Origin of the sequence: Bacillus sp. SIMBA_005 (assembly GCF_046535585.1) — a bacterium.
Taxonomy (GTDB): Bacteria; Bacillota; Bacilli; order Bacillales; family Bacillaceae; genus Bacillus; species Bacillus pumilus.
Window position 1 is genome coordinate 343,836 of sequence record NZ_JAWRWI010000001.1, and the last position, 57,671, is coordinate 401,506.

63 protein-coding genes (2 of these 63 cut by a window edge) are annotated in these 57,671 nt (G+C 41.5%); all 63 read left to right on the plus strand.

Translation table 11 applies throughout. The features are described 5' to 3' along the window. On the plus strand, positions 1–228 hold the end of the coding sequence (locus tag SB660_RS01865) for a DAK2 domain-containing protein (protein ID WP_410581087.1). The gene continues 1,446 nt to the left of window position 1, outside the view; the window shows 228 of its 1,674 coding nt (coding positions 1,447–1,674); its start codon lies beyond the left edge, outside the window; it ends in the stop codon at positions 226–228. Between the two features lie 149 nt (positions 229–377). Next, positions 378–1,040, plus strand: a complete 663-nt coding sequence (sdaAB, locus tag SB660_RS01870) for an L-serine ammonia-lyase, iron-sulfur-dependent subunit beta (RefSeq protein WP_410581088.1) — start codon at positions 378–380, stop codon at positions 1,038–1,040. 20 nt (positions 1,041–1,060) lie between these two features. Then, positions 1,061–1,963, plus strand: a complete 903-nt coding sequence (sdaAA, locus tag SB660_RS01875; RefSeq protein WP_012009925.1) for an L-serine ammonia-lyase, iron-sulfur-dependent, subunit alpha — start codon at positions 1,061–1,063, stop codon at positions 1,961–1,963. After that, positions 1,941–3,989, plus strand: coding sequence for an ATP-dependent DNA helicase RecG (gene recG, locus SB660_RS01880; protein WP_410581090.1), 2,049 nt, complete (start codon positions 1,941–1,943; stop codon positions 3,987–3,989). Before sdaAA ends, recG begins: the two co-directional genes overlap by 23 nt. Before the next feature lie 112 nt (positions 3,990–4,101). Next, positions 4,102–4,668: a transcription factor FapR gene (fapR, locus tag SB660_RS01885; RefSeq protein ID WP_003210820.1), complete on the plus strand. Its 567-nt coding sequence runs from the start codon at positions 4,102–4,104 to the stop codon at positions 4,666–4,668. 15 nt (positions 4,669–4,683) lie between these two features. After that, the gene (gene plsX, locus SB660_RS01890; RefSeq protein WP_058014010.1) at positions 4,684–5,682 is read left to right on the plus strand and encodes a phosphate acyltransferase PlsX; all 999 of its coding nucleotides are present in this window, start codon (positions 4,684–4,686) and stop codon (positions 5,680–5,682) included. A 15-nt stretch (positions 5,683–5,697) separates the two neighbouring features. Next, on the plus strand, positions 5,698–6,642 hold the full coding sequence (gene fabD, locus SB660_RS01895; protein ID WP_169056504.1) for an ACP S-malonyltransferase: 945 nt from the start codon (positions 5,698–5,700) through the stop codon (positions 6,640–6,642). Further along, positions 6,642–7,385, plus strand: coding sequence for a 3-oxoacyl-[acyl-carrier-protein] reductase (gene fabG, locus SB660_RS01900; RefSeq protein ID WP_058014008.1), 744 nt, complete (start codon positions 6,642–6,644; stop codon positions 7,383–7,385). The genes fabD and fabG overlap by 1 nt, the downstream gene beginning before the upstream one ends. 81 nt (positions 7,386–7,466) lie before the next feature. After that, positions 7,467–7,700, plus strand: a complete 234-nt coding sequence (acpP, locus tag SB660_RS01905) for an acyl carrier protein (protein WP_003212028.1) — start codon at positions 7,467–7,469, stop codon at positions 7,698–7,700. 184 nt (positions 7,701–7,884) lie between these two features. After that, complete coding sequence (rnc, locus tag SB660_RS01910; RefSeq protein ID WP_058014007.1) at positions 7,885–8,628, plus strand: ribonuclease III; 744 nt, start codon at positions 7,885–7,887, stop codon at positions 8,626–8,628. Positions 8,629–8,733: 105 nt separating this feature from the next. Next, positions 8,734–12,294: a chromosome segregation protein SMC gene (gene smc, locus SB660_RS01915; RefSeq protein ID WP_410581094.1), complete on the plus strand. Its 3,561-nt coding sequence runs from the start codon at positions 8,734–8,736 to the stop codon at positions 12,292–12,294. Positions 12,295–12,316: 22 nt separating this feature from the next. Then, positions 12,317–13,303 carry a signal recognition particle-docking protein FtsY gene (gene ftsY / locus SB660_RS01920; RefSeq protein ID WP_034662411.1) on the plus strand — a complete coding sequence of 329 codons (987 nt, stop codon included), beginning with the start codon at positions 12,317–12,319 and terminating at the stop codon, positions 13,301–13,303. A gap of 142 nt (positions 13,304–13,445) precedes the next feature. Continuing rightward, positions 13,446–13,778 (plus strand): putative DNA-binding protein, encoded by a 333-nt coding sequence (locus SB660_RS01925; protein WP_012009935.1) that lies wholly within the window; start codon positions 13,446–13,448, stop codon positions 13,776–13,778. 13 nt (positions 13,779–13,791) lie between these two features. Next, the gene (gene ffh / locus SB660_RS01930) at positions 13,792–15,132 is read left to right on the plus strand and encodes a signal recognition particle protein (RefSeq protein WP_410581097.1); all 1,341 of its coding nucleotides are present in this window, start codon (positions 13,792–13,794) and stop codon (positions 15,130–15,132) included. A 105-nt stretch (positions 15,133–15,237) separates the two neighbouring features. Next, the gene (gene rpsP / locus SB660_RS01935) at positions 15,238–15,510 is read left to right on the plus strand and encodes a 30S ribosomal protein S16 (protein WP_003212139.1); all 273 of its coding nucleotides are present in this window, start codon (positions 15,238–15,240) and stop codon (positions 15,508–15,510) included. Next, a complete protein-coding gene (locus SB660_RS01940) occupies positions 15,510–15,755 on the plus strand; it encodes a KH domain-containing protein (RefSeq protein WP_012009937.1) in 246 nt (81 codons plus the stop codon). The genes rpsP and SB660_RS01940 overlap by 1 nt, the downstream gene beginning before the upstream one ends. Before the next feature lie 102 nt (positions 15,756–15,857). Beyond that, positions 15,858–16,244 carry a YlqD family protein gene (locus tag SB660_RS01945; protein WP_050945054.1) on the plus strand — a complete coding sequence of 129 codons (387 nt, stop codon included), beginning with the start codon at positions 15,858–15,860 and terminating at the stop codon, positions 16,242–16,244. Positions 16,245–16,252: 8 nt separating this feature from the next. Beyond that, positions 16,253–16,777, plus strand: a complete 525-nt coding sequence (gene rimM, locus SB660_RS01950) for a ribosome maturation factor RimM (RefSeq protein WP_050945053.1) — start codon at positions 16,253–16,255, stop codon at positions 16,775–16,777. Next, positions 16,774–17,508 (plus strand): tRNA (guanosine(37)-N1)-methyltransferase TrmD, encoded by a 735-nt coding sequence (trmD, locus tag SB660_RS01955; RefSeq protein ID WP_058014004.1) that lies wholly within the window; start codon positions 16,774–16,776, stop codon positions 17,506–17,508. The genes rimM and trmD overlap by 4 nt, the downstream gene beginning before the upstream one ends. 137 nt (positions 17,509–17,645) lie before the next feature. Beyond that, positions 17,646–17,993, plus strand: coding sequence for a 50S ribosomal protein L19 (rplS, locus tag SB660_RS01960; protein WP_003212364.1), 348 nt, complete (start codon positions 17,646–17,648; stop codon positions 17,991–17,993). Positions 17,994–18,081: 88 nt separating this feature from the next. Next, entirely contained in the window at positions 18,082–18,930 is an 849-nt protein-coding gene (gene ylqF, locus SB660_RS01965) for a ribosome biogenesis GTPase YlqF (protein ID WP_044141932.1), read from the plus strand. A gap of 76 nt (positions 18,931–19,006) precedes the next feature. Further along, positions 19,007–19,771, plus strand: a complete 765-nt coding sequence (locus SB660_RS01970; protein WP_058014003.1) for a ribonuclease HII — start codon at positions 19,007–19,009, stop codon at positions 19,769–19,771. Between the two features lie 27 nt (positions 19,772–19,798). Then, entirely contained in the window at positions 19,799–21,535 is a 1,737-nt protein-coding gene (locus SB660_RS01975; protein WP_410581102.1) for a glycosyltransferase, read from the plus strand. Continuing rightward, the gene (locus tag SB660_RS01980) at positions 21,532–21,807 is read left to right on the plus strand and encodes a FlhB-like flagellar biosynthesis protein (RefSeq protein WP_003211418.1); all 276 of its coding nucleotides are present in this window, start codon (positions 21,532–21,534) and stop codon (positions 21,805–21,807) included. The genes SB660_RS01975 and SB660_RS01980 overlap by 4 nt, the downstream gene beginning before the upstream one ends. Positions 21,808–21,983: 176 nt before the next feature. Then, positions 21,984–23,144 (plus strand): ADP-forming succinate--CoA ligase subunit beta, encoded by a 1,161-nt coding sequence (gene sucC / locus SB660_RS01985; protein ID WP_144462060.1) that lies wholly within the window; start codon positions 21,984–21,986, stop codon positions 23,142–23,144. A gap of 22 nt (positions 23,145–23,166) precedes the next feature. Beyond that, positions 23,167–24,069, plus strand: coding sequence for a succinate--CoA ligase subunit alpha (sucD, locus tag SB660_RS01990; RefSeq protein ID WP_003212080.1), 903 nt, complete (start codon positions 23,167–23,169; stop codon positions 24,067–24,069). 63 nt (positions 24,070–24,132) lie between these two features. Then, positions 24,133–25,035, plus strand: a complete 903-nt coding sequence (gene dprA / locus SB660_RS01995) for a DNA-processing protein DprA (protein WP_058014001.1) — start codon at positions 24,133–24,135, stop codon at positions 25,033–25,035. Positions 25,036–25,228: 193 nt separating this feature from the next. After that, positions 25,229–27,304 (plus strand): type I DNA topoisomerase, encoded by a 2,076-nt coding sequence (topA, locus tag SB660_RS02000; protein ID WP_058014000.1) that lies wholly within the window; start codon positions 25,229–25,231, stop codon positions 27,302–27,304. Positions 27,305–27,374: 70 nt separating this feature from the next. Then, complete coding sequence (gene trmFO, locus SB660_RS02005) at positions 27,375–28,679, plus strand: FADH(2)-oxidizing methylenetetrahydrofolate--tRNA-(uracil(54)-C(5))-methyltransferase TrmFO (RefSeq protein WP_034662383.1); 1,305 nt, start codon at positions 27,375–27,377, stop codon at positions 28,677–28,679. A 62-nt stretch (positions 28,680–28,741) separates the two neighbouring features. Next, complete coding sequence (gene xerC, locus SB660_RS02010; protein WP_058013999.1) at positions 28,742–29,659, plus strand: tyrosine recombinase XerC; 918 nt, start codon at positions 28,742–28,744, stop codon at positions 29,657–29,659. Between the two features lie 14 nt (positions 29,660–29,673). Further along, a complete protein-coding gene (gene hslV, locus SB660_RS02015; protein WP_003211247.1) occupies positions 29,674–30,219 on the plus strand; it encodes an ATP-dependent protease subunit HslV in 546 nt (181 codons plus the stop codon). 16 nt (positions 30,220–30,235) lie between these two features. Then, positions 30,236–31,636 (plus strand): ATP-dependent protease ATPase subunit HslU, encoded by a 1,401-nt coding sequence (hslU, locus tag SB660_RS02020; RefSeq protein ID WP_003211907.1) that lies wholly within the window; start codon positions 30,236–30,238, stop codon positions 31,634–31,636. 34 nt (positions 31,637–31,670) lie between these two features. Beyond that, the gene (gene codY, locus SB660_RS02025; protein WP_003210838.1) at positions 31,671–32,450 is read left to right on the plus strand and encodes a GTP-sensing pleiotropic transcriptional regulator CodY; all 780 of its coding nucleotides are present in this window, start codon (positions 31,671–31,673) and stop codon (positions 32,448–32,450) included. A 286-nt stretch (positions 32,451–32,736) separates the two neighbouring features. Beyond that, positions 32,737–33,126 carry a flagellar basal body rod protein FlgB gene (gene flgB / locus SB660_RS02030; protein WP_012009952.1) on the plus strand — a complete coding sequence of 130 codons (390 nt, stop codon included), beginning with the start codon at positions 32,737–32,739 and terminating at the stop codon, positions 33,124–33,126. Next, on the plus strand, positions 33,126–33,578 hold the full coding sequence (flgC, locus tag SB660_RS02035) for a flagellar basal body rod protein FlgC (RefSeq protein WP_058013998.1): 453 nt from the start codon (positions 33,126–33,128) through the stop codon (positions 33,576–33,578). The genes flgB and flgC overlap by 1 nt, the downstream gene beginning before the upstream one ends. An 11-nt stretch (positions 33,579–33,589) precedes the next feature. Further along, positions 33,590–33,907, plus strand: coding sequence for a flagellar hook-basal body complex protein FliE (fliE, locus tag SB660_RS02040; RefSeq protein WP_058013997.1), 318 nt, complete (start codon positions 33,590–33,592; stop codon positions 33,905–33,907). 49 nt (positions 33,908–33,956) lie between these two features. Further along, complete coding sequence (gene fliF / locus SB660_RS02045; protein WP_180309014.1) at positions 33,957–35,549, plus strand: flagellar basal-body MS-ring/collar protein FliF; 1,593 nt, start codon at positions 33,957–33,959, stop codon at positions 35,547–35,549. Between the two features lie 11 nt (positions 35,550–35,560). Then, entirely contained in the window at positions 35,561–36,577 is a 1,017-nt protein-coding gene (gene fliG, locus SB660_RS02050) for a flagellar motor switch protein FliG (RefSeq protein WP_012009955.1), read from the plus strand. Further along, entirely contained in the window at positions 36,570–37,334 is a 765-nt protein-coding gene (gene fliH, locus SB660_RS02055; protein WP_410581109.1) for a flagellar assembly protein FliH, read from the plus strand. Before fliG ends, fliH begins: the two co-directional genes overlap by 8 nt. Then, positions 37,331–38,647: a flagellar protein export ATPase FliI gene (fliI, locus tag SB660_RS02060; protein WP_058013994.1), complete on the plus strand. Its 1,317-nt coding sequence runs from the start codon at positions 37,331–37,333 to the stop codon at positions 38,645–38,647. Before fliH ends, fliI begins: the two co-directional genes overlap by 4 nt. Before the next feature lie 8 nt (positions 38,648–38,655). Continuing rightward, complete coding sequence (gene fliJ, locus SB660_RS02065) at positions 38,656–39,099, plus strand: flagellar export protein FliJ (RefSeq protein WP_034620036.1); 444 nt, start codon at positions 38,656–38,658, stop codon at positions 39,097–39,099. Positions 39,100–39,111: 12 nt separating this feature from the next. Beyond that, complete coding sequence (locus SB660_RS02070; protein WP_410581112.1) at positions 39,112–39,810, plus strand: MotE family protein; 699 nt, start codon at positions 39,112–39,114, stop codon at positions 39,808–39,810. Then, on the plus strand, positions 39,811–41,133 hold the full coding sequence (locus SB660_RS02075) for a flagellar hook-length control protein FliK (RefSeq protein ID WP_410581114.1): 1,323 nt from the start codon (positions 39,811–39,813) through the stop codon (positions 41,131–41,133). It begins immediately after the preceding gene. After that, positions 41,133–41,582, plus strand: coding sequence for a flagellar hook assembly protein FlgD (flgD, locus tag SB660_RS02080; RefSeq protein ID WP_058013991.1), 450 nt, complete (start codon positions 41,133–41,135; stop codon positions 41,580–41,582). The genes SB660_RS02075 and flgD overlap by 1 nt, the downstream gene beginning before the upstream one ends. Before the next feature lie 21 nt (positions 41,583–41,603). Beyond that, positions 41,604–42,395 (plus strand): flagellar basal body rod protein FlgG, encoded by a 792-nt coding sequence (gene flgG, locus SB660_RS02085; protein ID WP_058013990.1) that lies wholly within the window; start codon positions 41,604–41,606, stop codon positions 42,393–42,395. A 37-nt stretch (positions 42,396–42,432) separates the two neighbouring features. Beyond that, a complete protein-coding gene (swrD, locus tag SB660_RS02090; RefSeq protein ID WP_034620035.1) occupies positions 42,433–42,648 on the plus strand; it encodes a swarming motility protein SwrD in 216 nt (71 codons plus the stop codon). Continuing rightward, positions 42,645–43,073 (plus strand): flagellar basal body-associated protein FliL, encoded by a 429-nt coding sequence (gene fliL / locus SB660_RS02095; RefSeq protein ID WP_003212424.1) that lies wholly within the window; start codon positions 42,645–42,647, stop codon positions 43,071–43,073. Before swrD ends, fliL begins: the two co-directional genes overlap by 4 nt. Positions 43,074–43,105: 32 nt before the next feature. Then, complete coding sequence (gene fliM, locus SB660_RS02100; protein WP_003212239.1) at positions 43,106–44,104, plus strand: flagellar motor switch protein FliM; 999 nt, start codon at positions 43,106–43,108, stop codon at positions 44,102–44,104. Continuing rightward, on the plus strand, positions 44,094–45,218 hold the full coding sequence (fliY, locus tag SB660_RS02105; protein ID WP_410581118.1) for a flagellar motor switch phosphatase FliY: 1,125 nt from the start codon (positions 44,094–44,096) through the stop codon (positions 45,216–45,218). The genes fliM and fliY overlap by 11 nt, the downstream gene beginning before the upstream one ends. Positions 45,219–45,245: 27 nt before the next feature. Next, positions 45,246–45,608 (plus strand): chemotaxis protein CheY, encoded by a 363-nt coding sequence (gene cheY, locus SB660_RS02110; RefSeq protein WP_007499584.1) that lies wholly within the window; start codon positions 45,246–45,248, stop codon positions 45,606–45,608. Between the two features lie 18 nt (positions 45,609–45,626). Continuing rightward, positions 45,627–46,286 carry a flagella biosynthesis regulatory protein FliZ gene (gene fliZ, locus SB660_RS02115; protein WP_410581121.1) on the plus strand — a complete coding sequence of 220 codons (660 nt, stop codon included), beginning with the start codon at positions 45,627–45,629 and terminating at the stop codon, positions 46,284–46,286. Continuing rightward, positions 46,279–46,944: a flagellar type III secretion system pore protein FliP gene (gene fliP / locus SB660_RS02120; protein WP_007499580.1), complete on the plus strand. Its 666-nt coding sequence runs from the start codon at positions 46,279–46,281 to the stop codon at positions 46,942–46,944. Before fliZ ends, fliP begins: the two co-directional genes overlap by 8 nt. 16 nt (positions 46,945–46,960) lie before the next feature. Then, on the plus strand, positions 46,961–47,230 hold the full coding sequence (fliQ, locus tag SB660_RS02125) for a flagellar biosynthesis protein FliQ (protein WP_003211206.1): 270 nt from the start codon (positions 46,961–46,963) through the stop codon (positions 47,228–47,230). Positions 47,231–47,236: 6 nt separating this feature from the next. Continuing rightward, the gene (gene fliR, locus SB660_RS02130; RefSeq protein ID WP_012009967.1) at positions 47,237–48,016 is read left to right on the plus strand and encodes a flagellar biosynthetic protein FliR; all 780 of its coding nucleotides are present in this window, start codon (positions 47,237–47,239) and stop codon (positions 48,014–48,016) included. Continuing rightward, a complete protein-coding gene (gene flhB, locus SB660_RS02135; RefSeq protein WP_058013986.1) occupies positions 48,013–49,101 on the plus strand; it encodes a flagellar biosynthesis protein FlhB in 1,089 nt (362 codons plus the stop codon). The genes fliR and flhB overlap by 4 nt, the downstream gene beginning before the upstream one ends. Before the next feature lie 29 nt (positions 49,102–49,130). After that, positions 49,131–51,164: a flagellar biosynthesis protein FlhA gene (gene flhA, locus SB660_RS02140; RefSeq protein WP_058013985.1), complete on the plus strand. Its 2,034-nt coding sequence runs from the start codon at positions 49,131–49,133 to the stop codon at positions 51,162–51,164. Beyond that, positions 51,164–52,279, plus strand: coding sequence for a flagellar biosynthesis GTPase FlhF (gene flhF / locus SB660_RS02145; protein WP_410581124.1), 1,116 nt, complete (start codon positions 51,164–51,166; stop codon positions 52,277–52,279). The genes flhA and flhF overlap by 1 nt, the downstream gene beginning before the upstream one ends. Then, positions 52,276–53,181, plus strand: coding sequence for a MinD/ParA family protein (locus tag SB660_RS02150; protein WP_012009971.1), 906 nt, complete (start codon positions 52,276–52,278; stop codon positions 53,179–53,181). Before flhF ends, SB660_RS02150 begins: the two co-directional genes overlap by 4 nt. Continuing rightward, entirely contained in the window at positions 53,178–54,251 is a 1,074-nt protein-coding gene (locus tag SB660_RS02155; protein ID WP_169056518.1) for a protein-glutamate methylesterase/protein-glutamine glutaminase, read from the plus strand. Before SB660_RS02150 ends, SB660_RS02155 begins: the two co-directional genes overlap by 4 nt. A 5-nt stretch (positions 54,252–54,256) precedes the next feature. Then, entirely contained in the window at positions 54,257–56,287 is a 2,031-nt protein-coding gene (locus tag SB660_RS02160) for a chemotaxis protein CheA (protein WP_180309009.1), read from the plus strand. Between the two features lie 24 nt (positions 56,288–56,311). Then, positions 56,312–56,773 (plus strand): chemotaxis protein CheW, encoded by a 462-nt coding sequence (locus tag SB660_RS02165; protein WP_003211606.1) that lies wholly within the window; start codon positions 56,312–56,314, stop codon positions 56,771–56,773. A gap of 12 nt (positions 56,774–56,785) precedes the next feature. After that, positions 56,786–57,412 (plus strand): chemotaxis protein CheC, encoded by a 627-nt coding sequence (locus SB660_RS02170; protein WP_169056520.1) that lies wholly within the window; start codon positions 56,786–56,788, stop codon positions 57,410–57,412. Next, on the plus strand, positions 57,412–57,671 hold the 5' portion of the coding sequence (locus SB660_RS02175; protein ID WP_003212153.1) for a chemotaxis protein CheD. The gene runs 241 nt beyond the window's last position; only the first 260 of its 501 coding nucleotides appear in the window; it begins with the start codon at positions 57,412–57,414; its stop codon lies beyond the right edge, outside the window. Before SB660_RS02170 ends, SB660_RS02175 begins: the two co-directional genes overlap by 1 nt.

The following is a 57,671-nucleotide window of genomic DNA, read 5'->3' on the forward strand; positions in this document are numbered from 1 at the left end:
GGAAAAATCACCTTAACTGCGAAAAATCAATTAGATGCAGCCAAAGAACTTTTAACCAAAATGGTGACAGAAGATGATGAGATTGTTACGATCATTAAAGGGGAAGATGCATCATCTGAAGAGATGGACGACTTAGAAGCCTTTATTGAAGAAACATTTGAAGATATAGAAGTTGAAGTCCACGATGGAAAACAGCCGCTTTATTCATATATTTTGGCTGTGGAATAACGAAAGAAGGGCAAATCAAGCCCTTCTTCTTCTTTTGCAATTTTTTACTAACGATTCAACGGTGAAATGAGTTGCGGGAAATGATTGAATCCATTAGTCTAAAGAAAGAACCAAACCAATATGTGAGTGGTTATGAGAGGGGAAGACCTATGAAATTTAGAAGTGTGTTTGATATTATTGGACCCGTCATGATTGGTCCATCAAGTTCGCACACAGCGGGTGCGGCTCGAATAGGAAGAGTGGCTCGCAGCTTATTTGGAAGAGAACCGAAACGAATTGTCGTTTCATTTTATGGCTCTTTTAAAGATACGTATAAAGGACATGGTACAGATGTCGCCATTATCGGCGGCGTTCTTGATTTTGATACATTTGATGAACGCATCAAAACAGCGATCAATATTGCAAAAAGCAAAGGGATCGACATTGAATTTAAAGAAGAAGATGCGGTACCAGCGCATCCGAATACAGCAAAAGTAGAGATATCAGATGCGAACGGAAGCCTTGAATTAATCGGGATTTCCATCGGCGGTGGTAAAATTGAAATCACTGAACTGAATGGCTTTGAGCTCAGACTTTCAGGAAATCATCCTGCCATTCTTGTGGTTCATAACGATCGCTACGGTACGATTGCGGCAGTCGCCAACGTGTTAGCGAAATTCGCCATCAACATCGGTCATATGGAAGTGGCGCGTAAAGATGTCGGGCAAGAGGCTCTGATGACCATCGAAGTGGATCAAAATATTGACCCAGCTGTCCTAACAGAGCTTGAAACGCTGCCAAACATTATTCAAGTCACACAAATTGCAGAGTAACAACAAGGAGGTTATGGATGATGTTTAAAAACGTCAAAGAACTCGTGCAGCTAACAGAAGAACGGAATACCTCCATTTCAGAAATCATGATTACGCAAGAAATGGAAGTGACAGGGAAGTCACGTGAAGATATTTTCTCCCAAATGTACCGCAACCTAGAAGTGATGGAGCAGGCCGTAGAAAACGGGCTGAAAGGTGTGAAATCATTATCCGGTTTAACAGGCGGAGATGCGGTCAAACTTCAAGCGTATATCGCATCAGGCAAAACATTGTCTGGTCATACGATATTAGATGCTGTCAGTAAGGCAGTGGCAACAAATGAAGTCAATGCCGCAATGGGTACGATCTGTGCAACGCCTACAGCAGGCTCAGCAGGTGTTGTGCCAGGTACGTTATTTGCAGTAAAACAAACATTAAAGCCAACAAAGGAACAAATGGTCAGATTCCTATTCACTTCTGGCGCATTTGGTTTTGTTGTGGCCAATAATGCGAGCATCTCTGGTGCAGCAGGCGGCTGTCAGGCTGAGGTAGGTTCAGCCTCAGGAATGGCGGCAGCAGCCATTGTCGAAATGGCAGGCGGTACCCCTCAGCAATCTGCTGAAGCAATGGCGATTACACTGAAAAATATGCTTGGACTTGTTTGTGACCCAGTAGCTGGACTTGTCGAGGTACCGTGCGTAAAACGAAACGCCATGGGTGCATCAAATGCGATGATCGCAGCAGATATGGCACTTGCTGGTATCACAAGCCGTATTCCATGTGATGAAGTCATTGATGCGATGTATAAAATTGGTCAAACCATGCCAACGGCACTTCGCGAAACAGCACAAGGCGGACTTGCTGCAACACCGACAGCAAGAGAGCTTGAAAAGAAGATTTTCGGAGGTGTGACCTCATCTCGTGATACAGAAACTGCAAGATAACGTCTCAGTCCTCAAGGGGATTGGAGAAGAAACTGAAAAAACACTCAATGAACTTGGAATCCACACAGTAGCCGATTTACTTGGCTACTTTCCTTATCGATATGATGACTATGAGCTTCGTAATTTAGAAGAAGTAAAGCATGACGAACGTGTCACAGTTGAAGGAAAAGTGCACAGTGAGCCCGTCCTCACCTATTATGGAAAAAAACGAAGCAGGCTGACATTCAGGCTGCTTGTCGGGCGTTTTCTCATCACAGCCATTTGCTTCAATCGCCCTTATTTAAAACGAAGCCTTGTGTTAGGTGATACGGTATCCGTCACTGGCAAATGGGATAAAAACCGTCAATCCATCATGGTGCAGGAATTTAAAAAAGGGACGCACGAGCAAGATGGCAGTATAGAGCCTGTTTATTCAGTAAAAGAAAATGTAACCGTGAAGATGATGAGGCGTTTTGTCAAACAAGCCTTGTCACTTTATGTAGATAAAGCTGAAGATCCACTGCCAAAGCAGCTTGTCTCTACCTATAAACTTATGTCCTATCAGGAAGCATTAAAAACCATTCACCTGCCAGAAACAAGAGAATCACTAAAGCAAGCAAGACGACGCTTTGTGTACGAAGAATTTCTTATTTTCCAGCTAAAGATGCAGGCCATTAGAAAGAAAGAACGAGAAAAAACATCGGGCATCCAGCATCTGTTTTCCAAAGAGGCTGTTTTTGAGTTTGTTCACAGCCTGCCATTTCCACTGACAAAGGCACAATCAAGAGTGCTTGATGAAATTATGTCTGATATGGCTTCCCCGTACCGGATGAACCGTCTGCTTCAAGGGGATGTAGGTTCAGGGAAAACTGCTGTTGCAGCTATTGCACTATATGCCGCTCATTTATCCGGCTATCAAGGTGCATTAATGGTCCCAACAGAGATTTTGGCAGAGCAGCATGCAGATTCCCTTTATCAGCTGTTTGAAAAATGGGGACTAAATATCGCCCTACTAACAAGCTCTGTAAAAGGAAAGCGCCGCAGAGAATTGCTGGAACGTCTAAAAGAGGGCGAGATCGATATATTAGTTGGAACGCATGCACTCATCCAAGACGAAGTCGAATTTCAGCAGCTCGGTCTTGTGATTACAGATGAGCAGCACCGGTTTGGCGTAGAACAACGGAAAAAATTAAGAAGTAAAGGGCAGGACCCAGATGTCTTGTTCATGACTGCCACACCTATTCCGCGTACACTTGCGATCACTGTTTTTGGAGAAATGGACGTTTCCGTCATTGATGAATTACCAGCCGGCAGGAAACAGATCGAAACGTATTGGGTCAAGCATGACATGCTTGAGAGAATTCTTGCATTTGTGGATAAAGAGCTGAAAAAAGGAAGACAGGCATATATTATTTGTCCACTCATAGAAGAATCAGACAAGCTGGATGTGCAAAATGCGATTGATGTCCATAGCATGCTGACAGAGGCATACCGCGGTAAGTGGGCGATCGGCTTAATGCACGGGAAACTGGCGAGTGATGAAAAAGATCAAGTGATGAGAGACTTTACAGCAAATGAAGTACAAATTCTCGTTTCAACCACAGTCGTTGAAGTTGGCGTCAACGTGCCGAATGCGACCATCATGGTCATTTACGATGCAGACCGCTTCGGACTGTCTCAGCTTCATCAGCTCAGAGGCCGGGTTGGACGCGGAGAGCATCAATCATTTTGTATTTTAATGGCGGATCCAAAATCAGAAACCGGGAAAGAGCGAATGAGGATTATGTCCGAAACAACCGACGGCTTTGAGCTGTCTGAAAAGGACTTAGAGCTAAGAGGACCTGGCGATTTCTTCGGTAAAAAACAAAGCGGAATGCCTGAATTTAAAGTAGCAGATATGGTTCATGACTACAGAGCACTGGAAACTGCTAGAAAAGATGCGGCAGAACTTGTGCAATCAGATGCATTTTGGACAGATCCCGAATACAAAGAACTTCGGCAAACACTTATAGACAGCGGGGTGCTGGGCGGAGATAAATTAAGCTGATCAAGCGCTGGAGGAATTTTCTTGTCTTTTTGAAACAAGGATTGATTTATCATCTATGAGATTATATACTACTATTAGTACCTAGTCATAAATGTACGGATGGTGTCTGCATATGAAACTAAATAAAAAAGAACGTCAAAAGCTTCTCCAGCAAACGATCAGCTCGACTCCGTTCATTACTGATGAAGAATTGGCAAGTAAATTCGGTGTAAGTATTCAAACGGTTCGTCTTGATCGTTTGGAACTGTCGATTCCTGAATTACGCGAAAGAATTAAGCATGTGGCCGAAAAGACATTAGAGGATGAAGTGAAATCACTTCCGCTGGATGAAGTAATTGGAGAAATGATTGATGTAGAGCTTGATGACCAAGCCATTTCCATTTTAGAAGTGAGAAAAGAGCATGTATTCAGCCGAAACCAAATTGCCAGGGGGCATCATCTTTTCGCCCAGGCAAATTCGCTTGCAGTAGCGGTCATTGACGATGAACTGGCTTTAACAGCAAAAGCGAATATTAAATTTACAAGGCAGGTTAAACAAGGCGAACGAGTCGTCTCAAAAGCCAAAGTAGCTTCGCATGATAAAGAAAAAGGCAGAACTGTAGTTGAAGTAAACAGCTATGTTGGTGAGGAAGTTGTCTTCTCAGGTGACTTCGTCATGTATCGCTCAAAACAAAAGTAAAAGGTGGCACGTAATATGAGAATTGCAGTCGATGCAATGGGGGGAGACCATGCCCCTAAAGCCATAATTGACGGTGTGCAAAAAAGCTTAACGGCATTTTCAGATATCGAGATTACACTTGTCGGCGATGAAAATAAAATCAAACCATACATAACAAATAACGAGCGCATTACGATTTTAGATGCAAAAGAAGTCATTGAACCGACAGATGAACCAGTACGTGCAGTCAGACGTAAAAAGGATTCATCTATGGTGAAAATGGCGCAAGAAGTATCCGAAGGACGAGCTGATGCTTGTATTTCAGCAGGAAACACTGGCGCACTCATGACAGCAGGACTGTTTATCGTAGGAAGAATTGATGGCATCGATAGACCGGCACTTGCGCCAACACTGCCAACACTTGATGGCAGCGGGTTTTTATTACTAGATGTCGGCGCAAACGTTGATGCCAAACCAGAACACCTTGTGCAATATGCCATGATGGGTTCAATCTACGCAGAGCGTGTTTTTCCAAAGAGTAATCCCCGTGTAGGATTGTTAAATGTAGGAACAGAAGATAAAAAAGGAAACGATCTCACGAAAAAAACTTTTGAATTATTAAAAGCATCAGACTTGAATTTCGTAGGAAATGTGGAGTCTCGTGATTTATTAGAAGGTGTAGCAGATGTCGTTGTCACAGATGGCTTCACAGGAAATATCGCTCTCAAAACGATTGAAGGCACAGCTCTTTCTGTATTTAAAATGCTGAAAGAAACCTTAACATCCAGCTTCACAGCAAAAATAGCGGCTGGCATGATGAAGCCGAAATTGATGCAGATGAAGTCTAAAATGGATTACTCCGAATATGGCGGTGCCGCTTTATTTGGTTTAAAGGCACCTGTCATTAAAGCGCACGGTTCCTCTGATGAAAACGCCATTTTTCATGCCATTCGTCAGGCACGTGATATCGTAGAAAAAGACGTTTCAGCCATCATTCATCAAGAAGTCCAAAAAGAAACCACGAACGAGTCTTAATGGAGGTAAAACATCATGACTAAAATTGCATTTTTATTCCCTGGTCAAGGCTCTCAAAAAATTGGCATGGGGAAAGATTTATTTGATCAAGAAGCAGTATCTAAATCTGTATTTGAAGAAGCAGACAAGACCCTCGGTTTTGACTTATCTTCAATGATTTTTGAAGGAGATGCGGAAGAACTGACGCTCACTTATAACGCGCAGCCAGCTCTTTTAACGACAAGTATCGCCATCTTAAAGAAATTTGAAGAGAGTGGAATCAAAGCAGATTACGCAGCAGGACATAGCCTTGGCGAATATACGGCCCTCGTTGCAGCAGGTGCACTTTCATTTCAAGATGCTGTGTATGCTGTAAGAAAGCGCGGCGAATTAATGAATGAAGCTGTTCCAGCAGGAGAAGGCGCTATGGCAGCGATCCTTGGCTTAGATCAAGCTGCGCTTTTAGAAGTGACAAAAGAAGTGACAGAGAGCGGTCACCTTGTAGAACTCGCTAACTTAAACTGTCCTGGTCAAATCGTGATCTCTGGTACAGCAAAAGGTGTCGAACTCGCTTCAGAGAAAGCGAAAGAAAAAGGAGCAAAACGTGCGATTGCCCTTGAAGTGAGTGGACCTTTCCATTCTGCCTTAATGAAACCAGCCGCTGAAAAATTCACAGATGTTCTGTCAAAGCTAGACATTAAAGATGCCAAAACACCAGTGATCTCAAATGTCACAGCAGATATCGTTACATCTCGTGATGCTATTGAAACAAAACTCATTGAACAATTGTATTCTCCTGTACGATTTGAAGAAAGCGTAGAACGTCTGATTGATTTAGGCGTGACAACTTTTATTGAAATTGGCCCGGGCAAAGTGCTTTCAGGTCTTGTGAAAAAGGTTAACCGCCGCCTGACAACCATTTCAGTTTCAGATCAGGAAACAATTGAAGCAGCCATTGAAACATTGAAGGAGGATTCTTGATGCTTACAAATAAAACAGCCGTTGTAACAGGTGCATCACGCGGGATTGGCCGTTCTATCGCGATCGATTTGGCAAAGAATGGTGCAAATGTTGTCGTCAACTATTCTGGAAACGAAGCAAAAGCAAATGAAGTCGTAGACGAAATCAAAGCACTTGGCCAGCAGGCATTTGCCGTTAAAGCTGATGTTTCAAATGCTGAAGAAGTACAAGCGCTCATGAAGCAAGCGATTGACACATTTGGTTCAATTGACATCCTTGTCAATAATGCAGGGATCACAAAGGACAACCTGCTTATGAGAATGAAAGAAAATGAATGGGATGACGTCATTAACATAAACTTAAAAGGTGTCTTTAACTGTACAAAAGCCGTGACACGTCAAATGATGAAACAGCGCAGCGGAAGAATCATCAACTTGGCTTCAGTAGTTGGCGTATGTGGAAACCCTGGACAAGCAAACTATGTTGCAGCAAAAGCTGGTGTCATCGGGTTAACGAAAACAACAGCAAAAGAGCTGGCAACTCGTCATATTACAGTCAATGCAGTAGCACCAGGCTTTATTTCTACTGATATGACAGACAAGCTTGATGAGAATGTACAGACTGAAATGCTCAAGCAGATCCCGCTTGCACGCTTTGGTGCACCTGAAGATATTAGCAACGTTGTTGTCTTTTTAGCTTCAGAAGGAGCAGGTTATATTACAGGCCAAACCATCCAAGTAGATGGCGGAATGGTCATGTCTTAAGAAATATCAAAATTTCATTAGGTTTTCTCTAGTTTTTTAAAAACGAATCAACTATAATACTTTGAGGGGAGGTGAAAGGCAATGGCAGACGTATTAGAGCGTGTATCAAAAATTATTGTAGACCGCCTTGGCGTTGATGAGGCTGACGTGAAAATGGAAGCTTCATTTAAAGAAGATTTAGGCGCTGATTCCCTTGATGTAGTTGAGCTAGTTATGGAACTTGAAGATGAGTTCGATATGGAAATTTCTGACGAAGATGCTGAAAAAATTGCAACAGTCGGTGACGCTGTGAACTACATAAATAGCCAGCAATAAGCGTAACAAAGTCCCGTCTATTTTCATGACGGGACTTTCAAAATTTATGTTAGTTTCAACATATTCAGCTGATCAATTGTCAGCCTTTTTCAGATGCTAAGGAGCAATGTTTCCTTGCATGTAGAAAGAGAGACTCCATATAATCAGTATCCTTAAAGGCGATTAAGCCTACCTGGAGGTTGCTATGCCAAAACAATATAAAGACAAACAGAAACAGAGCAAAAAACTAGAGCAATTTAGAGAATTCCAGCAGCGCATTTCTGTACATTTTCAAAATGAAAAACTTCTATATCAAGCATTTACGCATTCCTCTTATGTGAATGAACACCGGAAAAAGCCATACGAGGATAATGAAAGACTTGAATTTCTAGGAGATGCTGTTTTAGAATTGACCATCTCTCAATTCTTATTTGCGAAATATCCTGCGATGAGCGAAGGCGATTTAACGAAACTAAGAGCAGCAATCGTATGTGAACCGTCACTTGTGTCTCTGGCACATGAGCTGTCCTTCGGAGACCTTGTTCTTTTAGGAAAAGGCGAAGAAATGACAGGCGGCAGAAAACGCCCAGCGCTCTTAGCGGACGTATTCGAGGCGTTTATCGGAGCACTCTATTTGGATCAAGGGCTTGAGCCGGTAGAACGATTCTTAGAAGCCTATGTTTATCCGAAAATTAATGATGGAGCGTTCTCGCATGTCATGGACTTTAAAAGCCAGCTGCAAGAATTCGTTCAGCGCGATGGAAAAGGTGTACTGGAATACCGCATCTTGCATGAAAAAGGACCAGCACACAACCGGGAATTTGAAGCAAATGTCTCCCTTCGCGGAGATGTGCTTGGAATTGGAAATGGCCGCAGTAAAAAAGAAGCAGAACAGCACGCTGCACAGGAAGCACTTGCTAAATTGCAGAAACATCATATGAACCAATAAAATCCCCCTCGTCATTCAGGGGGATTTCACTCTGTTTTCCATCATCTTTTTTCACTTCATATGGTAAGATGATAGTACTTTAAATATATAAGGAGGATCACTCTCATGTTCCTCAAACGTTTAGACGTGATAGGATTCAAATCGTTTGCACAGCGAGTGACCGTGGACTTTGTCAAAGGAGTCACTGCTGTTGTTGGACCAAACGGAAGCGGCAAAAGTAATATAACCGATGCCATCCGCTGGGTACTTGGAGAACAATCAGCGAAAAGCCTCCGCGGAGGAAAAATGGAAGACATCATTTTTGCGGGAAGCGACTCAAGAAAAAGAGTCAATTTAGCAGAAGTGACTTTAACATTAGATAACGAAGATCACTTTTTACCGATCGATTTTCACGAAGTCAGTGTGACAAGAAGAGTCTATCGTTCAGGAGAAAGTGAATTTCTCATAAACAATCAATCTGTCCGCTTAAAGGATATTATTGATCTTTTCATGGATTCAGGTCTTGGGAAGGAAGCTTTTTCAATCATCAGCCAAGGGAAGGTAGAAGAAATTTTATCTAGTAAGGCAGAAGAGAGAAGAAGCATCTTTGAAGAAGCGGCTGGTGTTTTGAAATATAAAACAAGAAAGAAAAAAGCCGAGAATAAACTGTTTGAAACGCAGGACAACTTAAACCGAGTAGAAGATATTCTGCATGAACTAGAAGATCAAGTAGAACCTTTAAGAATGCAGGCGTCTATTGCAAAGGACTATTTGCAAAAAAAAGAAGAGCTTGAAAATGTCGAAATCGCCTTAACTGTCCATGACATCGAAGCACTTCATGAAAAATGGACAACACTTGGTGAAGCTGTCGAGCGCTTCAAACAAGATGAAATGAAGCAATCCACAGATATTCAAGCAAAAGAAGCTAAAATTGAAGAGTCAAGAGACCGCATTCAAGCACTTGACGAATCAATTAATGATCTGCAAGAAGTTCTTCTTTTCACAAGTGAGGAATTAGAAAAGCTTGAAGGAAAAAAAGAAGTATTAAAAGAACGGAAGAAAAATGCAGCCGCAAACCAGGGACAGCTAGAAGAAACACTCATTCGCTTAACTGAAAAGCAGGCGCAGCTAACCGAAAAGATTCAGCAGCAGAAAATCACGCGGGACAGCCTTCAAAAAGAAGTGCAGCAGCTAAAAGATGAAGTGAAAACAAAGCAGCATCAACTGTCGCTTCATAGTGAAGATGTGGAAGGTCAAATTGAACAGCTAAAAAGTGATTATTTTGATCTGCTCAATGAACAGGCTTCCATCCGCAATGAACGCAAATTATTAGAAGAACAGCAGCGCCAAGCGGTCATGCAGCTGGATCGGCTCACGCAAAACAACCAAAAACACATTGAAGAGCGTGTGTCTGTCAAAGAGAAGAAAACAGAGGCTGAGCAGCAGCTTTCAGCCCTAGAAGAAGACATTTTGGCTCAAGTCAAGCGGTTTAGGGAAGCAGAGCAAAAGCTTGAGCAAATGAAACGTCTATACGAGAAAAAAGAAACGGCTCTTTACCAAGCCTATCAATATGTGCAGCAGGCAAAATCAAAAAAAGAAATGCTAGAATCCATGCAGGAAGACTTCTCAGGCTTTTTCCAAGGAGTAAAAGAGGTCTTAAAGGCAAAAGAACGGTTAGGCGGTATTCACGGTGCCATTGCAGAGCTGATTCAAACAGATCAGCAGCATGAGACAGCGATTGAAATCGCGTTAGGTGCAGCAACGCAGCACGTCGTTACAGAAAATGAATCCGCAGCGCGACAAGCAATTGCATACTTAAAGCAGCACTCCTTTGGAAGAGCAACCTTCCTGCCAATGAATGTGATCAAAGAAAGAACCATTCAGCATAGAGACGTCCAAACAGCTGAGCAGCATGCTGCATTTATCGGTGTAGCGAGTCAACTTGTTTCCTTTGATGAAAAGTATCAAAAGGTCATACAGAACTTGCTTGGAACGGTTCTGATCGTTAGAGACTTAAAAGGTGCCAATGAACTGGCAAAAATGCTTGGTCATCGTTATCGCATCGTGACCCTTGATGGAGATGTTGTGAACCCCGGCGGTTCAATGACCGGTGGTGGTGTGAAGAAAAAGAACAACTCCCTTCTTTCAAGAAACCGTGAGATTGAAACATTAACAAAGCAGCTCGTTGAAATGGAAGAAAAAACAACGATCCTTGAAAAGGAAACAAAAGAAACGAAGCAATTGATTGCAGCAAACGAAAGCCAATTAAACGAACTGCGTCAGCGGGGAGAAACGCTTCGAGAACAGCAGCAAGAGCTCAAAGGGAAGCTGTACGAACTGCAAGTAGCAGAAAAAAATATTAATGCTCACCTTGAACTCTATGACCAAGAAAAAGAAGAATTGCAGCTGCGTTCTACTGAACTGACAGTTAAGGACAAAGAGCAGGCAGCTCTTGAAGTTTCTATAGGGGAGAAATTGACCACTCTTGATCAAGAGATCAATACATTAACAAAGCGTAAGCAGACCCAAAGCTCAACGAAAGAAACCATTTCTGCCGAATTAACTGAGCTGAAAATCTCACTTGCCAAAAAAGAGCAGTCCTTAGCGAACGAACAAGAAAAGCTTTCGAGCTTAATAGCCGAATTAGAAGAGGCTGAACAAACGCTGACGGAAACCAAAGAAGATCTGTCACTTTTAACAAGTGAAATGACGTCTAGCTCAAGCGGAGCAGAACAGTTGGAAGAAGCGGCGAAAGAGAAGCTGGAAAACAAAAACAAGACAACCGCACTCATTTCAGAGCGGCGTAAACAGCGTCTTGCTCTTTCTGAAACGTTAGAATATGCTGAACGTGAACTGAAAGAACAAAAACGCCTTTACAAACAGCTCACCACAAGTTTAAAAGATGAAGAAATTAAGCTTGGCCGTATGGAGGTTGAGCTCGACAACCTCATCGCTTATTTGAACGAAGAGTATGCTCTTTCATTTGAAGGGGCAAAAGAGATGTATCATCTGACGTTATCGCCAGATGAAGCAAGAAAACGAGTGAAGCTGATCAAATTAGCCATTGAAGAGCTAGGAACAGTCAACTTAGGCAGCATTGATGAGTATGAACGAGTAAATGAACGCTACCTTTTCTTAACAGAACAGCGAAATGATCTGACAGAAGCGAAAAATACATTATTCCAAGTGATTGAAGAAATGGATCAAGAGATGACAAAGCGCTTCTCTGAAACATTCTCGCAAATTCGCGGGCATTTTGAATCAGTTTTCCAAGCGTTATTTGGCGGCGGAAGAGCAGACCTGAAGTTAACAGATCCAAACGATTTACTAAACTCTGGCGTTGAAATTGTCGCGCAGCCGCCAGGGAAAAAGCTGCAAAACTTAAGCCTGCTTTCAGGCGGAGAGAGAGCATTGACAGCGATCGCCTTACTATTCTCTATTTTAAAAGTCAGACCTGTTCCATTCTGCGTGTTAGATGAGGTAGAAGCGGCGCTTGATGAAGCCAATGTTTTCCGCTTTGCGCAATATTTAAAAAAATACAGCGAGGAAACGCAGTTCATTGTCATTACGCACCGCAAAGGAACAATGGAAGAAGCAGATGTGCTTTACGGTGTTACGATGCAGGAGTCAGGAGTTTCTAAACTTGTATCCGTCAAACTAGAAGAAACGAAAGAGCTTGTCCAGTAATTAAAGGAGGTTTTTGAACCAAATGAGCTTTTTTAAGAAGTTAAAAGAAAAATTTACGCAGCAAACCGATTCAGTATCAGAAAAGTTTAAAGATGGACTTGAAAAAACGAGAAACTCCTTTCAAGGAAGAGTAAACGAACTAATTTCTCGCTACCGTAAAGTCGATGAAGACTTTTTTGAAGAATTAGAAGAGGTTTTAATCGGCGCGGATGTCGGTTTTACAACAGTGATGGAACTGATCGATGAGCTGAAAAAAGAAGTGAAATTAAGAAACATTCAAGACCCAAGTGAAGTACAATCGGTCATTTCTGAAAAACTGGTTGAAATCTACAATAGCGGCGAGGAACAAATCTCTGCGCTGAATATTGAAGACGGGCGATTAAATATTATTTTATTTGTAGGTGTCAATGGCGTTGGGAAAACAACGACGATCGGCAAACTTGCAAATAAGCTGAAAAACGAAGGGAAATCTGTTATTTTGGCAGCAGGTGATACATTCCGTGCCGGTGCGATTGAGCAGCTTGAAGTATGGGGAGAGCGGTCAGGTGTCCCTGTTGTTAAACAGACGGCTGGCTCTGATCCAGCAGCAGTGATCTATGATGCCGTTCAATCAGCAAAAGCGAAAAATGCGGATGTCCTTATCTGTGATACAGCAGGAAGACTGCAAAACAAAGTCAACTTGATGAAAGAGCTAGAAAAGGTCAAGAGAGTTATTGAACGTGAGGTTCCAGACGCACCGCATGAAGTGCTGCTCGCTCTTGATGCAACAACGGGTCAAAATGCGATGGCACAAGCGAAGGAATTTTCTAAAGCGACGAATGTGACAGGAATTGCTTTAACAAAGCTTGACGGGACTGCAAAAGGCGGGATTGTCCTTGCAATTCGAAATGAGCTGAACATTCCCGTGAAGCTCGTCGGTTTAGGTGAAAAGGTAGATGATCTGCAAGAATTCGATGCAGAATCGTATGTGTATGGACTATTCTCAGACGTGATTGATCAAGAAGACTAACAAAAATGCCGGCAAAAACTGCTGGCATTTTTATTTATACGCCGCTTCATGAAGTGACAAGATAAAAACTTGACACACAGTAGAGAACCGTGTAAACTTAGTTGATGTAAAGGGAATGAACTTAACAAAGGGGAGAGAGCCCATGACGCTTGAAAAAACAACGAGAATGAACTACTTGTTTGACTTCTATCAATCGTTGTTAACCGCAAAGCAAAAGAGCTACATGTCGCTTTACTACCTAGACGATTTTTCCCTCGGTGAAATTGCGGATGAATATGAAGTATCAAGACAGGCTGTTTATGATAATATTAAACGGACTGAAGCGATGCTTGAACAATATGAAGAAAAGCTGCTCTTGTTTAAGAAATTTAAAGAGCGTAAAGAACTTCTCAAAAAAATGAGAGAGCTCGTAGCAGATTCCGCACAGACGGAAGAAGCAGAAGCTTTAATTGAATCGCTTGAGAAATTAGATTAGGAGGCGGCACAGTATGGCATTTGAAGGATTAGCCGACCGACTGCAGCAGACGATTTCAAAAATCCGCGGCAAAGGAAAAGTGTCAGAACAAGATGTAAAAGAAATGATGCGCGAGGTACGCCTTGCCCTTCTTGAAGCTGACGTCAATTTTAAAGTAGTCAAAGACTTTGTGAAAAAAGTAAGTGAGCGGGCAGTTGGACAAGAGGTCATGAAAAGCCTTACCCCTGGACAACAGGTCATTAAAGTTGTAAAAGAAGAACTCACTGAATTAATGGGCGGAGAAGAGAGTAAAATCGCTTTAGCGAAAAAACCTCCGACGGTCATTATGATGGTTGGTCTTCAAGGGGCTGGTAAAACCACCACAACTGGGAAGCTTGCCAATTTACTTCGCAAAAAACATAATCGCAAGCCGATGATGGTGGCTGCAGATATTTACAGACCAGCAGCGATCCAGCAGCTTCAAACGCTAGGGAAACAGCTTGATATGCCTGTGTTTTCATTAGGTGATCAAGTCAGTCCTGTCGAGATTGCCAAACAGGCAATCGAAAAAGCGAAAGAAGAACACTATGATTATGTCATTTTAGATACAGCAGGACGCCTTCATATTGATGAAGAATTGATGGATGAACTTCAGAAAGTAAAAGAAGTAGCGAGTCCAGAAGAAATTTTTCTTGTTGTTGACTCAATGACAGGTCAAGATGCTGTTAATGTAGCGAAAAGCTTTAATGAACAGCTTGGTTTAACAGGTGTCGTTCTAACGAAACTAGACGGGGATACACGAGGCGGAGCAGCACTTTCCATTCGAGCTGTGACCAATACGCCGATTAAATTCGCCGCGCTAGGTGAAAAGCTTGACGCGATTGAACCATTCCACCCAGAACGGATGGCATCAAGAATTCTTGGCATGGGAGATGTGCTTACACTGATTGAAAAAGCACAGGCAAACGTGGACCAAGATAAAGCGAAAGAGCTTGAGCAAAAAATGCGGACCATGAGCTTTACACTCGATGATTTCCTCGAGCAGCTTGGCCAAGTTCGTAACATGGGTCCACTTGATGAATTGATCCAAATGATGCCGGGTGCCGGTAAAATGAAAGGGCTCAAAAACGTCCAAGTAGACGAAAAGCAGCTCAATCACATCGAAGCGATCATTAAATCAATGACGACCGAGGAAAAAGAACAGCCAGAGGTCATCAATGCAAGCCGAAGAAAACGGATTGCAAAAGGAAGCGGAACATCTGTCCAGGAAGTCAATCGCCTTTTAAAGCAATTTGACGAAATGAAAAAGATGATGAAGCAAATGACCAACATGTCCAAAGGGAAGAAAAAAGGCTTTAAATTACCATTTATGTAATTGGTTATACATGATAAAACCGTTGTTAAGAAAAAACACTTTACAAACCCTTTTATCATTGTTAATATACTATCTTGTTGAAATATTTTCGGAGGTGCTAGTAAAATGGCAGTAAAAATTCGTTTAAAACGTATGGGATCAAAAAGATCTCCTTTCTATCGTATTGTTGTAGCAGATTCTCGTTCACCACGTGACGGTCGTTTCATCGAAACAGTTGGAACATACAATCCAGTTTTATCACCAGCTGAGGTGAAAATCAACGAAGAATTAGCTCTTAAATGGCTTCAAAATGGTGCGAAACCATCTGATACAGTTCGCAACCTTTTCTCAAGCCAAGGAATTCTTGAAAAATTTCATAATGCGAAAAACAGCAAATAATGAATGAGCTGTCCTTGGAAGAATTGATTGTGTCCATCGTCGAGCCACTTGTTGATTTCCCTGAAGATATTCACGTATCTTCATTAGAAAAAGATGAGCAAGTGATTTACACACTGTCTGTCAATGCTGAAGATACCGGAAAGGTGATCGGAAAGCAGGGACGTACAGCGAAAGCGATACGAACAGTCATGTTTGCAGCAAGTGCAGAGTCTTCTAAGAAAGTTCAACTTGAGATTGCTGACTAAAAGGGAGAGGGCTTAGGACCTCCCCTTTTTTTACACGTTTAAATCTATTTTTCGTTATACTGTAGAGGACAAATGCCTTCGGATAGGGGGACAAAAAGGAAGATGCAGATCATTCAACATGTCACCGTCATGCAAGTATTAACTGAAAGCAGTAAGGACAAACTGTTAACGACTTTTTTGGAGAAAAAAGAAAGACTAGAACGTGAATGCAATCAACTATATTTTCAACTGAAAAAACATGAAAAAGAACCACATCAGCAAGAAGCCATCCCTCAATTTCAAAAAGCCATCGATAAACGGCAGGAGAAAATCCAGCAAATTGACTTTCAAGTAGAGCAGCTGCATATTTTGCCGCTTGGAAGTGAAATGAAAGAGACAGAAGTGGATGCGCTGGTTGAAGTGAAAATAGGTGATAAATGGGATGACAAGATGCAAGATAATGTCATCGTCGTGAAAGACGGCACCATTGTGGAAATACGTCAGGGGTGATTGAGAACATGGAACAGGAATGGTTGAATGTTGGAAAGATTGTCAATACACACGGAGTGCGCGGAGAAGTTCGTGTCGTGTCAAAGACAGATTTCCCAGAAGAGCGTTATAAAAAAGGAAGCGTCCTCTATATTTTTAAGCAAGGTCAAGGAGAGCCGCTAAAAGTCACTGTCGCATCACACCGGCAGCATAAACAGTTTGATTTGCTTACATTTGAAGAAATTAGCTCATTAAATGAAGCAGAGCTATTGAAAGAATCAATCTTAAAAGTAGAAAAAGAACATCTCGGCTCTTTAGATGAAGGAGAATTTTATTTCCACCAAATCATTGGCTGTGAAGTATACGATGAAGAGGATCAGCTTGTCGGCCAAATCAAAGAGATTTTAACACCAGGGGCAAATGATGTCTGGGTGGTCGGAAGAAAAGGCAAAAAAGATGCCTTGATTCCTTATATCCCATCTGTCGTCAAAAAGATCGATATCTCATCCAAAACCATACACATTGAAGTGATGGAAGGACTTATTGACGAATGAAAATCGACTTCTTAACACTTTTTCCTGAAATGTTCGAAGGTGTGCTCCACTCATCGATCTTAAAAAAGGCACAGGAGAAAGAAGCTGTCTCATTCAATGTTGTCAATTTTAGAGAGTATTCGGATCATAAGCATAAAACAGTAGATGATTACCCATATGGCGGCGGTGCTGGTATGGTACTGAAAGCACAGCCCGTATTCGATGCGGTAGAAGATTTAACGAAGAAAGCAAGCAAGAAACCTCGAATTATTCTTGTCTGTCCTCAAGGGGAAAGATATACGCAAAAGAAGGCAGAGGAACTAGCAAAAGAAGAACACCTTATGTTCATTTGCGGCCATTATGAAGGCTACGATGAGCGCATCAGGGAGCATCTTGTCACAGATGAAATCTCAATCGGAGATTTCGTTCTCACAGGCGGAGAGCTGCCAGCGATGATGATTGCAGACAGTGTGGTCAGGCTTTTGCCTCATGTGCTTGGAAAAGAAGCGTCTCACATTGAAGATTCATTTAGTACAGGTTTGCTAGAGCATCCTCACTATACAAGGCCAGCCGATTATAAAGGACTAAAAGTGCCGGATGTGCTCCTCTCTGGAAATCATGCCAAAATAGAAGAGTGGCGGCGTAAAGAATCTTTGAAGCGAACCTATACAAGAAGGCCAGATTTGATCGATTCTTGCAAAACGTTAACAGAAGAAGAAAAAAGATGGCTTTGGCAGCTTCATAATGACTAGATTGTATTGCACACTGCATAGAGGTATGGTATGATACTACTTGTGACTTGGACGGCTTGCCGATTCAAGTTTGAAAACGATGTTCCGCTGCAATGAAGAAAGAGGACATGAGCATCTGTTGGAAGGAGTTGAAAACGATGCAACATTTGATTGAAGAAATCACAAAAGAACAATTACGCACTGATCTTCCTGCGTTCCGTCCTGGTGACACTTTACGTGTACACGTTAAAGTTGTCGAGGGTACTCGTGAGCGTATCCAGATCTTTGAAGGTGTTGTAATTAAGCGTCGTGGTGGTGGAATCAGCGAAACTTTCACAGTTCGTAAGATTTCTTACGGTGTAGGCGTTGAGCGTACATTCCCTGTACACACACCAAAAATCGCTAACATCGAAGTTGTACGTCACGGTAAGGTACGTCGTGCGAAACTTTACTACCTACGTGAACTTCGCGGTAAAGCGGCTCGTATCAAAGAAATCAGACGATAATGATATCAAAGGAAAGAGCTTGTTACCTGTAACAGGCTCTTTTTTTGTACAATGTATAGAGATAATAGATAGAAGAGAAGGTGCACATATGACGATTCAATGGTTTCCAGGCCATATGGCAAAAGCAAGACGTGAAGTCACAGAAAAATTAAAGCTCATCGACATCGTATTTGAATTAACTGATGCTAGAATTCCGATGTCCTCTAGAAACCCAATGATCGAAGAAATCCTTCAGAATAAACCCAAAATCATGCTATTAAACAAAGCAGATAAAGCGGATCCTCGTGTGACAAAGGAGTGGCAGGCGCACTTTGAGCAGCAAGGCGTTCGGTCACTTGCTATTAACTCTGTCGATGGACAAGGGTTAAATCAGATCATCACAACTTCAAAGGAAATCTTAAAAGAAAAATTCGACCGCATGAAAGCAAAAGGTGTCAAACCACGTGCAATCCGGGCGCTCATTATCGGAATTCCCAACGTCGGGAAATCCACCTTAATCAATCGTTTAGCGAAAAAGAACATTGCCAAAACAGGAGACCGTCCTGGTATTACCACCTCACAGCAATGGGTGAAGGTAGGGAAAGAATTGGAACTTCTCGATACACCTGGAATCCTCTGGCCGAAGTTTGAAGATGAGAAAGTAGGACTCAGGCTAGCGGTAACTGGAGCGATCAAAGATTCTATCATCAACTTACAGGATGTCGCTGTATATGGACTTCGCTTTCTAGAAGAAAACTATCCAGAGCGATTAAAAAAACGCTATGACCTAACGGAGATCCCTGAAGATACGGCTGAGCTGTTTGATGCAATAGGTACAAAGCGCGGCTGTCTCATGAGCGGTGGATTTATTAATTACGACAAAACCACCGAAATCATTATTCGGGATATTCGAACAGAAAAATTTGGTCCCCTCACTTTTGAGAAGCCTGAAAGCTAAAAGACACGCAGCTCATGCGGGTCTTTATTTTTTGCGGAAAACTGCCGATATAAAGAAGGAGGCTGACGAAAAGCTGATGTACACAGTGAAACAAATAAAAGAACTGATAGAAAAGCATTCGCAAGACGAGTCATACATTCATGAACTTGTAAAAGATGATACGAGAAAAAGTGTCCAAAAATTGATAGAGAAGTGGCGCAAAGAGAGAGAAAAGCAGCAGCAACTTCAAGCAGCATGGAATGAGATGCTGCAATTTGAAAACAGTGCGAAAGCGCAGGGATACACATGTATTGCTGGAATAGATGAAGCAGGAAGAGGTCCACTTGCAGGCCCCGTTGTCGCAGCAGCTGTCATATTAAAGGAAGATACAGTCCTGCTCGGTTTAAACGACTCAAAGCAATTATCTGAGAAAAAAAGATTGGCATATTATGACCTAATCCAAAAAGAAGCACTTGATATCGGAATCGGCATTGTGGATGCAGCTACGATTGATGAAATCAATATTTACGAGGCATCAAGACTGGCGATGGTGAGAGCGGTGGAGAAGTTAACTCATACACCCGATTATCTACTCATAGATGCCATGACGCTCCCGCTTCCTATTCAACAGGAGAATATCATCAAAGGAGATGCAAAAAGTGCGTCTATCGCAGCAGGTGCATGTATTGCAAAGGTGACAAGAGATCAGATGATGGAAGAATACGGGCGTAAGTACCCTGAGTATCAATTTGAAAAACATAAAGGGTACGGAACAAAAGAGCATTTGGCTGCCATTCAAACACATGGAGCTACCCCAATCCATCGATTATCATTTGCGCCAGTGAAATCCGTTATATCATAAATTTTTGACCTAAGGAGGCTGCCTGTGATGACAAGAGTTGAGGACATACATACAGCACTGAATAGCCGGCTGAATACGGCAGAATCTGTGCCATTAAACACCGAAGGAAAGGAAAATGTGCATCGACTGATTCTTGGTAAAGTACTGAAAATGCTCGGAGATGATACAGCCCTTGTTCAAATAGGCTCAACAAAAATAAAAGCGCAGCTAGCGGCTCAGCTCAAAGCAGACGCATTTTATTGGTTCCAATTTGAACAAGAGGGTGGAGGCAGCCTCAATAAACTAAGGCCAGTCCAGCAATTTGATCAAGACCCTAAAACATTAAAGGATGCAGCTGCCAAACTATTAGAAGGTCTCTCTCTGAAAAACGGACTAGAAAACATTCTAACAGCTACTGCTTTTTTAAAAGAAAAATCCGTCATCAATGAAGCAGAGTTAAAAACGGCAGTGAAGTGGATCGAACAGCTTCAAGGAGCTGATGTGAAAAAAGGTCTCCAGTCACTCCTATTTGCTTTAAAAAAAGACTTGCCGATCCAGGAAGGAGTCCTTCAATCAATTTTAGCCGTGAAATCATCCTCTGCTCTCCATCAGGATATGACAGCACTGCTAGAACGCTTAACACAGCTCCCGAAGCACTCAGACGCCACACAGGCCCTTACACAAGCCGTTCGATCAGTCATAGGAGCTGAGACGACTGTCCATGCAGAAAAGCTCTTATCGGTCCTTCTAGCAGCGAGAGAAGGGACGGCGAAACAAGGGGGAAATCTACCTGTAACACCTCAGTCCAATCTGACTCAACCAAAAGAAAATAGTCAGAATCCAATAGCTCAAGAGCGTCAGACGACCCAAGTTCTTCAATCTAACGTGCAGCAATCAACAAGTCCAAAAGAGCTGCAAATCCCGCCTCAGCAAATCGAGCGGATACTAACAAGTTTGATAAAACAAGGTGCAGATGGGCAGCAAGAGCCTAGCTTAAAACAGCTTACGTCATTGCTGCAAGGACTTCAGCAGGCTGGATCTCAGCCTGACGCAAAAGCATCTGTGCTTCAAAAAGAATTTCCGTTCCTGTCAAAAACAGAAGCAAAAGTATTGGCTCAGGTCGTGCAGCATACAGAACCCGCATTAAGCAATAAAACCGACGTGCTCGATTTACTCATGACGATGAAAAAGGCAATAGGTGTACGTGACGAAATCGGTATGCTGAAACTACTCGAAAAAGGCAACCAGGATGTAAAAAGTCAGGAGCTTCACCAATTAAAGCTCGTCTTAAATGATGTGAGACAGTCTGATTTACCAGAGCCCGTAAAAAAAGAAGTCGATCAATTGTTTCATAGATTGAACGGGCAGTTATTTGTGCAGCAGGAGAACCAAACTATCAGCCAAATGATGGTCTCTTACCCGCTCTTTTCAAAACATAGTGTTCAAGATTTAACCTTTATTCTAAAAGGACATAAGAAAAAAGATGGCTCTATTGATATTTCTCAGTGTCGCCTTATGTTTTACTTAAACATGGAAAACCTCGAAGAAACATTAATCGACTGTACGATTCAGCAAAAGGTCATGTCAATTACAGTTGAAACCGGTCATGAACTTCAAGGAACCATTAATCCGATGATTCCAGCTGTTCGGGAGAATTTAAATGCATTAGGATACAGCCTCACGGGAATTACAGCAAAGAAGAGACAAGAGCCAGTAGATCCGTCTCACTTTCTAGATGAACACTTTCATAAAATCAGCGAGAAGGGGCTGGACTTACGAGTATGAAGGATTCAAAACCGCTTAGAAGGGCGGTCGCTCTACATTATGATGAAGAAAAACAAAAGGCGCCAAAAGTGGTCGCGACAGGGAGCGGCTATGTGGCAGACCATATTATTGAAGAAGCAAAAAAGTCGGGAGTTCCTATCCAAGAAGACCGTAATTTAGTCGAACTCATGCGCCATTTAACACTGGATGAGGAGATCCCTGAAGCGTTATACGATACTGTAGCAGAAATATTTTCGTTTATCTATAGGTTAGATCAAAAAATGAAAAAATAAGGTAAAATAAGTGATTTGGATGAAAAATTTATATTTTTAATAAAATAAAAGTTTGAATGTTTAGAAGGATTTTACGATTTTACATAGAACCCTAGACATTCTCTTTTTTATTCTTTAAAATGAAAGCGCAGTCTATTTTATATTTTTTGTTTCTACATATGTTGGGAGGATGGGAAATGAATATCCATGAGTACCAAGGAAAAGAAATCCTAAGAAAATATGGGGTTTCAGTTCCAAATGGTAAAGTAGCATTTACACCTGATGAAGCAGTGAAAGCATCAGAAGAGCTAGAAAGCTCTGTATATGTCGTAAAAGCACAGATTCATGCAGGCGGCCGTGGCAAAGCAGGCGGGGTAAAAATTGCAAAAACAAGAGATGAAGTGAAGGGGTTTGCAGAGGAATTGCTCGGCAAAACACTTGTCACACATCAAACTGGGCCAGAGGGGCGCGAAATAAAACGCTTACTTATTGAAGAAGGCTGCGATATTCAAAAGGAGTACTACGTTGGACTTGTTTTGGACAGAGCGACATCAAGAATTGTATTGATGGCTTCTGAAGAAGGCGGTACTGAAATTGAAGAAGTAGCAGAAAAAACGCCAGAAAAAATCGTCAAAGTGGTCATCGACCCAGCGATTGGATTGCAAGGCTATCAGGCGAGAGAAGTAGCGTTTAAAATTAATATTCCAACAAAATTAGTTGGCCAAGCTGTTAAGTTTATGACAAGTCTTTACAATGCATTCATTGAAAAAGATTGTTCAATTGCTGAGATTAATCCACTTGTTGTAACAGGCGATGGAAAAGTCATGGCGCTTGATGCGAAATTAAACTTTGATAGCAATGCCTTATATAGACAAAAAGATATATTAGAATACCGTGACCTTGATGAAGAGGATCCAAAAGAAATTGAAGCATCTAAATATGATCTGAGCTACATTTCTCTAGATGGAAATATTGGCTGTATGGTCAATGGTGCAGGTCTTGCGATGTCTACAATGGATATCATCAAGCATTACGGCGGGGACCCTGCAAACTTCCTGGATGTTGGCGGCGGTGCAACAGCTGAAAAAGTAACGGAAGCATTTAAAATCATCTTATCTGATCAAAATGTAAAAGGGATTTTCGTTAACATTTTTGGCGGCATCATGAAATGTGATGTCATTGCAGAAGGTGTCGTTGAAGCAACGAAACAAGTTGGCTTAACATTACCACTCGTTGTACGTCTTGAAGGAACAAACGTTGAATTAGGGAAGAAAATCCTGAGCGATTCAGGCTTAAATATCACTTCTGCTGAGTCTATGGCTGACGGGGCAGAAAAGATTGTATCTTTAGTCAAGTAGAGCAGAAAGGCAGGGAACCTAAATGAGTGTATTTATTAATAAAAATACGAGAGTAATTGTTCAGGGGATTACCGGTTCAACCGCATTGTTCCATACAAAACAAATGATTGAGTACGGAACAAATATTGTTGGCGGTGTCACACCTGGAAAAGGTGGAACTGAAGTAGAAGGAGTTCCTGTATTTAATACAGTATCTGAAGCTGTTCAAACAACTGGAGCAAATGCTTCTGTTATCTATGTACCAGCACCATTTGCAGCAGATGCCATTTTAGAGGCTGTTGATGCAGAAGTCGATCTAGTCATTTGTATTACTGAACATATTCCAGTACTTGACATGGTCAAAGTAAAACGGTATATGGAAGGGAAAAAGACAAGACTTGTTGGCCCTAACTGTCCAGGTGTCATTACACCTGAAGAATGTAAGATTGGGATCATGCCAGGCTACATTCATAAAAAAGGTCATGTGGGTGTTGTTTCTCGTTCTGGAACGCTTACATATGAAGCGGTACATCAGCTTTCAGAAGCTGGCGTTGGCCAATCGACAGCTGTAGGAATCGGCGGAGACCCTGTCAATGGGACAAACTTTATTGATGTATTAAAAGCATTCAATGAAGACCCTGATACACATGCTGTCATTATGATCGGTGAAATCGGCGGTACGGCTGAAGAAGAAGCAGCTGAATGGGTAAAAGCAAATATGACAAAGCCAGTTGTTGGCTTTATTGGCGGTAAAACGGCGCCTCCAGGAAAACGCATGGGACATGCTGGTGCCATTATTTCTGGTGGTAAAGGAACAGCTGATGAAAAAGTAAAAACAATGCGTGAATGTGGAATTGAAGTGGCAGAGACACCATCTGTCATGGGAGAAACATTGATTAAAGTACTAAAAGAGAAGAATCTTTTTGAAGCTTGTAAAACGCATTAATGACACAAGAAGACTTGTTCTTTGACAAGTCTTCTTCTTTCTATCTTAAACAGGAGGAATGGTATGTACAACGTGTCCGAAAGAATGATTTTTCACCGCTTAAAAGGCCTCATCTCACCCTCTTTGTTAACAAAATGGTGGAAAGTCGATCCTGAGCTATATATAAATGAAGAAACACATCATTTCAAACAGGATCGATCATTACAAACAATCGACTTTACCCGCTTAAAACAAGCCGAAGAAAAAGAATTCCCCATTTTTCAACACATCGTTCAAGCCTATTTAAAGCAAAACATTCACATGATTCCCATCACATCACCCTTATATCCCAGCACACTAAAACATATTTATGATCCTCCCCCTGTGTTATTCCTAAAAGGAAACATATCATATTTAAATGAAGAAAAAAGTTTAGGTGTAGTAGGCACACGAGTTCCATCGTCTTATGGAGAAGCATGTGTGAAGAAAATTGTTGGTGAGCTTGTAAAGGAAGATTGGACGATTGTCAGTGGCTTAGCAAAAGGCATTGATGGAATCGCACACAAAGAGTGCATTAGGAATAAAGGGAAAACGATTGGTATTATAGCAGGCGGATTTCAGCACTTATACCCAAAGGAACATGTGCAAATGGCTGAATACATGGGCGAGCATCATTTGCTTTTGTCTGAGCATCCGCCTTATGTCAAACCAGAAAAGTGGCATTTCCCTTTGAGGAATCGATTAATTAGTGCGCTAACAAGTGGAACCATCGTGATTCAGTGCAAAGAAAAGAGCGGTTCACTCATTACCGCGTATCAAGCACTTGAGCAAGGCAAAGAGGTATTTGCGGTTGCAGGATCAATCTTTGATCCTAATTCCACAGGTCCAGCCAAACTTATACAGCAGGGAGCAAAGCTTGTTCATTCAACGAAGGATATTTTAGAGGAATTCTCCTTCCGCGGTGTTCAATATACTGAACTCTCATAAAAATATCGTTTGACAAAAGACATAGGAATATTTAATAATAGTGAGGATTTAAGTTTACACTTTGTTTTTCGTGTTTATAATGATGTTCATCATAAAGAATTTTTCATGATTGCCTGTTAGATAGGTGCAATTAACATAAATATGAATTGTGAAATGTATAAAGAGAGAACACCTCTTAAGGGGGATTTTGAGTATGGCTGATTATTTAGTCATCGTTGAGTCGCCAGCCAAGGCGAAAACGATTGAGCGTTATTTAGGTAAAAAGTATAAAGTAAAGGCTTCAATGGGACACATAAGAGATTTACCGAAAAGTCAGCTTGGTGTTGACACTGAGCATGACTTCGAACCGAGGTATATTACGATTCGCGGGAAAGGCCCCGTATTAAAAGAATTAAAAACCGCTGCGAAAAAAGCAAAGAAAGTCTATCTCGCAGCTGACCCCGATAGAGAGGGAGAAGCGATTGCTTGGCATTTAGCGCATAGCCTTGACCTTGACCTCTCGTCTGACTGCCGAGTTGTCTTTAACGAGATTACAAAAGATGCTATTAAAGATTCCTTTAAGCATCCACGTATGATCAATATGGATTTAGTTGATGCACAGCAGGCAAGACGGATCTTAGATCGTCTCGTTGGGTATAAAATTAGTCCGATTTTATGGAAGAAAGTGAAAAAGGGCTTAAGTGCCGGTCGTGTTCAATCAGTTGCACTCCGCCTGATCATTGATCGCGAGAATGAAATCAATGAATTTAAACCAGAAGAATACTGGACAATTGACGGTACATTCCTAAAAGGAAAAGAAAGCTTCGAAGCGAGCTTCTTTGGCGTCAATGGCAAAAAGCATCCACTGAAAACAAAAGAAGATGTAAAAGAAATCCTTTCGAAACTAAAAGGGAGCAAATTCTCTGTAGAGAAAGTGACGAAAAAAGAGCGTAAACGAAACCCAGCTGTTCCGTTTACAACATCTACTTTACAGCAGGAGGCTGCAAGAAAATTAAACTTCCGTGCGAAAAAGACGATGATGATTGCACAGCAATTATATGAAGGAATCGATCTTGGTAAAGAAGGTACAGTCGGACTCATTACATACATGAGAACAGACTCAACTCGTATTTCCAATACGGCAATTGAAGAAGTATCTGCTTTCATTGATCAGACGTACGGTAAGAATTTCTTAAATACAACAAAACGAACCGCTAAAAAGAATGAAAATGCACAAGATGCTCACGAAGCCATTAGGCCGACTTCTACGCTGAGAAAACCAGCAGATGTCAAACATGTCTTAAGCCGAGATCAGCTTCGTCTGTATAAATTGATTTGGGAACGATTCGTCGCAAGCCAAATGGCGCCGGCTGTTCTTGATACAATGAGTGTGGACCTTGATAATAACGGGCTTACATTCCGTGCTAACGGAAGCAAAGTGAAATTCCCTGGATTCATGAAGGTATATGTAGAAGGGAAAGACGACCAGCTAGAAGAAAAGGACAAAATGCTGCCTGATCTTAAAGAAGGTGATACGGTTCTTTCAAAAGATATCGAACCTGAACAGCATTTCACGCAGCCGCCTCCGCGCTATACTGAGGCAAGACTTGTCAAAACGCTTGAAGAGCTGGGAATAGGCCGTCCGTCTACGTATGCACCAACATTAGACACGATTCAAAAGCGCGGCTATGTCGCACTTGATAATAAACGGTTTATCCCAACAGAGCTTGGGGAAATTGTTCTCAACTTAATCATTGAATTCTTCCCTGAGATCATTAACGTGGAATTCACAGCGAAAATGGAAAAAGAACTTGATAGCGTTGAAGAAGGTACGATCGAATGGGTTCGCATTATCGACAGCTTCTATCAAGACTTTGCAAAACGGGTAGAAAAAGCGGAAGCAGAAATGCAAGAAGTTGAGATTGAGCCTGAATACGCCGGGGTTGACTGTGAAGAGTGCGGACATCCAATGGTGTACAAAATGGGTCGATACGGTAAGTTCATGGCTTGCTCTAACTTTCCTGACTGTCGTAACACAAAACCAATTGTGAAAGACATCGGTGTGAAATGCCCAACATGTCATGAAGGAAACATTGTTGAACGAAAATCTAAGAAGCGCCGCATTTTTTATGGCTGTGATCGTTTTCCAGAGTGCGAATTCGTCTCTTGGGACAAACCGATTGAAAGAAAGTGTCCAAAATGCGAAAATATGCTTGTAGAGAAAAAGCTGAAAAAAGGCATGCAAGTTCAATGTGTGAACTGTGATTATAAAGAGGAACAACAAAAATAGCGGTGAGCAACCTTGTTCACCTGCTTTTTTATGTCATCAAACAGAACTTACGAAATAGGAGAGTTGTACAATGAGTCAATTTGTAAATGTGATCGGAGCAGGTTTAGCTGGAAGTGAAGCGGCATGGCAAATTGCTAAACGCGGAATTAAAGTCAACTTATATGAAATGAGACCTGTCAAACAAACGCCAGCTCACCACACAGATAAATTTGCAGAGCTTGTATGCAGCAATTCACTGCGTGCCAACGCTTTGACAAATGCGGTCGGTGTATTAAAGGAAGAAATGCGTCATTTAGATTCAGCGATTATCGCAGCCGCAGATGAAAGCTCAGTTCCTGCTGGCGGAGCGCTTGCAGTAGATCGTCATGAATTTGCAGCAAACGTTACTGATCGAGTAAAAAATCACCCGAATGTGACAGTCTTTCAAGAAGAAGTACAAAGCATTCCAGAAGGCCCAACAATTATTGCGACAGGCCCGCTTACTTCTGAAGCACTTTCAAAAGAATTAAAATCGTTAACTGGAGAAGAGTATCTATACTTCTACGATGCAGCGGCACCTATCCTAGAGAAAGATAGCATTGATATGGATAAGGTGTACTTGAAATCACGTTATGACAAAGGAGAAGCCGCTTATTTAAACTGTCCAATGACAGAAGAAGAATTCGATCGTTTTTATGAGGCGCTTATTTCTGCTGAAACAGTTCCATTAAAAGAGTTCGAAAAAGAAATCTTCTTTGAAGGCTGTATGCCAATTGAAGTCATGGCGAAAAGAGGAAAGAAAACGATGTTGTTTGGTCCGATGAAGCCAGTAGGACTTGAAGATCCGAAAACAGGAAAAAGACCTTACGCTGTTGTTCAATTAAGACAGGATGATGCAGCAGGCACTTTATATAACATCGTCGGCTTCCAGACACATCTGAAGTGGGGCGACCAAAAAGAAGTATTCCGCTTGATTCCAGGTCTTGAAGAAGCAGAGATTGTTCGTTATGGCGTGATGCACCGCAATACATTCATTAACTCACCGAGTCTTTTAAAACCAACGTATCAGTTTAAAAATAGAGAAGATCTATTCTTTGCTGGACAAATGACAGGCGTTGAAGGCTATGTCGAGTCCGCAGCTTCCGGACTAGTCGCTGGTATAAACGCCGCTCGTTTTGTCAAAGGAGAAGAGCTTGTGACTCTTCCGGAGGAAACAGCGATTGGCAGCATGGCTTATTACATCACATCGACAAACAAGAAAAGCTTCCAGCCAATGAATGCGAATTTTGGCTTGTTGAAAGATCTTGGTGTTCGCATTAAAAACAAACAAGAGCGTTATGCAGAGTACGCTAAGCGCGCAATCGAAACTATTCAAACTATTTCGAAATCTCTGTAGTAAAACATTGCATGGAAAGCAAGATATGTGATACCATTTAAAAGCCTTAAAGAGGTGTAAAAATGACGAATAAACAGCGTCTTGTCCACTTATTCATTGAATATCTGCAAATTGAAAAAAACTATTCTGTTTTAACCATCTCAGGATATACAGAAGCGATTGAAGAGTTTGTCAGATTTATGAACGTTCAAGGAATAGACGGTTTTGAAGAGGTATCCTATCAAGATACGAGAATTTATTTAACAGAAGCTTATGAAAAAGGCCTGACAAGAAGAACGATTAGTAAGAAAGTCTCTGCGCTTCGCAGCTTTTATAAATTTCTATTAAGAGAACAGCTTGTGAAAGAAAATCCTTTTTTACTTGTTAGCTTACCAAAGCAGGATAAGCGAATTCCTTCATTTTTGTATGAAGAGGAACTGAAAGAGCTTTTTACTGTTTCTGATGTCAGCACACCGCTTGGGCAAAGAAACCAAGCGATTTTAGAACTTCTTTATGCAACAGGTATGAGGGTCAGTGAGTTATGTTCATTAAAAGAATCTGATCTTGATTTATCGATGGATACAGTGCTTGTTCATGGGAAAGGCAGCAAGCAGCGGTATGTTCCTTTTGGTTCATATGCTCATGAAGCGCTCATCACTTATTTAGAGGATGGAAGGCTGAAGCTGAAAGCGAAGGGGAATGATCGTGCTGATGCATATGTATTTTTGAATCAGCGCGGGGCGCCTCTTACAGACAGAGGTGTTCGATTCATTCTCACTGAACTAATGAAAAAGGCGTCAGGCACATTACATATCCATCCTCACATGTTAAGGCACACCTTTGCCACACATCTCTTAAATGAGGGAGCAGATTTGAGAAGTGTTCAAGAACTTCTTGGTCATTCGAATTTATCATCAACTCAGGTGTACACGCATGTATCAAAAGATTCTTTAAGGAAAACGTACATGTCTCATCACCCAAGGGCTTTTAAACGATCCTAAAAGGAGGTTTTTTCATGTCATCATTTCATGCAACAACCATCTTTGCCGTTCAACATAAAGGAAAAAGTGCGATGGCTGGCGACGGTCAAGTCACTTTCGGGCAGGCTGTCGTGATGAAACACACGGCAAAAAAAGTGCGCCGTCTTTTCGGAGGTAAAGTGCTTGCAGGTTTTGCAGGTTCAGTAGCAGATGCATTTACACTCTTTGAAAAGTTTGAAACGAAGCTTGAAGAATATGGTGGTAACTTAAAGAGGGCAGCCGTAGAACTAGCAAAAGAGTGGCGTAGTGACAAGATGCTTAGGCAGCTTGAGGCCATGCTGATCGTTATGAACAAAGACAGCATCCTGCTTGTCTCTGGTACAGGAGAGGTCATCGAACCAGATGACGGTATTTTGGCCATCGGCTCAGGCGGCAATTATGCGCTTAGCGCCGGGAGAGCACTCAAAACACATGCAGGTGATCACCTCACAGCAAGAGATATTGCAAAGGCTGCTCTTGAAACCGCCGGAGAAATCTGTGTCTACACGAACGATCAAATCACTTTAGAAGAGCTTGAATAGAAAGGACATGAGACGTATGGAGAAAAAGCCGTTCACCCCAAGAGAGATAGTTGAAAAGCTTGATCAATACATTATTGGTCAGCTTGATGCGAAAAAAGCAGTGGCGGTGGCTTTAAGAAACCGTTACAGAAGAAGCCTTTTACATGATAAGCTAAAGGATGAAGTCGTTCCGAAAAACATCTTAATGATCGGCCCAACAGGAGTGGGGAAAACAGAGATTGCCCGTAGAATTGCAAAAATTTCTGGTGCGCCTTTTATTAAAGTGGAAGCGACGAAGTTTACTGAAGTTGGTTACGTCGGCCGTGATGTAGAATCGATGGTCAGAGATCTAGTTGAGACAGCGATCAGAATTGTCAAAGAAGAAAAGATGAAAGACGTTCAAGAAGAGGCAGAAAAACAAGCAAATAAACGTCTTGTTCATTTACTTGTTCCTGGCAAGAAAAAAAGCCAGTCTGTGAAAAATCCTTTTGAGATGCTGTTTGGTGGGTCTGATGAAGATGACCGTGATCGAGATCAATCAAGTGAAGAAGTAGAACTTGAATCGACAAGAAAGCGAATCGCTCATCAGCTGGCGATGGGCGAACTTGAAGATCATTACGTCACGATCGAAGTCGAAGAGCAGCAGCCATCCATGTTTGATATGCTTCAGGGATCGGGTATGGAGCAAATGGGCATGAACATGCAGGATGCGCTTGGCAATCTGATGCCTAAAAAGAAAAAACGCAGAAAGCTGACCGTTAGAGAAGCAAGAAAGGCGTTAACAGCTGAGGAAGCTTCAAAACTGATTGACATGGATGAAGTCAGTCAAGAAGCTGTCTATAAAGCAGAGCAGCAAGGGATTATTTTTATCGACGAAATCGACAAAATCGCTAAAAGCGGTGGTGCATCATCTGCAGATGTTTCTCGTGAAGGGGTTCAACGTGATATTTTACCGATTGTAGAAGGTTCAACTGTGATGACGAAATATGGGGCAGTGAAAACAGACCATGTGCTTTTTGTAGCAGCAGGTGCATTTCATATGGCGAAACCATCAGATTTGATTCCAGAGCTTCAAGGACGCTTCCCAATTCGTGTAGAATTAGATAAATTAAGTATCGAAGACTTTGTGAAAATCTTAACGGAACCAGATAATGCATTATTAAAGCAATATAAAGCTTTACTTGAAACAGAAGGTATATCTCTTGAATTTTCTGACGATGCTATTCATAAGATTGCAGAAGTGGCTTATCATGTCAATCAGGAGACAGATAACATCGGTGCAAGAAGGCTTCATACCATACTTGAGAAGCTCCTTGAAGAGCTTTCATTTGAGGCGCCTGATATTACACTAGGGACAGTGACCATTACCCCTCAGTATGTAGAAGAGAAGCTAGGAAAGATTGCAAATAACAAAGACTTAAGTCAATTTATACTTTAACAAATGAATAAAGTAATCTAGGAGGATCATTAACATGGCGTTACTACAAAAAACAAGGATTATTAACTCAATGCTGCAAGATGCAGCGGGGAAACCAGTTAATTTTAAGGAAATGGCAGAAACATTGAGAGATGTCATTGATTCAAACATTTTCGTATTAAGCAGAAGAGGGAAGCTTCTAGGCTACTCGATCAACCAGCAGATTGAAAATCCGCGTATGAAGAAAATGCTTGAAGACCGTCAATTCCCTGAAGAATATACAAAGAGTCTATTCAACATCCCTGAAACATCTTCAAATCTTGACATTAACAGTGAGTATACAGCTTTCCCGATTGAGAACCGTGATTTATTTGAATCAGGTTTGACAACCATTGTGCCAATTATCGGAGGAGGAGATCGTTTAGGAACGTTAATCCTGTCTCGTTTGCAAGATACATTTAAAGATGATGATTTAATTCTTGCTGAATACGGTGCAACAGTTGTTGGAATGGAGATCCTTCGTGAGAAGTCAGAGGAAATCGAAGAAGAAGCAAGAAGTAAAGCAGTTGTCCAAATGGCGATTAGTTCTCTTTCATATAGTGAGCTTGAAGCCATTGAACACATCTTTGAAGAACTTGATGGCAACGAAGGGCTTCTAGTGGCAAGTAAAATTGCTGACCGTGTAGGAATCACTCGTTCAGTGATCGTGAACGCCTTACGTAAGTTAGAAAGTGCTGGCGTCATCGAATCTCGCTCTCTTGGAATGAAGGGAACGTATATCAAAGTGTTAAACAACAAATTTTTAATTGAACTTGAAAATTTAAAATCTCATTAATCAAAACCCCTTTTTAGCAGAAATACAAGCTAAAAAGGGGTTTTTTTTATAAAAAAAGAGGAATTGTCCGAAAAATGACACTCTTTTTTCCAAGAAAACCCTTACAATTCTTAGTTCTTTGAATCTAGGTCTTTGTACCTACTCATAAAATAGATATATATTACGAGTTTTTTTTACATATACATCATAGACTTTAATCCTATTATTTCTTACAATGAACATATGGTTTTACAAATCTCGACATGATTAAATGGAATGAAATACATATGATTGGAGGTATATGGTTTTGGATATATTTTCTGGAACGATAAGCAACCTTGAGAATGCCTTGGGCAGAGCGAATGTTAAGCAAAAAGTCATAAGCAATAATATCGCGAATATAGACACACCGAACTACAAGTCGAAAAACGTCGCATTTCATGATATGCTAAACGATGCGTCGATCAAGCTAGATGCTAAAAAAACATACCAAGGTCACATTGATTTTTCTAAAACAGGGTCTAATTATTCAGTTGTTTCGAGCAACCGTACTTCATATCAAGAAAACGGAAATAATGTCGATATTGATCAAGAGATGAGTGAACTCGCTAAAAACCAAATTCAGTATAATGCGTTGGTTGAAAGAATGAGTGGAAAATTCAATTCTCTTAAAACAGTTTTGACAGGAGGTAAGTGATGTCAATTTTTTCAGGCGTTAACGCTTCGGCCTCTGCACTAACAGCACAGAGGCTCAGAATGGACGTTGTATCCTCTAACCTTGCAAATATGGATACAACAAGAGCGAAACAGGTTGATGGCAACTGGGAGCCTTATAGACGTAAGCTCGTCACCTTACAGCCGTCAGGTGAATCGTTTTCATCTATATTAAACTCAAGTATGAATTCGAGCAGTAAATTAGGAAACGGCGTGAAAGCAACGAAGATTACAGAAGACGAAACTCCATTCAACCTTCAATATGATCCTACAAATCCCGATGCCAATGAAAATGGATATGTTCAAACACCTAATGTTGATCCATTAAAGGAAATGGTTGACCTCATCAGCAGCTCAAGGTCATATGAAGCAAACGTGACCGCACTAAATGCGAATAAAAGCATGTTGATGAAAGCTTTAGAAATAGGAAAGTAAGGTGAAAAGAATTGGTTAACGCAATATCTCCTTTCCAGCTTCAAACTGCTCAGCAAGCAAGTGAATTGACAAATGCATCGTCCGTTCATGCGGCTGCACCTAAAAGTCAAACGAATTTCTCTGATGTGCTGAAGAATTCCATTGAGGCATTAAATCAATCGCAGCTGAAATCAGACCAGTATACAAATGCACTTGCACAAGGAAAAGATGTCAATCTCGATGAAGTCATGATTGCCTCGCAAAAAGCGAGTGTGACACTCACAGCTGCAACGGAGTTTCGAAATAAAGCAGTCGAAGCGTACCAAGAGATTATGAGAATGCAGATGTAGGAGGTGCTGACGGACAAAAAAAGACTGAATGGAATGACCGGGGGTTAAGATGAATCGTACTTTAATGCAATTAAGAACAAAAACAGTTGAGTTTTGGCGAAATCGATCAAAATTACAAAAAATACTTATGATTGGCGGCGTTGCTGCCCTAGCAATCATTATTACGGTTGTTAGCATCTTTGCTTCTTCTGAAAAAATGGTTCCATTGTTTAGAGACTTGTCTGAGGCAGAAGCTGGACAAATCAAACAGGAACTAGATGGCAAAAACGTTAAATCGGAACTTGCGAATAATGGAACAACGATTCTCGTTCCAGAAAAGCAGGCCGACTCTTTAAAAGTAACACTCGCATCTGAGGGTCTCCCTAAGACAGGGAATATTGACTACTCATTTTTTGCGAATAATTCCGGCTTCGGTTTAACAGATAATGAATTTGATGTTCTGAAAGTAGACGCAACCCAGACAGAACTATCCAATCTAATCAATACGATTGATGGGATTAAAGATTCAAAAGTTATGATTAACCTGCCAAAAGATTCCGTTTTTGTTGGAGAAGAGCAAAGTAATGCATCAGCATCTATTGTGCTGCAAGTTGAACGTGGCTACACGCTCTCGCCGCAGCAAGTAAAAGGCCTTTATCATCTTATTTCAAAAAGTGTGCCGAATTTAAAGACAGAAAACATTGTCATTATGGACCAAGATTCCAACTACTACGACTTAAACAGCAGTTCTGATTCCTATGCAAGTGGAATGGATGCACAGCAGCAGAAGAAAGAAGAAATTGAAAAGAACCTTCAAAGAAAAATTCAACAGCTGCTCGGAACAATGATGGGTCAAGAAAAAGTCGCTGTATCGGTCACAACAGACATTGATTTTACTGAAGAGAAAAGAAAAGAAGATCTTGTAGAACCAGTTGATAAAGAAAACATGCAAGGCATCGCTGTCAGTGCTGAAAAGATTGCTGAAACTTATTCAGGAAATGGTGCAGCAGCTGGCGGAACCGCTGGAACAGGCGACGATGATGTCACAAACTATCAAGGTGCCGATGGAGCGAATGGTAGCGGAGATTACGAAAAGAGCGAAGATCGTATCAACTATGAAGTCAACCGCATTCATAAAGATATCAAAGAGAGCCCTTATAAAATTAGAGATGTTGGCATTCAAGCATTGGTCGAACCACCAACTGCAAACGATGTGAACTCTTTAACAGCTGAAAGGCAAGATGATATTAAAAAGATTCTTTCAACGATCATTAGCACGTCAATTGATAAAGAATACACAAATGGTCAAGCGCTCACTCAAGCAGACTTAGATAACAAAATTGTTTTATCTGTATCAAAATTAGACGGTAAACAGCAAACTGCAGCAGAAAACCCATCAAACAATATTCCAATCTGGGTTTATATTGTAGGCGGTGTGCTACTACTTGCAATTATCGCTCTCATTATTCTTCTTGTGCGTAAACGCAGAAAAGAAGAGGAAGAAGAGTTTGAGTTTGATGAACGTACACCAATCCATGTTCCTGATATTGACACTGAACCAGAAACAGAGGAAATGGTGAGGAAAAATCAGCTTGAGAAAATGGCAAAAGATAAACCAGAAGACTTTGCTAAATTGCTACGCAGCTGGCTGTCCGAGGATTAGGAGGAATACACATGTCGAGAAAAGATCCAAATCGACTAACAGGCAGACAAAAAGCAGCAATCCTAATGATTTCCTTAGGGCTAGACGTGTCAGCATCTGTATACAAACATCTGTCTGAAGACGAAATAGAAAAATTAACACTTGAAATTTCCAATGTACGAAGTGTAGATACTGCTAAAAAAGATGAAATCATCGAAGAGTTTCACAGCATCGCCATCGCGCAGGACTACATATCACAAGGCGGTCTTATGTACGCAAGACAAGTACTTGAAAAAGCACTTGGTGAGGACAAAGCGGACAGCATCTTAAACCGGTTAACATCCTCGCTTCAAGTGAAACCGTTTGATTTTGCCCGGAAGGCTGACCCAGAACAAATCTTAAACTTTATCCAGCATGAGCACCCGCAAACCATCGCGCTCATTCTTTCCTACTTAGATCCAGTCCAAGCAGGGCAGATATTATCTGAATTAGGTGAGGATGTACAAACAGAGGTTGCGAGACGTATTGCTTTAATGGACCGCACATCTCCAGAGATCATCAATGAAGTGGAACGCATTCTTGAGCAAAAGCTTTCTTCAACCTTTACGCAAGACTATACGCAAACGGGCGGAGTCGAAGCGGTTGTAGAAGTACTAAATGGTGTAGACCGCGCGACCGAGAAGACCATTTTAGACACTCTTGAAATTCAAGATCCTGAGCTTGCTGATGAAATTAAGAAACGTATGTTTGTCTTTGAAGATATTGTCACTCTTGACAGCAGAGCAATTCAGCGCGTGATCAGAGATGTTGAAAATGATGACTTGTTGCTCGCACTCAAAGTGGCAAGCGAAGAGGTCAAAGAAATTGTCTTCCGCAACATGTCACAGAGAATGGTCGAAACGTTCAAAGAAGAAATGGAGTTTATGGGACCTGTCCGGCTTAGAGATGTCGAGGAAGCACAAACCCGTATTGTCAGCATCGTAAGACGACTCGAGGAAGCTGGAGAAATCGTCATAGCTAGGGGCGGAGGAGACGATATCATTGTCTAGGATTATCAAACATGAAACATCTGTTATTCCTGAGCAAGGCCGGCAAACGATTCCTTTGCAGCAAGTGGAGTTCAAAAAAGAACATCATGAAGAAGAGCTTGTCAATGAAACAGAAGCATCGCAGCTTGTACTAAGTGATGCTGAAGATCAAGCAAGCCGTATAGTAGAACAAGCAAATAATGAGCTTGAAAAAACAATGGCTGAAATCAATCAGCGCCGTGCTGATTTTGAAGAAGAAAGAATACAGCTGATTGAACAAGCGAAACAAGCTGGTTACCAAGATGGCTTCCAAAAGGGTGAAGCAGATGCGATGAGTCAGTATCGATCAATTCTTGATCAAGCAAATGACATTGTTAGTCTTGCCAAGCAGGATTACGAAGAAAAAATTGAAAGCTCCGCAGAAAAAATTGTGGAACTGGCTTTTGAACTCGCTAAACGCGTTTGGTACTCGGCTGAGGACACGAAAGATCAATTTTTGGCTCTCGTGAAGCAGGTCATTTCTGAAGTGAAAGAATATGACGATATTTCCATCTATGTGGACCCTAAACATTACGATCATGTGATGGAGTATAAAGACGAATTAATCAGAATCCTTCAAAAGGATACACACCTTGCGATTTACTCGGATGAAAAAGCGCCAAAAGGGACTTGTTACGTAGAAACAAGCTTTGGAAAAGTGGAAGCGAGTGTTGATACCCAAATGAATCAGTTGAAAGAAAAGCTACTAGAAGTCATTGATTCAGGTGAGCACAAATGAACATCGATGTGTTAAGAGAAACGATCGAAACTGCCGATCCTTATAAACGATTTGGTAAAGTCAATCGAGTTGTTGGACTGATGATTGAATCTAAGGGGCCGGAAAGTTCTATCGGAGATGTGTGTCTCATTCATAAAAAGGGGCGTAAGCACGATCCGATAAAAGCAGAGGTTGTAGGGTTTAGAGATGAACATATTCTGCTCATGCCTTATGTAGAAGCATCCAATATTTCACCAGGAAGTCTAGTTGAAGCGACAGGTGAGTCGCTGAAGGTCAAAGTTGGAACTGGCTTAATTGGCGAAGTTGTTGATGCCTTCGGTGAACCGCTGGACGGCAGTATGCTTCCAAAGGGACTTGCACCTGTTTCGACAGATCAGTCACCTCCAAACCCGATGGACAGGCCGCCTATTCGTGAAAAAATGGGCGTTGGCGTCAGAGTGATCGACAGTCTGCTTACAGTCGGCACTGGTCAGAGGATCGGTATTTTTGCCGGAAGTGGTGTTGGGAAAAGTACCTTAATGGGGATGATTGCTAAGCAGACAGAAGCAGACCTGAATGTCATTGCTCTTGTTGGAGAGCGTGGCCGTGAAGTTCGTGAGTTTATTGAAAAGGATTTAGGTACCGAGGGACTAAAGCGATCGATTGTTGTCGTCGCAACTTCTGACCAGCCAGCGCTGACAAGAATGAAGGCTGCTTATACAGCAACAGCTATTGCGGAATATTTTAGAGACAGAGGAAAAAATGTCATGTTCATGATGGACTCTGTTACACGGGTCGCTATGGCACAAAGGGAAATCGGTCTTGCAACTGGTGAACCGCCAACGACAAAAGGATATACGCCTTCGGTGTTCGCTATACTGCCAAAATTACTTGAACGAACTGGAACGAATCAGCTTGGTTCCATCACAGCGTTTTATACAGTGCTTGTTGATGGGGACGATATGAATGAGCCAATCGCTGATACAGTTAGGGGAATCTTAGATGGTCACATTGTACTTGATCGTGCTTTAGCCAACAAAGGACAATTTCCCGCTGTCAATATTCTGAAAAGTATCAGCCGCGTGATGAGCAATATCGCAAGTCATGATCACAAGGAGGCGGCCAACCGGTTCCGCCAGCTTTTATCCACTTATCAAAACGCTGAAGACCTCATTAACATTGGAGCATATAAAAAAGGCTCCTCGAAAGACATTGATGATGCTATGCAGGCTTATCCTCATCTGATTTCATTTTTGAAGCAGGATGTAGAAGAGGCTGTATCTATTGAAGACAGTGTGAATGTATTGCTCGGTTTGATGAATAGAGAGGATTGACGAAAACAGTGAGATATCAATACAAATTTCAAAAGCTCTTAGAACTGAAAGAAAGTGAAAAAGACAAGTCACTCGCAGCGTACCAACAATCCGTTTCGGCATTTGAGCAAGTCGCTGAAAAGCTCTATGAAAATATGAGTAAAAAAGAATTAATGGAAAAAAGCAAAGAAGAAAAGCTGAGAAGTGGTATGAGTGTCCAAGAAATGCGTCATTATCAGCAATTTGTGACCAATTTAGATAACACGATTCAGCATTATCAGCAGCTTGTGATCATGAAACGCCATCAAATGAATGAAAAACAATCTGATTTAACTGAAAAAAACATTGAGTTTAAAAAGTTTGAAAAAATGAAAGAAAAGCAGTATGAAAAGTTTTCCCTTGAACATAAGGCCATTGAAATGAAAGAAATGGATGATATCTCTATCAGCCAATTCATGTTTCAAGGACATTAGGAGTCGAGATGAATGCCTAAGAAGGAAGAAACGAAGGAATCAAGTGGCGGTAAATTTCAATGGATCTTGTTTATTGTCATCATCCCATTGATTGTGCTTGTGTTAGTGACTGGCACAATCCTTTATATGGCAGGTTTTGATCTAAAGAAACCGCTCCAACACATTCCGGGCGTCAGCAGTTTGGTTGGTTCAGATGACACGTCAAAAACGTCATCTTCACATAATAATCAAAGCGATGCAGAATTGAAGGAACTGAAAAAGACCATTAAAGAGCAAAAAAATGAACTTGAAATTGCGCAAAAAGACTTAAAAACAAGTGATGAAGAGATTAAAAGACTGAATCAAAAAATCAGTTCACTTGAAAAAACAACTGAAAATGATGCGAATAATACGTCAGCGAGTGACAGTTCATCAAACAACAGCTCATCGAGCGATACATCAGGTAATAATGCGTCAGGAACAACTTCTGATGAGGCAGCAGCCTCTAACCAGAAACCTAAAGGGAAGATTGCCAGTATCTATGAAAGCATGGACGCAGGGAAATCCGCCAAAATTTTATCAGAATTAAGTGATAAAGAGGCATTGAAGATCCTCGAAGAGCTGAGCAAAAATAAACTAACAGACATATTAGCAAAACTAACACCTCAGAAGGCAGCTACGTTTACGAAAGAGCTTTCTAAAAAAGAAAGTGAAAATGGGGGTGGACAATAAGTGAAGCTATTGGATATTGGAGCCTTACAGCAATCGTCTCAAGGTCTCGCGGGACCAAAGGGGAGCGGCGCGGCATCTGCAAGCGGGTTGTTTAAACAATTACTTAGCGGGGCAGGCGCACAAAGCGGCCTTGTGAATGCTGAGACAGCGGGTGCCACTCTTTCCATCAATGATGCGATGCAAATCATTGAAAAATGGATGCAATCGCCTGAAGAAGGCATCAACGAAGACCTTCTTAGCGCGCTTCAAACACTTCAAGGTCAAACGCTTGATTCGTCTGATCTCAAGTCACTAGAAGAGCTATTTCAAAAAATGGAATCATCCATTTACGGTGATCAAGCGGATAAGCCAGCTTCTGAACATAGTGAGCAGCTCATACAAGTCCACTTTTTCATATATCAACTACTCAATCAACAGCCGCTCAGCTTTGATGCCAAGTTAGTGCAAGATATTGAAGCAAAGGGTCAAGACTTCATTCACTTTCTTTCAAAAAATGGAGTAGATGAGAAACTGATTCAGCAAGTAAAAGAGCAGTTTTTCTCGCAAGGTTCAGCACCAAAGCTGAATTCGATGTCTCAAAGTGAGCTGAAACACTTTAATCAGTTAATCGACCATATGATGGCAAATGCAAAAGGGTCAGACAAAGAGTTGAAGATTGCTTTAGGAGAGTTAAAAGAATTGGTCTCTCCAAGACAAGAATCTACTCTTGCTACTCCTGCTAAAGGGGCTGCCTCTCTTGAATGGCTCATCAAAAAGGAAGTGGTCAAAGGGCAAAGCACTGCTGCACCTGCTTCTGAAAAAACGATCACTCATACGCTTTTGCCAGGTCATAAGCAGTTTTTTCAACTGCAATCAGCAGCCCCTGTTCAGCAGCCACAAACAACTGATGAAAAGCCGGGAACGGTTGATCAGCAAATTCTAAATACGTGGAAGCAAATGAAATTCACACCATTTGGCAACTCAAGCGGACGCTTTACAGTTCGATTAAATCCAGAAAATCTCGGATTTATCACGATTCAGCTGACGAAGCAAAATGGTATGTATGCGAGTAAGATTACTGCTTCGACGCAAGCAGCAAAAGAGCTGCTAGAGCATCATCTACCGCAGCTCAAGCAGGCGCTTCCGAATATGTCGGTTCAAGTGGATCGTTTCCATATACCGCTTCAATCAAATGAACAGCCGTTATTTGGACAATTTAACGAAGAAAACAAGCAGCAACAGTCAAAAGGGCAGAATTTCCAGAAGCCTGATGAACAGGAAGCAGAATTCCAAGATGTACTGGATGCTCTTGTTGGGTCAGATGAAGAAGAGGAGGAAATCTAATGGCAACGGTTGATGCTACGAATAGAACAGTCGCACAAACACAAACAGACACTTCTTCAAAAGCAGAAAAGAAAACAGATACGCTCGGCAAAGATCAATTCTTGAAAATTTTGCTCACGCAGCTTCAAAACCAAGATCCGACAAACCCACTAGATGACCGTGAGTTTGTCACACAGCTTGCAACATTTTCATCTTTAGAACAGCAAACCAATATGAACGATTCTATCACCAAGCTGAATCAGCTCATGTCTACATTTGTTGCACACCAAGATCCGTTTACGACGTATGTAGGCTGGATTGGTAAAGAAGTAGCGGGCAAACAAGATGATAAAGACATATCTGGCACTGTCAAGTCTGTTAAAAACATAAACAATGAATACTTCCTATATTTAGAAGATGGAACGAAAATCAGCCCTTGGGACGTTACAACTGTTGGAGAAAAATCGTAAGCAAATCGAGGAGGAAAATAAATGTTACGCTCACTTTACTCAGGAATTAGCGGAATGAAAAACTTCCAAACAAAATTAGATGTTGTAGCCAATAACGTGGCCAACGTCAATACACACGGTTACAAAAAAAGCCGTATCACTTTTAAAGATATGGTCAGTCAAACAATTTCAAGCTCAGGTGGACCGACGAACAACTCGGGTTCGATCAACTCAAAGCAAGTTGGTTTAGGATCTTCTTTATCATCTATTGATAAAATCATGTCAGCAGGAGCTTCTCAAAATACAGATGAACCTTACGACTTTTATATCAATGGAGACGGATTTTTCCGTATTCAAAGTCAAGGAGAAATTCTTTATACAAGAACTGGGAATTTTAAACCTGATTCAGAGGGAAGTTTAGTCACTTCTGATGGAAATTACCTGCTTGGAATGGATGGACAAAAGATAACGATTCCAGAAGGCATTTCAAGTGTAAGTGTAGGTCCAGATGGGACGATTTCGGTTGTTGAAAACAATGTATCAAGAACCGTTGGTCAAGTATCACTGGTATCTTTCCGTAACGCAGGTGGGTTAGACAAAGTTGGTGACAACCTTTACCGCCAAACGTTAAGTTCAGGTGCACCAAGTAACCCTATCGTACCTGGTCAAGAAGGAACGGGCGTCATCCAAACAGGCCGACTTGAAATGTCAAATGTTGATTTAACAGACGAGTTTACTGAAATGATTATCGCGCAGCGTGGATTCCAATCGAATGCAAAGACGATCACAACATCTGATGAAATTCTGCAAGAGCTTGTGAATCTGAAACGATAGGAGGTAGGGGGAGCGGATGAACGCTTCTCTGCTTAATATGATTGAAGTGACAAGATTGAATGGCAAAGGATTTATGCTGAACGCTCTCCATATCGAGCAAATCGAAAGCTTTCCAGACACAACCATTACATTAGCCAATGGAAAGAAATTCGTTGTGAAAGAAAATGAAGAGCAACTTCAAGAGAAAATCATTTCTTTCTACAGAAAAATCCAAGTCATTTCATTGAATCAAGGAATAGAGGAATTTGAATGAAGAAGAAATTAGTCGTAGTAATGCTAATCATGATTATTGCCATCGGCGGAATAGGAGCAGGCATCATTTTTCTGCTGAATGGTTCAGAAGAAGCAAAAGCTGAAAAAGAGCCAACAGCAGATGAAGTCGTAAAAGCTTCTGTTGAAATTCCTGAGATTATCACCAATTTAAAGTCTGAAGGAAATGCGGTCAAACTTGTATTGAATATTGAAACAGACTCTGAAAAAGCAAAAGAAGAGCTTGAGAAAAGAAGTTTTCAAGTGAAAGACGCCGTAATTGACATTTTATCAGACACAAATGCAGATGAACTTGATGGCAAAAAAGGCAGAGAACATTTTAAAACACTAGTCAAAAACAAAGTGAATAACTATTTGCAAGATGGCAAGGTGAAAGAAGTATATATAACCTCCTTTAATCTGCAATAGAGGCGATTAATTGACACGATGGAGGTGAAGAAATGTCAGGAGAAGTGCTTTCCCAGAATGAGATCGATGCATTATTATCCGCCATATCAACAGGTGAAATGGATGCAGAAGAGCTGAAAAAAGAAGAAACGACGAAAAAAGTAAAGGTGTATGATTTTAAACGTGCACTTCGCTTTTCAAAAGACCAGATTCGAAGTTTAACAAGGATTCATGATAACTTCGCTAGACTGCTCACCACGCACTTTTCAGCTCAGCTAAGATCATATATTCAAATTACTGTCAGCTCGGTTGACCAAGTACCATACGAAGAATTTATTCGTTCGATTCCTAATATGACATTATTAAACTTATTTTATGTCAGCCCGCTTGAAGGAAGAATCATGCTTGAAGTGAACCCAACAATCGGCTATGCCATGATGGACAGGCTGATGGGCGGGATTGGCATTAGTCATAATAAGACAGAATCACTTACAGAAATCGAAACAAAGATTATCTCAAACATGTTTGAGGGAGCTTTGGAAAATTACAGAGAAGCGTGGCAGTCTATAACCGACATCGAGCCTGAAATGGCAGATTTCGAGGTAAATCCCCAGTTTGTTCAAATGGTGTCACCAAACGAAACAGTTGTCGTCATTTCTCTTAATACACAAATTGGCGAGGTAAGCGGGGTTATTAACCTATGTATTCCTCATGTTGTATTAGAGCCTATTATTCCGAAGCTGTCTGTACACTACTGGATGCAGTCTGAACGAAATGAACCAAAACAACAAGAAACAAAGGCCATTGAAAAACGGATTATGACGGCAAAGATACCGGTAGTCGCAGAGCTAGGGGAATCGGAAATGACGGTGGAAGAGTTTTTGAATTTGGAAATTGGTGATTGTATTGCCTTGGACAAACCAGTAAATGCGCCTCTTACTGTTATGGTCGGAAATAAACCGAAATTCTTGGGACAGGCCGGCCGCGTGAATCGGAAACAGGCGATTCAAATTCTAGATCACGACATAAGAGGTGAAGAAGATGGAGAATAACGGAAGTAAATTATCACAAGACGAAATCGATGCGCTCCTTAAAGGAGGTAGCAATGACGATATAGAGCCTGATACAGTCCTTTCTGCAATGGAGCAAGATGCCATTGGAGAAATTGGAAATATTTCATTCGGCAGTTCTGCTACAGCACTTTCAACCCTATTAAATCAAAAAGTGGAGATTACCACTCCAACTGTGACAGTGATTCAAAAAAGTATGCTGAATGAGGAGTTTCCTCATCCGTATGTCGCGATTGAAGTGAATTATACGGAAGGCTTCAGCGCGAGTAACCTGCTTGTCGTCCAGCAAACAGATGCAGCAGTCATTGCGGACTTAATGATGGGCGGAGACGGGACAAATGCTGACCCTTCTTTAAGCGAGATTCACTTAAGTGCGGTGCAAGAAGCAATGAACCAAATGATGGGTTCTGCTGCGACATCCATGTCGACTGTCTTTAATAAAAAGATTGATATTTCTCCGCCTCGCGTCGAATTACTTGATGTGAAAGAAGGAGAAGGAACAGACCGGATCCCAGCTGAAGAAATGCTTGTCAAAGTGTCCTTCAGATTAAAAATAGGTGAACTTATTGATTCAAATATTATGCAGCTTTATCCTATTACATTTGCGAAGGATTTAATTGCAGAATTAACAGACCCTGCGCAAGAGGAAGAGCCGGTTCAAGAAGCTCAAGTGACTACACCTGAACCTCAGCCGGCAGCGCCACAAGCGCAATCTGCACCAGCGCCGCAAGCAGCTCCGCCGAAAAGACAGGCGAAGCCAAAGCCGGCAGCACCTGTAAATGTTGCACCAGTTGAATTTGAAGCATTCAGTGAGCCTCAGCATACAACAAGCCAGCTTGGAAATCTTGATATGCTGATGGATATCCCGCTTTCTATTACGGTGGAACTTGGAAGAACTCAGCGAAGTGTCAAAGAAGTTCTTGAGCTTTCAGCAGGAAGTATCATTGAACTGGACAAACTTGCTGGTGAGCCAGTAGACATTCTAGTTAACAAACGAATCGTCGCCAAAGGGGAAGTCGTTGTCATTGATGAGAACTTTGGTGTTCGTGTGACTGATATTTTAAGTCAGTCAGAAAGACTTTCTAATTTAAAATAAACAAACATACAGGGAGAGAATAAGTAAATGGCTACTAAGGTATTAATCGTAGATGATGCAGCATTCATGAGAATGATGATAAAGGATATTCTTGTGAAAAACGGATTTGATGTAGTTGGAGAAGCAGAAAACGGCGCTCAAGCAGTTGAAAAATACAAAGAAACGTCTCCAGATCTTGTCACAATGGATATTACAATGCCAGAAATGGACGGGATCACAGCACTAAAAGAAATTAAACAAATTGACGCTTCTGCAAAAATCATCATGTGTTCTGCAATGGGGCAGCAGTCAATGGTTATTGACGCGATCCAAGCAGGTGCAAAAGACTTTATCGTGAAGCCGTTCCAGGCAGACCGTGTACTTGAAGCAATTAATAAAACGTTAGGCTAAAAAAGGGTGTAAGACTTGTTGAAAAAACGTTTGATATGTATAGCAATGATCAGTTTTATGCTTTTCTTGACGATACAGCCTGCCTCATTGTTTGCTGAAACGAAAGATCCTGAAAATGGCACAGTGAATGACTGGCTCAAAGAAGAGAAGAGCAGCAAAAAGGATACAGAAAAGACAACCACTGACAATCAAACGAATCCGGCAGAAGAAGTTCCCTCTTCTTCTGTCTCCATTGTGGATTTTGTCAAAATGATTGGTGCCTTACTTTTTGTCATCCTGCTTATATATGGATTGGTGAGATTTGTTGGTAAGCAAAACCGCTTACTTAAACCATTTCGCTATGTTGAAAATATTGGCGGAACGACGGTTGGCCAAAACCGTTCAGTCCAGCTTATCAAAGTGGGAAAACGAGTATTAGTTGTCGGAGTAGCGGACTCAATCCAGCTGCTAAAAGAAATTGATGATGAACAAGAATGTGAAGCGATCGTGCAACAATACGAAGAAGCGATGGAAAGCAAAACAGATTTACCAAAAATCGTTCAAAAATTCACATCTCAGATAAAGAAACAAGATCAGCCAACCACTTCTTCTTTTTCAGCCAATTTGAAGGCACAGCTAGCCGAATTGAAAAAGACCCAATCAGAAGTCAGAAAGAAAGGCCCGAAACAAAATGAATGAGTTTATCGATTTATTTAATTCCAGCGGTGCAGGGAATATTAGCACGTCTGTCCGTCTTCTTTTACTTTTAACCGTGTTTTCGGTTGCACCAGGCATTCTCATTTTAATGACGTGTTTTACACGAATTGTGATTGTACTTTCATTCGTTAGAACGTCCCTTGCAACCAACTCAATGCCGCCAAACCAAGTGCTTGTAGGGCTTGCTTTGTTTCTTACATTCTTTATCATGGCACCTACGTTCTCAGAGATTAATAAAGAGGCACTCACGCCGCTTTTAAATGATGACATTACGCTCAATCAGGCATATGAAAAAGCCGAAGTGCCCATTAAAGAGTTTATGAGTAAACATACGAGACAGAAGGATTTGGCTTTATTTCTTAGTTACGCAAAAATGGATACACCTGAATCGATAAAAGATATTCCGTTAACGGCGATGGTACCCGCTTTTGCGATTTCAGAATTAAAGACGGCATTTCAAATTGGTTTCATGATCTTTATTCCATTTTTAATTATTGATATGGTCGTCGCAAGTGTCCTGATGTCAATGGGGATGATGATGCTTCCGCCGGTTATGATATCGCTCCCTTTTAAAATATTGTTATTTGTTTTAGTCGATGGATGGTATTTGATTGTTAAATCTTTGCTGCAAAGCTTTTAGAGTAGGTGCTTAAAACATGAGTTCAGAATTTGTCATTACGATGGCTGAAAGATCAGTGTATGTGGTATTGCTTGTCAGTGGGCCGCTTTTAGCGCTCGCTCTTATTGTGGGACTGATTGTCAGTGTGTTTCAGGCAACAACCCAAATTCAAGAACAGACGCTTGCGTTCATTCCTAAAATTGTTGCAGTTCTTATTGGGCTTGTTGTGTTTGGTCCATGGATGCTGTCAACCATTGTGTCCTTTACGACAGAGCTGTTCTCGAATTTAGATCGATTTGCAGGTTAATGAGCGATGTCAATCATAGAATTATTTCCTGCTTTTCTATTAGTTTTTATTCGAATTACCGCTTTTTTTGTGACAGTACCGCTTTTAGCGCATAGAACGATCCCGGCTGTACACAGAGTTGGATTCTCACTGTTTTTAGCCGTAATTAGTTTTAGCACGATTAAGGAACCGCCTGCACTCGACATAGACGGTCTTTATATGATGCTTGCGGTGAAAGAAGCAATGGTCGGGCTTCTACTTGGTTTGATTGCATATATCATGGTATCCGCTGTTCAAATTGCCGGCTCATTTATTGATTTTCAAATGGGCTTTGCGATCGCCAATGTAATTGATCCGCAAACAGGGGCACAAACGCCGCTGATGGGGCAGTTTTTTTATACGGTCACATTGCTATTGATGCTGGCAACCAATGCACACCACCTGCTGCTTGATGGAATCTATTACAGCTTTCAATATATTGCAGTTGATCAGTACGCACTGAATTTCGGCAGTGAATCCTTTGCTTATTTTATTGCAAAGAGCTTCAACCAAATGTTCATCATTGCCTTTCAAATCTCAGCACCGGTTGTCGCCAGCTTGTTTTTGGTCGACCTGGCGCTTGGCATTGTGGCACGAACAGTTCCGCAGATGAACGTTTTTGTTGTTGGACTTCCTATTAAAATGGGTGTGAGTTTTATTATGATCATCATCTGTATGGGCGTCATCTTCGGAGTTGTCCAAAATACATTTGATACGATTGTACTCACCATGAGGAATTTCTTAGCATTGGTCGGTGGTTCGTCATGATGACAAGGCTTAGACTAGACTTGCAATTTTTCGCAGGTGAAAAAACAGAAAAAGCAACGCCGAAAAAGAGACAAGATTCACGTAAAAAAGGTCAGGTTGCCAAAAGTACCGACGTCAATACAGCCATCTCATTTCTATTAATCTTTTTATCATTCTTTTTTATTGGGCCTTTTATGAAAGAGCGTATTATTGCGCTCATTGAACGTTTTTATTCAACAACCATGCTAATGAAGGTTAGCACATCTAATATTCATCAACTATTTGTGGAATTGCTTCAGGAAACAGGACTCCTCCTCATGCCAATCCTTGGTGTTGGTATGCTGGCAGGGATCATCAGTAACTATTTGCAAGTTGGCTTTCTTTTTTCGACAGAAGTAATCAAACCGAAATTAGAAAAACTCGATCCAATCAAAGGGTTTAAACGAATATACAGTATTCGAGCCCTCGTTGAGCTATTAAAATCCATTTTGAAAATTGGTTTAATTGGTTTTGCGACATTTATTGCACTTTGGATGCACTTTGACGAAATCCTGAGGCTTCCTTTATTAACAGCAGAGGAAACCCTTCATTTCGTTGCAAATATGACCTTGATTATGGGGTTATATGCAGCAGGTGCTCTCATGATCTTAGCAGGGCTTGATTATATGTATCAGAAATTTGATTATGAAAAAAACTTACGGATGTCCAAACAAGACATCAAAGATGAGTATAAAAAATCTGAGGGTGACCCGCTCATAAAATCAAAGATTAAACAGCGTCAGCGGGAAATGGCCATGAGACGGATGATGCAGGAGGTCCCAAAAGCGGACGTCATCATTACAAACCCAACTCACTATGCAATTGCTTTGAAATATGACGAAGAAAAGATGGACGCGCCCTTTGTTGTGGCAAAGGGAACAGATATTTTGGCTTTGAAAATTAGAACGATTGCGAAAGAGCACGATATTATGACCGTAGAAAACCGGCCGCTCGCTCGTGCACTCTATGATCAGGTCGACATCGACCAAGCGGTGCCAGAGGAATACTTTAAGGCGATCGCAGAAATTTTAGCTTATGTTTATAAAACGAAACAAAAGATTTTATGAATTTTTGGTTTTAAAAGGAGAGAACAGGCATGTCAGCAAGAGATTTATCTGTTTTATTCAGTGTTATTTTAATTGTGGCGATGCTGGTCATACCGTTTCCGCCAATGCTATTAAGTATTTTAATCATTATTAATATTTCTCTTGCGCTTATCGTGCTTCTCACCACAATGAACATGCAAGAACCACTGCAATTTTCAATATTTCCATCATTGCTTTTGCTCTTAACGCTGTTTCGCTTAGGGCTTAACATCTCTACAACACGTTCTATCCTATCAACTGGAGACGCTGGAAAGGTTGTAGAAACGTTTGGTTCATTTGTTGTTGGAGGAAATATACTCGTGGGTCTGGTGGTCTTCCTTATTCTGATCATCATTCAATTTGTTGTAATCACCAAAGGGGCTGAGCGTGTTTCAGAGGTTGCGGCAAGATTTACCCTTGATGCGATGCCAGGGAAACAAATGAGTATTGATGCAGATTTAAATGCAGGGATGCTGACAGAAAGTGAAGCGAGAAATCGCCGAGAAAAAGTAGCGAGAGAAGCAGACTTTTATGGTGCGATGGATGGGGCAAGTAAGTTCGTCAAAGGGGATGCCATCGCAGGTATTATCATCGTCATAATTAATATTATTTTTGGGATTATCATTGGGATGCTTCAGCAAGGAATGTCGATTCAAGAGTCAGCTTCCCACTTTACATTATTAACGGTAGGAGATGGGATTGTTTCACAAATCCCTGCACTTCTCATTTCAACAGCGACAGGGATTGTCGTCACAAGGGCTGCTTCTAATGGGAACCTTGGGTCAGATATCACTGAACAGCTGTTTGCATTCCCAGCTATGCTTTATGTCACAGCAGGTACGATCTTCCTTCTTGGGTTGTTTACTCCAATCGGCGTACTTTTGACAGGACCGATCGCAGGTTTACTAGCCCTCGGCGCATACTTGATGTCAAAAAACAAACAGGATCAAGAAGAAATAGAAGAGGTACTAGAGGAGCAGGCAGAGGTAGAAGAGATGAAAAGTCCAGAAAGCGTCATTCACCTTCTCCAAATGGATGCCATTGAATTTGAGTTTGGCTATGGTCTGATTCCGCTAGCCGATGCAAATCAAGGCGGTGACCTGTTAGACCGAATTGTGATGATCCGAAGGCAGCTTGCCCTTGAACTTGGTCTTGTGATTCCAGTTGTCCGGATCCGGGACAACATTGCACTTAACCCAAATGAGTACCGACTCAAAATAAAAGGGAACGAAGTGGCAAAAGGCGAGCTCCTGCTTGATCACTACTTAGCGATGTCGCCTACGCCTGATGATGATCCGATTGAAGGAATCGAAACAATCGAGCCATCCTTTGGTCTTCCGGCTAAATGGATCTCAGAAGCAGAAAAAGATCAGGCTGAGATGCTCGGCTATACGGTTGTAGATCCTGCATCTGTTGTGTCTACTCACATCACAGAGAAGATTAGACAAAACACACACGAACTGCTCGGACGTCAGGAAACGAAGCAATTAATCGATCATCTGAAAGAAAGTTATCCTGTCTTAGTGGATGAAGTGACCCCGAACCCACTAGCAGTTGGTGATATTCAAAAAGTGCTTGCAAAACTGCTGAAAGAAAAAGTTTCTATTCGAAATCTTGTCACCATTTTTGAGACGCTTGCAGACTACGGAAAATTAACGACGGATACAGATTTGTTAACAGAGTATGTCAGACAGGCACTGGCAAGACAGATTACTGCACAATATGCGAGAGAAAATGAATCGCTCAAAGTTGTGACATGCTCAGGTCGAGTGGAAAAGGTGATTGCTGACAGTGTACAGCAGACAGAGCATGGCAACTACTTATCGTTAGATCCAGAATCCTCTGAAAGTGTGATTCAATCAGTGGCGAGAGAAATTGAACAGCTTTCGCTTCGTCAGGAAACGCCGGTTCTATTGTGCTCACCTCCTATAAGAATGTACGTCAAGCAGCTGTTAGAAAGATATTTCCCGGACTTACCGGTATTATCTTATAACGAACTAGAAGCAAATGTGGAAGTACAGAGCATCGGAGTGGTGGATATCTAATGAAAATGAAAAAAATCATAGCGAATTCAATGCAGGAGGCAACGATTCAAATTAGGCAGCAGCTTGGGAAGGATGCCGTCATTTTAAATTCCAAAACCGTTGTGAAACGAAAGCTATTCGGTTTAAAAAAACAGCAAATGGTTGAAGTGATTGCAGTACTGGATCAAGATTTTGAAGAAAGAGCGGGTAAAGGTGGACATCCTGCGCCTCCTCTTCCAGTAATTCCGAAAAAGGAGCACGTTCAACACCGGTCTGAAGAGCCGCCTTTTGCGCCTGAGGCAGTGAAACCAGTACCTTCTCAAGCTCAGCCTTTAGAATATGAGAGAAATGAGCGGCATGCTGGTATTCTGCCAGACCCTCTCATGGCAATCGATCAAAAGCTGAAGGATCAAGGTCTTGATGATGCCATTCGAGACGAATGCCTAAAAGGTCTTTTAACGAAGGGTGCTGTCAAGGAAGATCAAATTCATAAAGAACTTGAACAACTGCTGACAGATATGCTGCCGGCTCACACCTCTGATGAGCCGATGATTCGTTCAAAATACATTGTGCTGTTTGGTTCAACTGGCGCTGGTAAAACAACAACGATTGCAAAGCTCGCTGCCAAAACGGCCATTCAGAAGCAAAAGAAAATCGCTTTTATTACAACAGATACGTACCGAATTGCAGCGATCGAACAACTGAAAACATATGCGGAACTGCTCAATGCACCGCTTGAGGTTTGTTATTCTAGAGAGGATTTTGTGAAAGCTCAAGAGACCTTTAAAGAGTATGATCATATTTTCGTAGACACAGCGGGTCGTAACTTTAAAGAAGAAGCGTATATCAAAGAGCTGACAGACATCATTCCATTTAATGAAAGCATTCAAAGTTTCCTAGTGATGAGTGCGACCTCGAAGTATCAGGACATGAAAGCCATGGTTAAACGCTTTGAACACGTTCCAATCGATCAATTCATTTTTACAAAGGTAGATGAAACAGACACGATGGGAACCATCTTTCAAATCATTGCAAACTCTCAAATTGGACTTGGCTTTTTAACAAATGGTCAAAATGTTCCTGAGGATATTCTTGAGGGCTCTCCTCTTGAATTAACAAGGATGGTCTTACAATGATGAAGCCCGACCAAGCAGAAGGTTTAAGAAAGCTCGTTCAGCAGAATCAAACGATCACACCAGCTCCTCTTGGTATAAGCGGACAGGCAAAAACCATTGCTGTCATGAGTGGTAAAGGCGGGGTTGGAAAATCGAATTTGACGCTGAATATGGCACTGTCTATCGCAAATGCAGGTAAGCGAGTGTTAGTCATCGACCTTGATTTTGGTATGGGGAATATTGATATTTTACTAGGGAAAACATCGACCAGCTCTATATTAGATGTTCTTGTCAGGAAGAAATCCTTCCAAGCGGCTATGACTCAAGGAACGAACAACCTATATTACATTTCTGGCGGAAGCGGACTTGAACAGCTGTTTTCTTTAGATAAAGATCAATGGTCGTTCTTTCTTGAGGAAATGGAAAGAATGATGCACGACTTTGATTGTATCTTCTTTGATATGGGGGCTGGCCTTTCAAAAGATCAACTGCCATTTGTTTTATCAGCAGGGGAAGTAGTAGTTGTGACAACGCCAGAACCAACATCGATCATGGATGCTTACAGCGCAATTAAACACTTAGCGATTCATCAGTTCGAACAATCTGTGCAAATCATTGTCAACCGGTGTAAAACCCCGTCAGAAGGGTCTGAAACCTACAGAAAATTAGCAGGAGTGGTCACATCATTTCTACACAGAAAACTAGTATTTGCTGGCGCTGTGCCGGATGATCCTGCGGTTCCAAAAGCAGTGGCCGAACAAATTCCATTTTATATGAAGCAGCCTCATTCAAGGCTGAGTAAAACGATCAAGATGCTGGCAGAAACACTTTATCAACAGCAGATAAGAGAGGCACAGAGAGAGCAGCATACGTTTATAGATAAGTTGTCCTCTTTTTTTAAAAGGAGGAAGGTGGACTCGTGATTAGAGTGCTTGTAGTAGATGACTCGGCCTTTATGCGAAAGCTCATTAGTGATTTCCTAAGTGCCGAGCAAGAAATAGAAGTCGTCGGAACGGCGCGAAATGGGGAAGATGCCTTAAAACGGATCAAGGAACTGAATCCAGATGTCGTCACATTAGATGTGGAAATGCCTGTTTTAAATGGAACAGAAGCATTAAAACAAATTCTGGCTGAACACGACCTTGCCGTGATTATGGTGTCAAGCCAGACAAAGCAAGGGAAGGATTTAACCATCCATTGCTTAGAACTTGGTGCTTTTGACTTTGTGACAAAGCCTTCAGGAAGTATTTCGCTCGATTTACACAAAGTAAGAGGCCAAATTGTAGAACGGGTGCTTGCGGCAGGGCTGTCAAGGAAACGTACTGAAATGCAGGTTTCTCCTAAGCCGGTGATGAAGCCGCCAATTCCAGTGGCTGCACCTCGCCCGCAAGCAGTAAAAAGCGGCTCACTCCGAAAGATTATTTCAATCGGAACATCAACGGGTGGACCAAGAGCACTTCAACGAGTCGTCACGAAGCTGCCCAAGGACATAGAAGCACCCATTTTGATTGTGCAGCATATGCCGGCAGGATTTACGGCATCACTTGCTACTAGGTTAGACCATTTATCTCAAATTTCGATTAAAGAAGCACAAGATGGAGACATCGCTAAAAATGGAGTGGCTTACATAGCGCCTGGTGGAATGAATATGTCACTTCATGAACAAGGGGCATCCTTAGTCATCAGGCTGTCTCCGGAGGACACAGAAAGCCGGCACAAACCTTCTGTTAACTATTTATTTGAATCTATCAGTCATATAAAGGGTTACGAGAAAATCGCTGTCATTATGACAGGCATGGGTAGTGACGGCACAGAAGGTGTCAAAAAAATGGTCGCAAGCGGTCATACAAAAGTCATTGCAGAAAAAGAAGAATCATGTGTTGTTTTCGGAATGCCTAAATCAGTCATTAAAGCAGGCCTTGCACATGAAACAAGGCATGTGGATGACATCGCACATGCAATTATAAGCTCCATGAATAAAGAGAGGGCGTGAACACGTTGGATGTAAACCAATACTTAGATATCTTTTTAGATGAAAGCAGAGAACACTTACAAACTTGTAATGAAAAACTTCTTGATTTAGAAAAGAACCCAACCGACTTGCAGCTAGTGAATGATATATTCAGAGCGGCTCACACATTGAAAGGCATGAGTGCAACGATGGGCTACGCTGATATGGCTCAGCTAACACATCACTTAGAAAACATGTTTGATGCCATTCGAAATGAACAAATGATTGTCACACCTGAGTCAATGGACACAATGTTTGAAGCACTTGATCACCTTGAAGCAATGGTTCAATCAATTGCAGAAGGCGGCGATGGGAAACGCGATGTCACAGAGATTAGTAAAAAGTTAGATGTGACAGGAAGCCATGTTGAAGCAGCTCCTAGTGTTGAAACAGCTGATGTATCAGCGGCTGCTGCTAACGATTTAGACTATAACGAATTTGAACGAACAGTGCTTGATGAAGCGAGAGAACAAGGCTTTAAATGTTATGAACTCAATGTAACATTAAGCGACGCATGCTTATTAAAAGCCGTTCGTGTTTATATGATCTTTGAAAGACTGAACGAAGCAGGCGAAGTCGTTAAAACAGTTCCAAATGCAGAACTTTTAGAATCAGAAGATTTCGAATCTGAATTCAGTATTTCTTATTTATCTAAACAACCGATGGATGAAGTGAAAAAAATCGTGATGACGATCTCAGAAGTTGAACAAGTTGAGATCTCAGAAGTTTCTGCATTTGAAGAAGCGGCTCCAGCTGAAAAACAAGAAGCAAAACCTGAACAGGAAAAAGAAGAAGTATCTGTGCCTGCTGCGAAAGCACCAGCAAACGATACGCCAAAAGCAAATGGCAATAACGGCGCAGCTGCCGGCGGAACAAAAACGATTCGTGTCAACATTGACCGTCTCGATTCTCTCATGAATCTATTTGAAGAACTGGTGATTGACAGAGGCCGTTTAGAACAGATTGCCAAAGAATTAGAAAATAATGAACTCACAGACACAGTTGAAAGAATGACACGTATTTCTGGAGATCTGCAATCGATCATCCTGAACATGAGAATGGTTCCTGTTGAAACGGTGTTTAACCGATTCCCTCGTATGATCCGCCAATTGACAAAAGAGCTGAATAAGAAAATTGAATTAATCATTGAAGGTGCTGAGACAGAGCTTGACCGAACAGTTATCGACGAGATTGGAGATCCGCTCTTACACTTACTTAGAAACAGTCTAGATCACGGAATTGAATCGCCAGAAGAACGTGTGAAAAAAGGCAAGCCAGAAAAAGGTACCGTTCTATTAAAGGCATATCATAGCGGAAACCACGTCTTCATTGAAGTAGAAGATGATGGCGGCGGAATTAACCGAAAGAAAGTGCTTGAAAAAGCATTAGAGCGCGGGGTTATTACAGAAAGAGAAGCAGAGACACTTGAAGATCATCAAATTGATTCATTGATCTTTGCAGCAGGATTCTCTACAGCTGATACGATTTCTGACATCTCTGGCCGCGGTGTAGGCCTTGACGTTGTGAAAAACAAGCTGGAATCACTGGGCGGATCTGTGAGCATCAACTCAACAGAAGGACAGGGCTCACTATTCTCGATCCAGCTTCCGCTTACATTATCGATTATTTCTGTACTTCTTGTGAAACTGGAAGAGGAAACATTTGCGATTCCGATTTCTTCTATTATTGAAACGGCTGTCATTAAGAAAAGCGACATCCTTCAAACGCATGATCGTGAAGTGATTGATTTCCGAGGATTTATCGTACCGGTCGTGTACTTGAAGAAACAATTCCACGTACCAAATGCGAATGAATTAGAGGAAGAACTGCACATCATCGTTGTTCGTAAAGGAGATAAGCTGACAGCATTTGTGGTCGATTCATTTATTGGTCAGCAAGAGGTTGTATTGAAATCACTAGGAGATTACCTGCCAAACGTGTTTGCGATTTCAGGCGCAACAATCCTAGGCGACGGTCAAGTTGCACTCATCGTTGACTGTAATGCACTGATCAAGTAAAAAACAATAGAGGAGCGGTCTGAAATGAGTACAGATATCAAAACTGGCGAAAAGATGATTGTGTTTATCGTAAACAAAAAAGAATACGCCATTTCAGTATCAGAAGTAAAGTCCATTGAAAAATGGCAGCAGCCGACAAGAGTCCCTGGCGTTGCCCCTTATATATGCGGTGTTATTAATCTGCGCGGTGTCGTGACGCCTGTCATCGATCTTAGAGTGAGACTTGGATCAAGTGACAACGAAATTACAGATGAAACAAGAATGATTATTGTACAAGTGGGCGACATTGAAGTCGGCTGGATTGTTGATGAAGCAAATGACGTCATTACAGTTCATCAAGAAGAAGTAGAATCTTCTCCTGAATCAGCTGAAAAAGAAGGACAATCATGGGTGACAGGTATCATTAAGCATGATCAGCGTCTATTTAATATCATTCATCCTGGTGCTGTCCTCGACAAGAGCGTTCAAGATGCACCTGTTCATTAAGGAGGATGTGAAATGAGCATTTTCAATGAAATAAAAGATGAACAGCTGGATGTATTAAGAGAGGTTGGGAATATTGGAGCAGGCCACGCCGCGTCTGCTCTTGCCAGCCTATTGGATCGCAAAATAGATATGGCTGTTCCGTTTGTCAAGGTTCTCTCGTTTGAAGAATTAATGGATTTCTTTGGCGGTGCAGACCTCCCAGTTGCAAGCATTTTCCTGCGAATGGAAGGAGATTTATCCGGCTCAATCTTTTTCATTATGCCCTTTGAGCAAGCCGAGCAATTCGTAAGAGAGCTTGTACGAGATCCGTCATTTGATATTGATACTATTCACGAGCATGTGATGGGGACGTCAGCACTACATGAGCTGGGAAATATTTTAGCAGGCTCTTATTTATCAGCCCTTGCCGATTTAACAAAATTGCAGCTTCACCCAAGTGTTCCAGATGTTACGCTCGATATGTTCGGGGCTGTCATTAGCGAAGGGTTAATGCAATTCAGCCCTCTAGGTGATCAGGCAATTGTGATTGATACATCGATTTTTGATGATCAAAATAAGCAAGAGCTGAAAGGAAATATGTTTCTATTACCAGACTTTGAATCGTTTGAAAAACTATTCAAAGCATTAGGTAACCTGTAATGAACGTTCAGATTCCGGCAGTTGTAAAGGTTGGTATAGCGGATGTTCAGCTTGTGAAAACACCGGACCGCATTCGGACATCCGGACTTGGTTCTTGTGTAGGGCTTGTTCTGTTTGATCAAGAAAAAAAACTGGCAGGTCTTGTCCATGTCATGCTTCCAGACTCATCCCTTGCAAAAGGGGCAGTGGAGAACTTGGCTAAATATGCAGATACAGGTGTCAAGCATACAATTGATCTGCTCCTTAAAGAAGGAGCGCG

Coding starts and splice junctions, on each gene's coding strand:
- sdaAB (WP_410581088.1), top strand. CDS start 378: ATGAAATTTAGAAGTGTGTTTGATATTATTGGACCCGTCATGATTGGT.
- sdaAA (WP_012009925.1), top strand. CDS start 1,061: ATGTTTAAAAACGTCAAAGAACTCGTGCAGCTAACAGAAGAACGGAAT.
- fapR (WP_003210820.1), top strand. CDS start 4,102: ATGAAACTAAATAAAAAAGAACGTCAAAAGCTTCTCCAGCAAACGATC.
- plsX (WP_058014010.1), top strand. CDS start 4,684: ATGAGAATTGCAGTCGATGCAATGGGGGGAGACCATGCCCCTAAAGCC.
- fabD (WP_169056504.1), top strand. CDS start 5,698: ATGACTAAAATTGCATTTTTATTCCCTGGTCAAGGCTCTCAAAAAATT.
- fabG (WP_058014008.1), top strand. CDS start 6,642: ATGCTTACAAATAAAACAGCCGTTGTAACAGGTGCATCACGCGGGATT.
- acpP (WP_003212028.1), top strand. CDS start 7,467: ATGGCAGACGTATTAGAGCGTGTATCAAAAATTATTGTAGACCGCCTT.
- rnc (WP_058014007.1), top strand. CDS start 7,885: ATGCCAAAACAATATAAAGACAAACAGAAACAGAGCAAAAAACTAGAG.
- smc (WP_410581094.1), top strand. CDS start 8,734: ATGTTCCTCAAACGTTTAGACGTGATAGGATTCAAATCGTTTGCACAG.
- ftsY (WP_034662411.1), top strand. CDS start 12,317: ATGAGCTTTTTTAAGAAGTTAAAAGAAAAATTTACGCAGCAAACCGAT.
- SB660_RS01925 (WP_012009935.1), top strand. CDS start 13,446: ATGACGCTTGAAAAAACAACGAGAATGAACTACTTGTTTGACTTCTAT.
- ffh (WP_410581097.1), top strand. CDS start 13,792: ATGGCATTTGAAGGATTAGCCGACCGACTGCAGCAGACGATTTCAAAA.
- rpsP (WP_003212139.1), top strand. CDS start 15,238: ATGGCAGTAAAAATTCGTTTAAAACGTATGGGATCAAAAAGATCTCCT.
- SB660_RS01940 (WP_012009937.1), top strand. CDS start 15,510: ATGAATGAGCTGTCCTTGGAAGAATTGATTGTGTCCATCGTCGAGCCA.
- SB660_RS01945 (WP_050945054.1), top strand. CDS start 15,858: ATGCAGATCATTCAACATGTCACCGTCATGCAAGTATTAACTGAAAGC.
- rimM (WP_050945053.1), top strand. CDS start 16,253: ATGGAACAGGAATGGTTGAATGTTGGAAAGATTGTCAATACACACGGA.
- trmD (WP_058014004.1), top strand. CDS start 16,774: ATGAAAATCGACTTCTTAACACTTTTTCCTGAAATGTTCGAAGGTGTG.
- rplS (WP_003212364.1), top strand. CDS start 17,646: ATGCAACATTTGATTGAAGAAATCACAAAAGAACAATTACGCACTGAT.
- ylqF (WP_044141932.1), top strand. CDS start 18,082: ATGACGATTCAATGGTTTCCAGGCCATATGGCAAAAGCAAGACGTGAA.
- SB660_RS01970 (WP_058014003.1), top strand. CDS start 19,007: ATGTACACAGTGAAACAAATAAAAGAACTGATAGAAAAGCATTCGCAA.
- SB660_RS01975 (WP_410581102.1), top strand. CDS start 19,799: ATGACAAGAGTTGAGGACATACATACAGCACTGAATAGCCGGCTGAAT.
- SB660_RS01980 (WP_003211418.1), top strand. CDS start 21,532: ATGAAGGATTCAAAACCGCTTAGAAGGGCGGTCGCTCTACATTATGAT.
- sucC (WP_144462060.1), top strand. CDS start 21,984: ATGAATATCCATGAGTACCAAGGAAAAGAAATCCTAAGAAAATATGGG.
- sucD (WP_003212080.1), top strand. CDS start 23,167: ATGAGTGTATTTATTAATAAAAATACGAGAGTAATTGTTCAGGGGATT.
- dprA (WP_058014001.1), top strand. CDS start 24,133: ATGTACAACGTGTCCGAAAGAATGATTTTTCACCGCTTAAAAGGCCTC.
- topA (WP_058014000.1), top strand. CDS start 25,229: ATGGCTGATTATTTAGTCATCGTTGAGTCGCCAGCCAAGGCGAAAACG.
- trmFO (WP_034662383.1), top strand. CDS start 27,375: ATGAGTCAATTTGTAAATGTGATCGGAGCAGGTTTAGCTGGAAGTGAA.
- xerC (WP_058013999.1), top strand. CDS start 28,742: ATGACGAATAAACAGCGTCTTGTCCACTTATTCATTGAATATCTGCAA.
- hslV (WP_003211247.1), top strand. CDS start 29,674: ATGTCATCATTTCATGCAACAACCATCTTTGCCGTTCAACATAAAGGA.
- hslU (WP_003211907.1), top strand. CDS start 30,236: ATGGAGAAAAAGCCGTTCACCCCAAGAGAGATAGTTGAAAAGCTTGAT.
- codY (WP_003210838.1), top strand. CDS start 31,671: ATGGCGTTACTACAAAAAACAAGGATTATTAACTCAATGCTGCAAGAT.
- flgC (WP_058013998.1), top strand. CDS start 33,126: ATGTCAATTTTTTCAGGCGTTAACGCTTCGGCCTCTGCACTAACAGCA.
- fliF (WP_180309014.1), top strand. CDS start 33,957: ATGAATCGTACTTTAATGCAATTAAGAACAAAAACAGTTGAGTTTTGG.
- fliG (WP_012009955.1), top strand. CDS start 35,561: ATGTCGAGAAAAGATCCAAATCGACTAACAGGCAGACAAAAAGCAGCA.
- fliI (WP_058013994.1), top strand. CDS start 37,331: ATGAACATCGATGTGTTAAGAGAAACGATCGAAACTGCCGATCCTTAT.
- SB660_RS02070 (WP_410581112.1), top strand. CDS start 39,112: ATGCCTAAGAAGGAAGAAACGAAGGAATCAAGTGGCGGTAAATTTCAA.
- flgD (WP_058013991.1), top strand. CDS start 41,133: ATGGCAACGGTTGATGCTACGAATAGAACAGTCGCACAAACACAAACA.
- flgG (WP_058013990.1), top strand. CDS start 41,604: ATGTTACGCTCACTTTACTCAGGAATTAGCGGAATGAAAAACTTCCAA.
- swrD (WP_034620035.1), top strand. CDS start 42,433: ATGATTGAAGTGACAAGATTGAATGGCAAAGGATTTATGCTGAACGCT.
- fliL (WP_003212424.1), top strand. CDS start 42,645: ATGAAGAAGAAATTAGTCGTAGTAATGCTAATCATGATTATTGCCATC.
- fliM (WP_003212239.1), top strand. CDS start 43,106: ATGTCAGGAGAAGTGCTTTCCCAGAATGAGATCGATGCATTATTATCC.
- fliY (WP_410581118.1), top strand. CDS start 44,094: ATGGAGAATAACGGAAGTAAATTATCACAAGACGAAATCGATGCGCTC.
- cheY (WP_007499584.1), top strand. CDS start 45,246: ATGGCTACTAAGGTATTAATCGTAGATGATGCAGCATTCATGAGAATG.
- fliP (WP_007499580.1), top strand. CDS start 46,279: ATGAATGAGTTTATCGATTTATTTAATTCCAGCGGTGCAGGGAATATT.
- fliQ (WP_003211206.1), top strand. CDS start 46,961: ATGAGTTCAGAATTTGTCATTACGATGGCTGAAAGATCAGTGTATGTG.
- fliR (WP_012009967.1), top strand. CDS start 47,237: ATGTCAATCATAGAATTATTTCCTGCTTTTCTATTAGTTTTTATTCGA.
- flhB (WP_058013986.1), top strand. CDS start 48,013: ATGATGACAAGGCTTAGACTAGACTTGCAATTTTTCGCAGGTGAAAAA.
- flhA (WP_058013985.1), top strand. CDS start 49,131: ATGTCAGCAAGAGATTTATCTGTTTTATTCAGTGTTATTTTAATTGTG.
- flhF (WP_410581124.1), top strand. CDS start 51,164: ATGAAAATGAAAAAAATCATAGCGAATTCAATGCAGGAGGCAACGATT.
- SB660_RS02150 (WP_012009971.1), top strand. CDS start 52,276: ATGATGAAGCCCGACCAAGCAGAAGGTTTAAGAAAGCTCGTTCAGCAG.
- SB660_RS02165 (WP_003211606.1), top strand. CDS start 56,312: ATGAGTACAGATATCAAAACTGGCGAAAAGATGATTGTGTTTATCGTA.
- SB660_RS02170 (WP_169056520.1), top strand. CDS start 56,786: ATGAGCATTTTCAATGAAATAAAAGATGAACAGCTGGATGTATTAAGA.